51 protein-coding genes and 3 tRNA genes are annotated in these 46,872 nt (G+C 38.9%); 47 read left to right on the top strand and 7 right to left on the bottom strand.

Translation table 11 applies throughout. The annotated features are described in order from the left end of the window. Positions 1-216: 216 nt before the first annotated feature. Together M9H69_RS10340 and M9H69_RS10335 are read right to left on the bottom strand one after the other, a co-directional pair. Positions 217-975: a ParB/RepB/Spo0J family partition protein gene (locus M9H69_RS10340; RefSeq protein ID WP_250315580.1), complete on the bottom strand. Its 759-nt coding sequence runs from the start codon at positions 973-975 to the stop codon at positions 217-219. Between the two features lie 57 nt (positions 976-1,032). Then, complete coding sequence (locus M9H69_RS10335) at positions 1,033-2,223, bottom strand: S1C family serine protease (protein WP_084911880.1); 1,191 nt, start codon at positions 2,221-2,223, stop codon at positions 1,033-1,035. Between the two features lie 184 nt (positions 2,224-2,407). On the opposite strand from M9H69_RS10335, the gene rlmH reads away from it, so the two are divergent. From rlmH to M9H69_RS10300, 7 genes are all read left to right on the top strand, one after another. Continuing rightward, on the top strand, positions 2,408-2,887 hold the full coding sequence (gene rlmH / locus M9H69_RS10330) for a 23S rRNA (pseudouridine(1915)-N(3))-methyltransferase RlmH (RefSeq protein ID WP_250315579.1): 480 nt from the start codon (positions 2,408-2,410) through the stop codon (positions 2,885-2,887). A gap of 43 nt (positions 2,888-2,930) precedes the next feature. Further along, positions 2,931-3,004, top strand: a tRNA-Arg gene (locus tag M9H69_RS10325). A 164-nt stretch (positions 3,005-3,168) separates the two neighbouring features. Continuing rightward, positions 3,169-3,294: a competence-stimulating peptide ComC gene (gene comC, locus M9H69_RS10320; RefSeq protein WP_195215739.1), complete on the top strand. Its 126-nt coding sequence runs from the start codon at positions 3,169-3,171 to the stop codon at positions 3,292-3,294. A 20-nt stretch (positions 3,295-3,314) separates the two neighbouring features. Further along, positions 3,315-4,634, top strand: a complete 1,320-nt coding sequence (comD, locus tag M9H69_RS10315; RefSeq protein ID WP_250315578.1) for a competence system sensor histidine kinase ComD — start codon at positions 3,315-3,317, stop codon at positions 4,632-4,634. After that, on the top strand, positions 4,631-5,383 hold the full coding sequence (gene comE, locus M9H69_RS10310; protein WP_250315577.1) for a competence system response regulator transcription factor ComE: 753 nt from the start codon (positions 4,631-4,633) through the stop codon (positions 5,381-5,383). The genes comD and comE overlap by 4 nt, the downstream gene beginning before the upstream one ends. Before the next feature lie 51 nt (positions 5,384-5,434). Next, positions 5,435-5,506, top strand: a tRNA-Glu gene (locus M9H69_RS10305). Positions 5,507-5,511: 5 nt separating this feature from the next. Then, positions 5,512-5,585, top strand: a tRNA-Asn gene (locus M9H69_RS10300). Positions 5,586-5,622: 37 nt separating this feature from the next. Here M9H69_RS10300 and M9H69_RS10295 read toward each other — a convergent pair. Then, the gene (locus M9H69_RS10295) at positions 5,623-6,165 is read right to left on the bottom strand and encodes a TetR/AcrR family transcriptional regulator (protein ID WP_000665086.1); all 543 of its coding nucleotides are present in this window, start codon (positions 6,163-6,165) and stop codon (positions 5,623-5,625) included. Between the two features lie 127 nt (positions 6,166-6,292). Between M9H69_RS10295 and M9H69_RS10290 the strand changes: the two genes are divergently transcribed. Continuing rightward, a complete protein-coding gene (locus M9H69_RS10290) occupies positions 6,293-8,947 on the top strand; it encodes a YhgE/Pip domain-containing protein (protein WP_250315576.1) in 2,655 nt (884 codons plus the stop codon). Between the two features lie 21 nt (positions 8,948-8,968). Here M9H69_RS10290 and M9H69_RS10285 read toward each other — a convergent pair whose 3' ends face one another. Further along, the gene (locus M9H69_RS10285) at positions 8,969-11,521 is read right to left on the bottom strand and encodes a YfhO family protein (protein ID WP_250315575.1); all 2,553 of its coding nucleotides are present in this window, start codon (positions 11,519-11,521) and stop codon (positions 8,969-8,971) included. Positions 11,522-11,582: 61 nt separating this feature from the next. Then, positions 11,583-13,205, bottom strand: coding sequence for an ATP-binding cassette domain-containing protein (locus tag M9H69_RS10280; RefSeq protein ID WP_250315574.1), 1,623 nt, complete (start codon positions 13,203-13,205; stop codon positions 11,583-11,585). Between the two features lie 195 nt (positions 13,206-13,400). Here M9H69_RS10280 and trpS point away from each other — a divergent pair, with 195 nt between their 5' ends. Together trpS and guaB are read left to right on the top strand one after the other, a co-directional pair. Beyond that, a complete protein-coding gene (trpS, locus tag M9H69_RS10275; RefSeq protein ID WP_000165468.1) occupies positions 13,401-14,426 on the top strand; it encodes a tryptophan--tRNA ligase in 1,026 nt (341 codons plus the stop codon). 161 nt (positions 14,427-14,587) lie between these two features. Then, positions 14,588-16,066 carry an IMP dehydrogenase gene (guaB, locus tag M9H69_RS10270; protein WP_250315573.1) on the top strand — a complete coding sequence of 493 codons (1,479 nt, stop codon included), beginning with the start codon at positions 14,588-14,590 and terminating at the stop codon, positions 16,064-16,066. Positions 16,067-16,119: 53 nt separating this feature from the next. Here guaB and recF read toward each other — a convergent pair whose 3' ends face one another. Next, positions 16,120-17,217 carry a DNA replication/repair protein RecF gene (recF, locus tag M9H69_RS10265; protein ID WP_250315572.1) on the bottom strand — a complete coding sequence of 366 codons (1,098 nt, stop codon included), beginning with the start codon at positions 17,215-17,217 and terminating at the stop codon, positions 16,120-16,122. 2 nt (positions 17,218-17,219) lie between these two features. Beyond that, a complete protein-coding gene (yaaA, locus tag M9H69_RS10260) occupies positions 17,220-17,588 on the bottom strand; it encodes a S4 domain-containing protein YaaA (RefSeq protein ID WP_250315571.1) in 369 nt (122 codons plus the stop codon). Positions 17,589-17,748: 160 nt separating this feature from the next. On the opposite strand from yaaA, the gene yfmF reads away from it, so the two are divergent. The 37 genes from yfmF (at position 17,749) to M9H69_RS10070 (ending at position 46,805) form a co-directional block, all read left to right on the top strand. Next, complete coding sequence (gene yfmF, locus M9H69_RS10255) at positions 17,749-18,999, top strand: EF-P 5-aminopentanol modification-associated protein YfmF (protein ID WP_250315570.1); 1,251 nt, start codon at positions 17,749-17,751, stop codon at positions 18,997-18,999. Then, a complete protein-coding gene (gene yfmH, locus M9H69_RS10250) occupies positions 18,996-20,279 on the top strand; it encodes an EF-P 5-aminopentanol modification-associated protein YfmH (RefSeq protein ID WP_250315569.1) in 1,284 nt (427 codons plus the stop codon). The genes yfmF and yfmH overlap by 4 nt, the downstream gene beginning before the upstream one ends. A gap of 35 nt (positions 20,280-20,314) precedes the next feature. Beyond that, the gene (gene rodZ / locus M9H69_RS10245) at positions 20,315-21,136 is read left to right on the top strand and encodes a cytoskeleton protein RodZ (protein WP_250315568.1); all 822 of its coding nucleotides are present in this window, start codon (positions 20,315-20,317) and stop codon (positions 21,134-21,136) included. Positions 21,137-21,146: 10 nt separating this feature from the next. Continuing rightward, entirely contained in the window at positions 21,147-21,692 is a 546-nt protein-coding gene (pgsA, locus tag M9H69_RS10240) for a CDP-diacylglycerol--glycerol-3-phosphate 3-phosphatidyltransferase (RefSeq protein WP_250315567.1), read from the top strand. Beyond that, positions 21,689-22,516: an energy-coupling factor ABC transporter ATP-binding protein gene (locus tag M9H69_RS10235; RefSeq protein WP_250315566.1), complete on the top strand. Its 828-nt coding sequence runs from the start codon at positions 21,689-21,691 to the stop codon at positions 22,514-22,516. Before pgsA ends, M9H69_RS10235 begins: the two co-directional genes overlap by 4 nt. After that, positions 22,501-23,340, top strand: a complete 840-nt coding sequence (locus tag M9H69_RS10230) for an energy-coupling factor transporter ATPase (protein ID WP_250315565.1) — start codon at positions 22,501-22,503, stop codon at positions 23,338-23,340. Before M9H69_RS10235 ends, M9H69_RS10230 begins: the two co-directional genes overlap by 16 nt. Next, positions 23,333-24,127, top strand: a complete 795-nt coding sequence (locus M9H69_RS10225) for an energy-coupling factor transporter transmembrane component T family protein (RefSeq protein ID WP_045618149.1) — start codon at positions 23,333-23,335, stop codon at positions 24,125-24,127. The genes M9H69_RS10230 and M9H69_RS10225 overlap by 8 nt, the downstream gene beginning before the upstream one ends. A gap of 60 nt (positions 24,128-24,187) precedes the next feature. Continuing rightward, the gene (mreC, locus tag M9H69_RS10220; RefSeq protein WP_250315564.1) at positions 24,188-25,003 is read left to right on the top strand and encodes a rod shape-determining protein MreC; all 816 of its coding nucleotides are present in this window, start codon (positions 24,188-24,190) and stop codon (positions 25,001-25,003) included. A gap of 2 nt (positions 25,004-25,005) precedes the next feature. Then, positions 25,006-25,500 carry a rod shape-determining protein MreD gene (mreD, locus tag M9H69_RS10215; RefSeq protein ID WP_001237923.1) on the top strand — a complete coding sequence of 165 codons (495 nt, stop codon included), beginning with the start codon at positions 25,006-25,008 and terminating at the stop codon, positions 25,498-25,500. A 93-nt stretch (positions 25,501-25,593) separates the two neighbouring features. Further along, a complete protein-coding gene (gene pcsB, locus M9H69_RS10210; protein ID WP_250315563.1) occupies positions 25,594-26,823 on the top strand; it encodes a peptidoglycan hydrolase PcsB in 1,230 nt (409 codons plus the stop codon). A gap of 182 nt (positions 26,824-27,005) precedes the next feature. Next, positions 27,006-27,143 (top strand): hypothetical protein, encoded by a 138-nt coding sequence (locus M9H69_RS10205; protein ID WP_000232911.1) that lies wholly within the window; start codon positions 27,006-27,008, stop codon positions 27,141-27,143. Between the two features lie 19 nt (positions 27,144-27,162). Then, the gene (locus tag M9H69_RS10200) at positions 27,163-27,663 is read left to right on the top strand and encodes a modification methylase Sau96I (RefSeq protein ID WP_250315562.1); all 501 of its coding nucleotides are present in this window, start codon (positions 27,163-27,165) and stop codon (positions 27,661-27,663) included. A 3-nt stretch (positions 27,664-27,666) separates the two neighbouring features. Continuing rightward, positions 27,667-28,128 (top strand): hypothetical protein, encoded by a 462-nt coding sequence (locus M9H69_RS10195; protein ID WP_250315561.1) that lies wholly within the window; start codon positions 27,667-27,669, stop codon positions 28,126-28,128. A gap of 1 nt (position 28,129) precedes the next feature. Continuing rightward, positions 28,130-28,801 carry a DUF2786 domain-containing protein gene (locus M9H69_RS10190; protein WP_009730758.1) on the top strand — a complete coding sequence of 224 codons (672 nt, stop codon included), beginning with the start codon at positions 28,130-28,132 and terminating at the stop codon, positions 28,799-28,801. Positions 28,802-28,825: 24 nt separating this feature from the next. After that, the gene (locus M9H69_RS10185) at positions 28,826-29,137 is read left to right on the top strand and encodes a hypothetical protein (protein ID WP_250315560.1); all 312 of its coding nucleotides are present in this window, start codon (positions 28,826-28,828) and stop codon (positions 29,135-29,137) included. A gap of 43 nt (positions 29,138-29,180) precedes the next feature. Next, positions 29,181-29,426, top strand: a complete 246-nt coding sequence (locus M9H69_RS10180) for a synthase (protein ID WP_250315559.1) — start codon at positions 29,181-29,183, stop codon at positions 29,424-29,426. A gap of 31 nt (positions 29,427-29,457) precedes the next feature. Further along, positions 29,458-30,960, top strand: coding sequence for a primase C-terminal domain-containing protein (locus M9H69_RS10175; RefSeq protein WP_250315558.1), 1,503 nt, complete (start codon positions 29,458-29,460; stop codon positions 30,958-30,960). Positions 30,961-31,048: 88 nt separating this feature from the next. Beyond that, positions 31,049-31,210: a hypothetical protein gene (locus M9H69_RS10170; protein WP_250315557.1), complete on the top strand. Its 162-nt coding sequence runs from the start codon at positions 31,049-31,051 to the stop codon at positions 31,208-31,210. A gap of 8 nt (positions 31,211-31,218) precedes the next feature. After that, positions 31,219-31,422 carry a hypothetical protein gene (locus M9H69_RS10165; protein WP_000878299.1) on the top strand — a complete coding sequence of 68 codons (204 nt, stop codon included), beginning with the start codon at positions 31,219-31,221 and terminating at the stop codon, positions 31,420-31,422. A gap of 15 nt (positions 31,423-31,437) precedes the next feature. Continuing rightward, the gene (locus M9H69_RS10160; protein ID WP_250315556.1) at positions 31,438-31,860 is read left to right on the top strand and encodes a hypothetical protein; all 423 of its coding nucleotides are present in this window, start codon (positions 31,438-31,440) and stop codon (positions 31,858-31,860) included. After that, on the top strand, positions 31,857-32,303 hold the full coding sequence (locus M9H69_RS10155) for a thioredoxin domain-containing protein (protein ID WP_250315555.1): 447 nt from the start codon (positions 31,857-31,859) through the stop codon (positions 32,301-32,303). Before M9H69_RS10160 ends, M9H69_RS10155 begins: the two co-directional genes overlap by 4 nt. 67 nt (positions 32,304-32,370) lie before the next feature. Further along, on the top strand, positions 32,371-32,592 hold the full coding sequence (locus M9H69_RS10150) for a multidrug transporter MATE (protein WP_250315554.1): 222 nt from the start codon (positions 32,371-32,373) through the stop codon (positions 32,590-32,592). Positions 32,593-33,443: 851 nt separating this feature from the next. After that, positions 33,444-35,363 carry a tetracycline resistance ribosomal protection protein Tet(32) gene (tet(32), locus tag M9H69_RS10145; RefSeq protein WP_002602099.1) on the top strand — a complete coding sequence of 640 codons (1,920 nt, stop codon included), beginning with the start codon at positions 33,444-33,446 and terminating at the stop codon, positions 35,361-35,363. A gap of 81 nt (positions 35,364-35,444) precedes the next feature. Further along, positions 35,445-35,789 carry a helix-turn-helix domain-containing protein gene (locus tag M9H69_RS10140; RefSeq protein WP_002602098.1) on the top strand — a complete coding sequence of 115 codons (345 nt, stop codon included), beginning with the start codon at positions 35,445-35,447 and terminating at the stop codon, positions 35,787-35,789. Between the two features lie 323 nt (positions 35,790-36,112). Next, positions 36,113-36,880 (top strand): class I SAM-dependent methyltransferase, encoded by a 768-nt coding sequence (locus M9H69_RS10135; RefSeq protein ID WP_002602097.1) that lies wholly within the window; start codon positions 36,113-36,115, stop codon positions 36,878-36,880. Between the two features lie 204 nt (positions 36,881-37,084). Continuing rightward, entirely contained in the window at positions 37,085-37,531 is a 447-nt protein-coding gene (locus tag M9H69_RS10130) for an RNA polymerase sigma factor (RefSeq protein WP_002602096.1), read from the top strand. Next, on the top strand, positions 37,521-37,724 hold the full coding sequence (locus M9H69_RS10125) for a helix-turn-helix domain-containing protein (protein WP_002602095.1): 204 nt from the start codon (positions 37,521-37,523) through the stop codon (positions 37,722-37,724). Before M9H69_RS10130 ends, M9H69_RS10125 begins: the two co-directional genes overlap by 11 nt. Before the next feature lie 533 nt (positions 37,725-38,257). Then, the gene (locus tag M9H69_RS10120) at positions 38,258-38,656 is read left to right on the top strand and encodes a plasmid mobilization protein (protein ID WP_002602094.1); all 399 of its coding nucleotides are present in this window, start codon (positions 38,258-38,260) and stop codon (positions 38,654-38,656) included. Further along, positions 38,628-40,250 carry a relaxase/mobilization nuclease domain-containing protein gene (locus M9H69_RS10115; RefSeq protein WP_002602093.1) on the top strand — a complete coding sequence of 541 codons (1,623 nt, stop codon included), beginning with the start codon at positions 38,628-38,630 and terminating at the stop codon, positions 40,248-40,250. The genes M9H69_RS10120 and M9H69_RS10115 overlap by 29 nt, the downstream gene beginning before the upstream one ends. 367 nt (positions 40,251-40,617) lie before the next feature. Continuing rightward, the gene (locus tag M9H69_RS10105; RefSeq protein ID WP_002605636.1) at positions 40,618-41,376 is read left to right on the top strand and encodes a phage replisome organizer N-terminal domain-containing protein; all 759 of its coding nucleotides are present in this window, start codon (positions 40,618-40,620) and stop codon (positions 41,374-41,376) included. Next, positions 41,373-42,230, top strand: a complete 858-nt coding sequence (locus M9H69_RS10100) for an ATP-binding protein (protein ID WP_002605635.1) — start codon at positions 41,373-41,375, stop codon at positions 42,228-42,230. The genes M9H69_RS10105 and M9H69_RS10100 overlap by 4 nt, the downstream gene beginning before the upstream one ends. Next, entirely contained in the window at positions 42,227-42,409 is a 183-nt protein-coding gene (locus tag M9H69_RS10095; protein WP_002605634.1) for a transposon-encoded TnpW family protein, read from the top strand. Before M9H69_RS10100 ends, M9H69_RS10095 begins: the two co-directional genes overlap by 4 nt. A gap of 100 nt (positions 42,410-42,509) precedes the next feature. Beyond that, positions 42,510-44,120, top strand: coding sequence for a recombinase family protein (locus M9H69_RS10090; RefSeq protein WP_002605633.1), 1,611 nt, complete (start codon positions 42,510-42,512; stop codon positions 44,118-44,120). Positions 44,121-44,222: 102 nt separating this feature from the next. Then, positions 44,223-44,696 carry a hypothetical protein gene (locus tag M9H69_RS10085; protein WP_250315553.1) on the top strand — a complete coding sequence of 158 codons (474 nt, stop codon included), beginning with the start codon at positions 44,223-44,225 and terminating at the stop codon, positions 44,694-44,696. Between the two features lies 1 nt (position 44,697). Beyond that, positions 44,698-45,708 (top strand): hypothetical protein, encoded by a 1,011-nt coding sequence (locus M9H69_RS10080; RefSeq protein WP_250315552.1) that lies wholly within the window; start codon positions 44,698-44,700, stop codon positions 45,706-45,708. Between the two features lie 419 nt (positions 45,709-46,127). Then, positions 46,128-46,484 carry a hypothetical protein gene (locus M9H69_RS10075; protein ID WP_250315551.1) on the top strand — a complete coding sequence of 119 codons (357 nt, stop codon included), beginning with the start codon at positions 46,128-46,130 and terminating at the stop codon, positions 46,482-46,484. Positions 46,485-46,517: 33 nt separating this feature from the next. Further along, complete coding sequence (locus tag M9H69_RS10070; protein WP_216732928.1) at positions 46,518-46,805, top strand: hypothetical protein; 288 nt, start codon at positions 46,518-46,520, stop codon at positions 46,803-46,805. Positions 46,806-46,872: the final 67 nt, after the last annotated feature.

Raw genomic sequence — 46,872 nt, 5'->3', positions numbered from 1 at the left:
CTATTTTTCCTCCTTTACTCTGATTTTAGTAGTTTAGTGCTAGACTTATTTTACCATAGATAGTAGGATTTTTCCACAGATTGGGGAAAAGAATCCACAATGTTAGCAGTATTTATCCACAGGTTGGGGATAAATAGAAAAATCCTTGATTTAGTAGGCTTTTTGATAAAAAAATTGGTGGATAAATTTGTGGGTTGAGAAAATAAAAGAACAGCCTTATTTCAGGCTGTTAATAATTCTATCGTATTCTTCTTGACTTGAAAAGGAGATAATAATCTTTCCAGTATCTTTTTTTGAAAGTTTAATTTCTACACTTAAACCGAGTAGTTTTTTTAATTTATCTTCTTCGTCTTTGATGAAAGAATCACTTTTTTTTTGCTTCTTGTGTTTTTTCTCTGTAAGAAGCGCTTCTAACTTTCTCACAGAGATGTCTTCATTTTTGATTAGTTGGAAGAAATAGTCTTGTTGCTCTTTGTCCAAACCAACTAGTGAACGGGCATGAGCTTGAGAAATTTTTCCATTTTCTACTTCATCTAAGATATATTCTGGTAATGAAAGCAAACGAATAAAATTAGTGATATAAGGTCGAGATTTCCCCATTTTATCGGCTATCTCAGTGTGAGTAAATCCTTTTTCTACTAGAGAGTCATAGGCGCGTGCTTCTTCAACAGGATTTAAGTTTTCTCTCTGCAAATTTTCAATGATTGATTGAACCATCATTTCTTGATCTGAGAGGTGTTTCACAACGGCTGGAATAGAGGTCAGACCAGCCAAGAGAGAAGCTCGATATCGTCTCTCTCCTGCAAGGATTTCATAACCAATTACAGGAGATTGACGAACGATGATTGGTTGGATGAGCCCATTTTCTTTGATTGACTGAGCTAATTCTTTTAATTTTTCTACATCAAATTCTTTCCGAGGTTGGTAAGGATTTTTTTGTATTTCAGAGATAGAAATCATTTCAAATTTTTCCATGATTCTACACTAACATATCTTTTACTTTCTGTAAAGTTTTCTTTACACTGATGTCAATTAATGTTCCAAATCACCAGAATTCTTATCTAGTTTTATAGAGGTTGTTTCCTCCTTACCATTACGGTAATAGGTTATTTTTATAGTGTCTCCAATAGCATGGTTGTAAAGAGCATGTTGTAAGTCTGTTGATGAAGTAATCTCTTTTTCGTCAACTTTAGTAATGACATCGTATTTTTGAAGATGTCCATTTGCAGGCATATTACTTTGAACAGATCGAACAACTACACCTGAAGTGAGGCCACTTGGAATATTTAGTTTTCTAAGATCATTAGCTCCAACGTTAGACAGATTGACCATTTGGATTCCAAGAGCAGGACGAGTCACTTTACCATCACTTTCAAGCTGTTTAATAATATTTTGTACATCGTTTGAAGGAATTGCAAAACCAAGACCTTCTACAGATGTTCCACCATTACTTGCAATCTTACTTGATGTAATACCAATTACTTGTCCTTGAATATTTACAAGCGGACCACCAGAGTTACCAGGGTTAATGGCCGTATCTGTTTGAATGGCTTTTGTTGAAATAGCTTGACCATCTTCAGATTTTAGAGAAACATTTCGATTAAGACTTGAGATGATTCCCTGTGTAACTGTATTAGCATATTCTGAACCTAAAGGACTACCAATAGCAATCGCTGTTTCTCCAACATTAAGCTGGCTTGAATCACCAAATTCTGCTACTGTTGTAACTTTTTCTGAAGAAATTTTTACGACAGCAATATCAGAGAAGGTATCCGATCCAATAATTTCACCAGGGACTTTTGTACCATCAGCTAAACGGATATCGACTTTTGAAGCTCCGTTAATAACGTGAGTATTTGTTACAATATAAGCATCATTTTCGTTCTTTTTATAGATGACACCTGATCCTTCACTTGCAATCTGTTGATTATCCGTATCAGAATTTGATTCTTCCGTTCCAAATACACTACTTTGTTTATTAGCAGAATAAGTAATGACTGATACAACAGCATCCTTAATTTTATTCACTGCTTGAGTAGTTGAGTTTTCATTCTTGTATGATGTTTGAGTTACAGTGCCAGAATTATTATTTGTAGCTTGATTTCCTTGTTTTTGATAAAGTTGCAATGTTACAAAACTTCCTAGTGCACCACTCAAAAATCCTATTAGAATAATTACAAGAAAAGTAACTCCTTTTTTGTAAAATTTTTGTAAGTGTTTCATAAACGCCTCCGTTTGTTATTGTTTGTCAAGATTATAAACCTATTAACTTAATCCAAACTTAAAAGCTTAAAGTTTTACACAAGTTGTGGATAACTCGCTTTATTCTGTGAATTTTCTAGAAATTTAGAATGATTTTTATGTGTATAAGATGTGAAATGAAGTGTGGATATGGTAGAATAGAAGAATGAAAATAAAAATTGTAACAGTAGGAAAACTGAAAGAAAAATATCTTAAAGATGGTATTGCCGAGTATACCAAACGAATTTCACGTTTTGCCAAATTAGAAATGATTGAGCTTGCTGATGAGAAGACACCTGACAAAGCCAGTGAATTAGAAAATCAAAAAATCTTGGAAACAGAAGGCGCAAGAATTCTTTCTAAGGTTAGAGAAAGAGACTTTGTCGTTGTACTAGCAATTGAAGGAAAAACATTCTCCTCAGAAGATTTTAGTAAGCAACTAGAGCAGGCTTCTATCAAAGGTTACTCAACTCTTACTTTTATTATTGGAGGAAGTTTAGGTCTAGCTCCTATTGTAAAAAATAGGGCCAATCTTTCTGTCAGTTTTGGACGTCTGACATTACCACATCAGTTAATGAGATTGGTTCTTGTTGAACAAATTTACCGTGCTTTTACAATTCAACAGGGTTCTCCTTACCACAAATAGAAGATTGACTTACCTCCTGTTTTTTGATAGAATGGTCATGTTAGGTCCCATAGCTCAGCTGGATAGAGCATTCGCCTTCTAAGCGAACGGTCGCAGGTTCGAATCCTGCTGGGATCAATGTTAGATGCGAAGCTGGGATTCATCCCAGCTTTTTTCTTAAAAAAGTGCGTTTCAGGTGCAAAAATGTACAGTTGGGAAGAATTTTTTCTTACATGATCTTCATTTTGTATAATAGGTTTGTAAGTTAACTTACAAGAAAAAATAATACAGGAGATTTCATTATGAAAAATACAGTAAAGTTGGAACAATTTAAAGAAGTAACAGAGGCAGAATTGCAGAAGATTCGGGGTGGAGATTGGAGAATTTCAGAAACAATTCGTAATCTTATTTTTCCAAGAAGAAAGTAATGAAATAAAGGTAGAGAGTAATGGATTTATTTGGATTAGGGATAGCTATTTTTTATTTTCTCATCATTAGCAAAAGTTATGAATGGATTTGTAAAATAAATAGAAAAGAACAAATTGTTTTTTTCTGTTACACATGTATCTCAGTTTTTATACTTGAAGAAATTATTACACTAGTATTTTCTAATAGTTTTGCTTTGTCTAAATTTTTATTTCCTTTGGTTGTGTACCTTTATTTAAGAAAGTTAAAGAAGTCTGAAAAATACAAAGCTATTTTTATCAGTTTACTACTGTCTTTATTATATCACAGTACTCATACTTTTATATCCGTAACCTTATCTTCTATAACAGGAGATGAAGTAGTATTGCATTATAAAAGTACATTTCTTTTAGTAGTATTGTTGATGACTTATTTTTCTATTCTAATAATAATTCGTTATTTTCATCTGGATATTAAATATTTTGATAAAGATTATCTGTACCCTTTTTTAAAAAAAGTAATAGTTGCTTTCTTTGGTTTGCATATCTTATTGTTTATTTCAGATATAGTAAGTACAACTCATCATTTAAATAGCTTCGGAAGTATTTTATCAACCATTGTTTTTATTTGCTTGTTATTGATTTTCTTTGCAATGAATTCTCATAAGGTTCAAGTTGAAAAAGAGATTGCTTTGAAGCAGAAAAAATTTGAACAAAAATATTTACAGACTTATACTGATGAAATTGTGGAGTTGTATAATGAAATTCGAGGTTTTCGTCATGACTATGCAGGGATGCTTGTCAGCATGCAAATGGCGATTGACAGTGGAGATTTACAAGAAATTAACAGGGTTTACAATGAAGTCCTAGTAAAAGCAAATCAGAAATTGAGGTCAGAAAAATATACTTACTTTGATTTAAACAATATAGCAGATTCTGCCTTACGAAGTTTGATTGCTCAATCAATCGTATATGCACGAAATAATGATGTAGAGTTTACATTGGAAGTAAAGGATATCATTACTAGACTGTCAATAGATTTACTTGATCTTGTTCGTATCATGAGCATTTTATTAAACAATGCTGTTGAAGGTGCTGCAGATAGTTACTTGAAACTAATGGAAGTTGCAGTCATTAAAATGGATTTTGAAACAGTTATAGTTATCCAGAATTCATGCAAAATCACTATGACGCCTTCAGAAGACTTATTTGCCTTAGGTTTCTCTACCAAAGGAAGAAACAGAGGTCTAGGACTTAATAATGTCAAAGAGATCTTAGATAAGTATGACAACATTATTTTAGAAACAGAAATGGAAGACAACACATTTAGACAAATTATTAGATTTAAGAGAGAATTTGAATGAAAGTATTAATTTTAGAAGATGTTATTGAGCATCAAGTGAGACTAGAGAGAATATTGAATGAAATCTCTGAGGAATCGAATATTCCTATTTCATATAAGACAACAGGAAAAGTTCGTGAGTTTAAGGAATATATCGAAAATGATGAAGTAAACCAGCTTTATTTCCTAGATATTGATATTCATGGAATCGAGAAAAAAGGCTTTGAAGTGGCTCAATTTATCCGTCATCACAATCCTTATGCTATTATTGTCTTTATTACTAGTCGATCTGAATTTGCTACCTTAACGTACAAATACCAGGTATCAGCCCTAGATTTTGTTGATAAAGATATCAATGATGAATTGTTCAAAAAACGCATCGAGCAGAGTATTTTTTACACTAAGAGCATGCTGCTTGAAAACGAAGATGTTGTAGACTATTTTGATTACAACTATAAAGGAAATGATTTGAAAATTCCTTACCATGACATTTTGTATATCGAAACCACAGGAGTTTCTCATAAACTTCGGATTATTGGTAAGAGTTTTGCAAAAGAATTCTATGGAACTATGACAGATATTCAGGAAAAGGACAAACATACCCAGCGATTTTATTGCTCCCATAAATCTTTCCTTGTCAATGTGGGAAATGTGAGAGAAATTGATCGAAAGAACTTAGAAGTTGTCTTTTATGAAGATCATCGTTGCCCCATTACCCGTTTGAAAGTTCGCAAACTAAAAGATATTCTAGAGAAAAAATCTAAAAAGTGATTGACAATAAGTAAGAAATTGATATAATGGTTATATCTGCTACAGATAGATGGTCCGTTGGTCAAGGGGTTAAGACACCGCCTTTTCACGGCGGTAACACGGGTTCGAATCCCGTACGGACTATTTTATCCGCCATAGCTCAGTTGGTAGTAGCGCATGACTGTTAATCATGATGTCGTAGGTTCGAGTCCTACTGGCGGAGTTAGATAAAAAGAACACCATCTGGTGTTCTTTTTCTTTTAGTTGACATCACCTAGCATTTTCATAAGGAAGTCTGTCATTTCTTGCGGACTTTCTTTTTTTCCATGAGCAATCCAAGTTTGACAAACTCCAAATAGAGCATTTGTTAGATAAATGCTACTATATTCTAATTCAATTGAATTTAGTTGTAGTTGCATAAAGCGCTTCTGAAGGTCCGTGCTCAGCATGATATGAAGCTTATTTCTTAAGAAATTTTGGATTTCTTTGGTACCATTTTCAGATAAAAGAGCAGCTAATAATGGTTCAGACTCTAAATAGTCAAATACTTCTAAAATAGCATCTTTTTTATGATGAGCATGTTTTTGGAAGATATATTCAAATGTATGAAATAACTTACTTTGATAATGTTCAATCATATCATACTTATCCTTGTAATGGGTATAGAAGCTAGAACGACTAATTCCAGCTTTTTCTGCTAATTTAATTGTAGTAATTTGATCGAAGGGCTGATCCATCAATAATTGAACCATGGCATTTTCAATATTTCTCTTTGTTTTTAATCGTTTGTTACTTTCTTTCATATTTTCTCCTTATGAACAATTTAGACTATATGTCTAAAAAATATTTTTTTATCTTGTAATTTAGATTTTTTAATGTATAATCTATTATATCAAAAATTTAGACAATATGTTTAAAAAAGGAGGAAATATGTTTAAAGAATGGAAAGCAATTTTTAAAAAACCGACATTCATTATTGTAATGATAGGAATTTCTCTCATTCCAGCTTTATACAATATCATATTTTTATCGTCAATGTGGGATCCATATGGTCAAGTATCGGAGTTACCTGTAGCAGTTGTTAATAATGACAAGGAAGCTTCTTATAATGGAAATACGATGGCTATAGGAAAAGACATGGTGTCTAATTTAAAAGAAAATAAGACTTTAGATTTTCATTTTGTCAATGAAGAAGAGGGGAAAAAGGGGCTAGATGATGGCGAATACTATATGGTAGTGACTTTACCAAGTGATTTATCTGAAAAAGCTACTTCGATCCTAACAAATCACCCTGAACAGATGCAAATTGATTATCAAACTTCAAGTGGCCGTAGCTTTATTGCAAGTAAGATGAGTGATTCTGCAATGACACAATTAAAACAAACCGTCTCTACGAATGTAACTGAAACATACACCAAGGCACTATTTCAAAAAATGAGTGACTTGAAGTCTGGGATAAATAAAGCAGCTGATGGAAGTGAGCAACTGGCTAATGGAACTAATCAGTTAGCAAAAGGAAGTCAAACATTGACGACAAATCTCAATACTCTAGCTAACTCAAGTGTAACTTTTTCAAATGGAGCTAATCAATTTACAAAGGGATTGTCTGCCTATGTATCTGCTATAGAGCAATTACATCTTGGTTTAGGAACTTTTAATAGTGGTTTACAAAGTTATACAAATGCAGTTTCACAGGTTGACACTGGACTTGGTCAATTGACCTCAAGAACTCCTGAATTGGTGGCAGGTGTAAATCAGTTGAATACAGGTATAAAGTCCTATACAGGTGGGGTTTCACAATTGGATATAGGTCTCAATCAATTTTCAGTTGGTGTAAATGCTTATACAAGTAGTGTAGAAAAACTTTCTAATGGAACAAATCAATTATCAAATCAATCAGATGCACTAAGAGATGGAATGGAGCAATTAAATACTGGTATTAAAGAAATTTCAAATCAACTGAATTCCTCATCTCAACAGAATGAACAAATAACTCAATTAGCAACTAGTCTAGGAGAACTAAATAAAACACTACAAGCTCTTACAATGTCAGATAATACTCAACTGAAAGGTACATTGTCAGAAGCTTTGCAAAATCTAACAACTCTTGCTCAGGATATTGTGACCAAAAGTCAGACAGAACAAGAGAAAACTATTGCTAACCTTCAATCAACAGCTACTTATCAATCTCTCACAGAGGAACAAAAGAAAGAACTGATAGAAGCTATTTCTAAAAATTCTAATTCTACTATTGAGTCAGCAAAAACAATTTTAACGACAGTAGGAGGATTGAAAGAAAGTATAGAGAATTCAGAACAACAAGTAACCAATCTATCTGATGTACAGACGAAAGCAAATCAACTCTTACCTGTAGCATCTAGCTCCTTGACAACATTGTCAAATGGATTTACAAAATTACAAACTACTGTAGACAATCAGTTAGTTCCTGGAAGTCAGTCAATTGAAAAAGGAGTTGTAAACTACACTAAGGGACTAGATACTATTTCTATAGGTGCTAATAAACTAAGTGAAAAGAATGAAAATTTAACAACTAGTCTAGATCAATTAGTTTCTGGATCCAGTAAGTTGACAGAAAATACATCAACCTTGACAGCTGGAGTAGATGCGTTAGCTGGAAAAGCTCCAGAATTAGTAACAGGTATCGAAAAACTCTCATCTGGTTCTGCTCAATTGAATAATAAGAGCCCAGAGCTAATAGTAGGTCTCACTAAATTACAATTTGGCTCTGGTCAATTAACAGATAAATCAACACAGTTACTTTCTGCGGCATCTCAACTAGGAAGTGGCGCTATGAAGATTGCAGATGGTGCTGGAAAACTAGCAGATGGTGGAACAAGCTTAACCTCTGGTCTTGAAGATTTACAGACAGGAGTTGGTTCATTAGGACAAGGATTAGGAAATGCTAATAATCAGCTCAAATCAGCATCAACAGAATCTGAAAATGCAGAAACATTATCTAATCCTCTAGTTCTCTCAAAAACAGATAATGACCAAGTTCCTGTAAATGGGATTGCCATGGCTCCTTATATGATATCAGTTGCTCTTTTTGTTGCTGCTATATCTACTAATATGATTTTTGCTAAGTTGCCTTCTGGACGTCATCCAGAGAGCCGCTGGGCTTGGTTGAAGTCTCGCTCTGAAATAAATGGGATTATAGCTGTCTTAGCAGGTGTTCTAGTTTATGGAGGTGTCCATCTTATTGGATTGACTGCGAACCATGAGATGAGGACCTTGATTCTAATTATAATTACAAGTTTAGCTTTCATGTCTATGGTTACAGCTTTAACAACTTGGAATAGCCGTATAGGAGCTTTCTTCTCTCTTATTTTACTTTTATTACAGTTAGCATCAAGTGCAGGGACCTATCCACTTGCTTTGACAAATGATTTCTTTAAGGGTGTCAATCCTTGGTTACCAATGAGTTACTCTGTATCAGGTTTACGACAAACAATCTCTATGACAGGAAATATTCATCACCAAGTGATTTTCCTTATTATAACACTAGCTTTCTTTACTGCTTTAGGTATGCTAGCTTATCAACCTAAGAAAATGGAAGAAGATTAAAAAGATTGGCCAAGGAATTGGTCAATCTTTTTCTGTCTTAGATAAATTTTGTCTGTGATTATAGATCCCAAAAAGAAGAAGGGCAGTTAGTGAGCAGGCTGCTCCAATAACAAAACCATTAGGGATAAAGGAAAGTGTAATGGTACCTTTTCCCTTTGGAACATCAACCTTCATAAAACCAGTTTGAGCCTGCTTAATTTCAAGTTTTTTTCCATCTTGGTATGCAGACCAACCTTTGTCATAAGGAATAGTGAAGAAAATAGAGGTATCTTGTTTTACTTCATATGTAGCAAAGACTTTATTTTTAGAGGTGGATACTTCTACAGGTTGTTCTTCAATTTTTTGGATTGCCTCAGTTAGGGCCTGAGTATCTAAACGATAGAAGGCTGGAGATTCAAATGATACCTGAGAATTTCCAGGGAAGCTAACACTGATATTGAAAGTTTTTTGTTCTTCAGTATACCCCAAATTAAAGAAGTTAAAGGTATTGTCAGTTGTAAAAGTCTTTTTTTCACCATTGACAAGGATGTCAACTTTCTTTTGTTTATCGTTTGTAAAATGAAGATTTGAAAAAGAGAGATAGACTTGGCTATTTTGAGGAACCTCAATTTGATAATCAATCTTTGCATCTTCATTCGCAGAACCTGTGATGCTCGTTAAACCATCTGAAGTATCTGTTTTATCATATGCTATTTGGGAAAAGTAATCTAAGTTGAGATTAGCAAGCTGGTTTATAAATAAAGCTTGATTATCTAGAGTGTGATTGTTAAAGTTTACATCAGTGTAAATAGATTGTGTGGCAAAGGCAATGGGTAAAGAGAGTTGATTTTTATATAAGGTTAAATGATCCTTTTGATAAATCTCTTGAAAACCATACTTATCAAGTGAAGTTTCAGAAATATTGTACTGGATTCCAAATAAACTGTCTGCTAAAAGACTATTATTGGCATAACGGAGATTGAGGTTTGTTCCAGAGGATTTGAATCCAAGTTTGTCCAAACTATTGCTAGCTGAACGATTTCGTACAGACGAGAATTGAGAGATTCCATTGTAGTTAAATTTCATACTATCATTGCCTGTCTGAATTTGCAGTTTCTCAGTACGTGTAAACGGATTGTCAATTTGATTTATAATGGATTCCATAGCAGTGATATCTTTATTATAGGCGCTACGAGAAGCAAAGGCCCATTCTTTAGCTATTCCTTCCATTTGAGATGAAGCATTTAAGCTTATCTCAGCTATTATAAATAAAGACAAAAGAATTGCAAATAGATTTACAGAGATAAATTTTCTAATGACTGCAAGAAGTAAAAGAGCATAAACTAGAAGAAATTCAAGAGTGAGTAGGATATTCAAATCAGTTAAAAAAGAATAGTGTGATTTAAAATAGACAGTAGCCAAAAATCCTGTTAGTACCAGAAAAAGTGAGACAAATAGATTCCATAGCTTCAGTTCTTTCAGACGATTTAAGACTTCTGCTGCAGTATAAATTAACAGAGTGGAAAAAATCCAAGCATAGCGATGCAAAAACATATTTGGGGTATGCATCCCTTGCCAAAATAAATCGAGGGCTTCTATGTAAAAGCTTGTTATTAAAAAAGTAAAGAAAATTGCATAGGTAAGTTTCACGTGAAACTTAATGGATTTTATTGTGAAAAATAGAATGGTCAAAATAAAAGGAAGCAATCCAACAAAAATCATTGGTATAGATCCATACTTAGTTGTATCAAAAGATCCAATGAATTGTTTTGCGAAAATATCCAGATACCAACTACTATCTGTCTTTATTTTTGTGATTGCAGTTAACTTCTCCCCATGAGTTTGTAAATCAAACAATGTAGGAAGAGTCATAATCAAACTAGCCATTCCTGCTAAAAAGGAGGTAACAACAAAATCAAGAAAAGATGATTTTCTAGTTTTAAAGTCCCAAGAAATTTGGCAGAGATACCAGAAAATAAGAAACAATGCTGTCATATATCCAAAATAATAATTTTGGATAAACAAGATTGACAGACTTGTAAAGTATAGTAGGCGCTTCTTTTGTGTTATAAGTAGGTGTAAACCAGTTATAATTAAAGGAATCAAGATAAAAACATCTAGCCAAGTTTTAATCTCTAACTGACTGACAGTGAAGCTCATTAAAGCATAGGAAGTAGATAAGGTAAGTTTTAAAAATTTTGGGATATCTTTAAATAATCTATTCAAACTAAAGAAGGTTGACAGACCAATCAACCCAAATTTTAAGAGAGTGGTCAGATAGACAGCATCTGGCATATTTGACAGATTAAAAAAGTAAACCAGGGGTGAAAGAAAACTACCTAAGTAATAACTAGATAGAGCATAGAAATTCAGTCCGAGGCCACTTGTAAAGGTGTAAAATAAACTGCCATTTCCATGTAGAATATTTCGTAAAGCTACATCAAAAATAACGTATTGATGGAAACCGTCTCCTAATAGTGGAGATACATCGCTATTCCAGTAGATACCTTGAGTTAGGTATACTCCAGTCATAATTACTAAAGGAATGATGAAAGAAACAAAATAGGTCCAATATGTTTTAAAAAATGATTTCATGTTACCTCGTAGAATGATAGAAAACTCAGTTGGTTACCCCAACTGAGTTTTGAAGTCTTATTTAGTCTTCCCAAAGTTCTTTAACTTTTGCTTGTACTTCTGCATTTTCTAGGAATTCATCATAGGTTTCATCAATACGATCAATGACGCCATTCTTAGACAAAACAATAATATGGTTTGCTAAAGTTTGAATGAACTCGTGATCATGACTAGCAAAGATGATTGATTCTTTAAAGTTTTTCAATCCATCGTTCAAGCTTGAGATAGATTCCAAGTCCAAGTGGTTTGTTGGATCATCAAGTACAAGGACATTTGATTTCAAGAGCATGAGTTTTGAAAGCATGACACGTACTTTTTCTCCCCCTGACAAGACGTTTACAGGTTTGTTAACCTCGTCTCCAGAGAAGAGCATACGACCAAGGAAACCACGTAGGAAGGTATTGTCATCTTCTTCTTTACTTGCAAATTGACGCAACCAGTCAAGGATTGACTCTCCTCCTGCAAAATCAGCTGAGTTGTCTTTTGGCAAGTAAGAACGGCTAGTAGTAACTCCCCACTTAACCGTTCCTTCGTAGTCGATGTCACCCATAATTGCACGAATTAATGCAGTCGTTTGAATGTCATTTTGTCCAATAAGAGCTGTCTTATCACCTGGACGCAAGATGAAACTAATATTGTCCAGGATAGTTTCACCATCAATCTTTACAGTTAGATTTTCTACTGTCAAGAGATCATTACCAATCTCACGTTCTGCTTTAAAGTTGATAAATGGATATTTACGACTAGATGGCACAATCTCTTCTAATTCAATCTTGTCAAGCATTTTTTTACGAGACGTTGCCTGTCTTGACTTAGAAGCGTTGGCAGAGAAGCGAGCAACGAATTCTTGCAATTGCTTAATTTTCTCTTCTGCCTTGGCATTACGGTCTGCTAGCAATTTAGCAGCGAGCTCAGAAGATTCTTTCCAGAAGTCGTAGTTTCCGACATAGAGTTTGATTTTTCCAAAGTCAAGGTCGGCCATGTGGGTACATACTTTGTTTAAGAAGTGGCGGTCATGAGATACCACGATAACAGTGTTGTCAAAGTCAATCAAGAAGTCTTCTAGCCAAGTAATAGACTGGATATCCAAACCGTTGGTTGGCTCGTCCAAGAGAAGAACATCTGGTTTGCCAAAAAGTGCTTTGGCAAGGAGAACCTTCACTTTTTCACCATTGGCCAATTCGCTCATGTTTTGATAGTGCAATTCTTCTGGAATATTAAGATTTTGAAGTAGTTGAGACGCTTCACTCTCTGCCTCCCAACCTCCAAGTTCGGCAAATTCACCTTCGAGTTCGGCGGCACGCACACCATCCTCATCAGAGAAATCTTCCTTCATGTAGATAGCATCTTTTTCCTTCATGATGCTATAAAGTTTTTCATTTCCCATGATAACGACATCAATTGCACGTTCATCTTCATAGTCAAAGTGATTTTGACGAAGAACAGAGAGACGTTCATCTGGACCAAGAGAGATGTGACCAGTTGTTGGCTCAATATCACCAGCCAAGATTTTTAAGAATGTAGACTTCCCAGCACCATTAGCACCAATTAATCCGTATGTATTTCCTTCTGTAAATTTGATGTTGACATCATCAAAAAGTTTGCGATCACTAAAACGTAGTGAAGCATCAGATACTGTAAGCAATGTTTTTCTCCTATAATATGTAATACATTTATTCTACTAGAAAAGAGAGAAATATTCAAATTTTTCTTTGTCAATTTTATGTCAACTAAGTTTACAGTTATATTTACAGCGAATCGGCTCTTTGATTTAAATAATTTTCTGTTATTTTAACAAAAAAATGCTATAATTGAAGAGACTATTTTGAAGGAGAAAAAAATGACGAAACCCATTATTTTAACAGGAGATCGTCCAACAGGAAAATTGCATATTGGACATTATGTTGGAAGTCTCAAAAATAGAGTATTACTGCAGGAAGAAGACAAGTATGAGATGTTTGTTTTTTTGGCGGACCAACAAGCCTTGACAGATCACGCCAAAGATCCTCAAACAATTGTAGAGTCTATTGGGAATGTTGCCTTGGATTATCTAGCAGTTGGATTGGATCCAAGCAAATCAACTATCTTTATTCAAAGCCAAATCCCAGAGTTGGCTGAACTATCTATGTACTATATGAATTTGGTGTCACTAGCTCGCTTGGAGCGCAATCCTACGGTGAAAACAGAGATTGCTCAGAAAGGGTTTGGAGAAAGTATTCCGACAGGATTTTTGGTTTATCCAATTGCGCAAGCAGCAGATATTACTGCCTTCAAGGCTAATTATGTTCCTGTAGGGACAGATCAGAAACCAATGATTGAACAAACTCGTGAGATTGTTCGTTCCTTTAATAATGCATATAACTGTGATGTCTTAGTGGAGCCAGAAGGGATATATCCAGAAAATGAGAGAGCAGGACGCTTGCCTGGTCTAGATGGAAATGCTAAAATGTCTAAATCCCTTAATAATGGTATTTATTTAGCAGATGATGCGGATACTTTACGTAAAAAAGTCATGAGTATGTATACTGATCCGGATCATATTCGAGTGGAGGATCCAGGTAAGATTGAAGGAAACATGGTTTTCCATTATCTAGATGTGTTTGGTCGTCCAGAAGATGCTCAAGAAATTGCGGATATGAAAGAGCATTATCAACGTGGTGGTCTTGGTGATGTGAAGACGAAACGTTATCTACTTGAAATATTAGAACGCGAACTTGGTCCTATTCGTGAGCGCCGTATCGAATTTGCTAAGGATATGGGTGAAGTGCACAATATGCTTCAAAAAGGTAGTGAAAAAGCTCGTGAGGTTGCAGGGCAAACTCTATCTGAAGTTAAGGGAGCAATGGGACTAAATTATTTTAAATAATAGATAAAATATGAATCGTAAAACTATCTCTTCCATAGAATAACAGGGATAGTTTTTTATATTTTCTGCTATAAATATAATTGACAAATTTCCATAGAATGGTATGATAGATACAATACAAAAAGAGTCAAGCTCAAAAAGAAAGAAAAGAGGAAACTTCAATGTCTAATTGGGACACTAAATTTTTGAAAAAAGGTTTTACCTTTGATGATGTATTGCTCATTCCAGCAGAAAGTCATGTGTTGCCTAATGATGCAGATTTAACAACAAAATTGGCAGATAATCTGACTTTAAATATCCCAATTATAACAGCCGCCATGGATACAGTCACAGAGAGTCAAATGGCCATTGCCATTGCTCGTGCAGGTGGTCTTGGAGTAATCCATAAAAATATGTCTATTGCGCAACAGGCAGATGAAGTTCGCAAGGTAAAACGTTCTGAAAATGGTGTTATTATTGATCCATTCTTCTTGACTCCAGAACATACCATTGCTGAGGCAGACGAACTGATGGGACGTTACCGTATCAGTGGTGTTCCAGTTGTAGAAACACTTGAAAATCGTAAATTGGTTGGTATTCTAACAAACCGAGATCTTCGCTTTATTTCAGATTACAATCAACCAATCTCGAACCATATGACCAGTGAAAATCTTGTCACTGCTCCTGTTGGTACAGATCTTGCAACAGCTGAACATATTCTTCAAGAACACCGTATTGAAAAACTTCCTTTGGTTGACGAGGAAGGCCGTCTTTCTGGCTTGATTACTATCAAAGATATTGAAAAAGTTATTGAGTTTCCAAATGCTGCTAAAGATGAGTTTGGTCGTCTTCTAGTTGCTGGTGCGGTGGGTGTCACTTCAGATACATTTGAACGTGCTGAAGCCCTTTTTGAAGCAGGTGCTGACGCAATTGTTATTGATACTGCACATGGTCACTCTGCTGGAGTTCTGCGTAAAATTGCTGAAATTCGTGCTCATTTCCCAGATCGTACTTTGATTGCAGGTAATATTGCAACTGCAGAAGGAGCGCGTGCTCTTTACGAAGCAGGTGTAGATGTTGTCAAAGTTGGAATTGGACCAGGTTCTATCTGTACCACTCGTGTGATTGCAGGTGTTGGTGTACCACAAGTTACAGCAATCTATGATGCAGCAGCAGTTGCGCATGAATATGGCAAAACAATCATCGCTGATGGTGGAATCAAGTATTCTGGAGATATTGTAAAGGCCCTTGCTGCAGGTGGAAATGCTGTTATGCTTGGATCAATGTTTGCTGGAACAGATGAAGCACCAGGTGAAACTGAAATTTTCCAAGGACGTAAGTTTAAGACTTACCGTGGTATGGGATCAATCGCTGCAATGAAGAAAGGTTCAAGTGACCGTTACTTCCAAGGTGCGGTCAATGAAGCAAACAAACTCGTTCCAGAAGGAATTGAAGGCCGTGTTGCCTATAAAGGTGCAGCAGCTGATATTGTCTTCCAAATGATTGGTGGTATTCGCTCTGGTATGGGTTACTGTGGTGCAGCTAACCTTAAAGAATTGCATGACAATGCTCAATTTATCGAAATGTCTGGGGCTGGTCTAAAAGAAAGTCATCCTCATGATGTTCAAATTACTAATGAAGCACCAAACTACTCTATGTAAGAAGTAAAAAAGAACTCCTAATTTTCAGGAGTTCTTTTTTATTTACAAAGTTGTCAAGGTTGATTTACAGAAATTTTACCGTTTTGAATATTGAAAATACTAAGGTTTTCTGGCAAATTTTGTAAGTGGTCTAAACTTGTTGTTGTAATAAAGGTTTGGATAGATTGAGAAATGGTTTCTAGTAATTTTAGTTGTCGTGTGTTGTCAAGTTCGCTCATAACATCGTCAAGCAAGAGTATTGGAGACTCGTTAGTAATGCTTTCCATTAGTTCAATCTCTGCTAGTTTGATAGAAAGCACAAGACTACGATGTTGCCCTTGACTTCCAAAACTAGCATCCATACCATTAATATAGAAAGCAATGTCATCTCGATGAGGGCCAACACCAGTATTCTTTTTGAATAAATCTCTTGATCTACTTTTCTCTAAAGCCATTTTAAAAGAATCCATTAAGACTTCTTCATTAGTGAAGTTGACAGTTGATTGATAAGATATTGACAACTCTTCTGATTGATTTGAAATTTCTAAGTGTTTTTTTTGACCAAATTTCTCTAAGTCTTTAATAAATTTTATTCGATGCTTTATAACGCGACATCCATACTCTACTAACTGATCATCTAATACTGACAGAAATGTTTCATCAATCTTCTGGCTGGATTTTAGGTAAGTATTTCTTTGCTTGAGTATATGGTTATAGTTTGACAAGTCTGACAAGTAGATTGGTTTAATTTGTCCCAGTTCGATGTCAATAAACTTTCGACGGACAGAAGGTGCTCCTTTAATTAACTGGAGATCTTCAGGTGCGAAGAGGACAACATTCATATGTCCGATGTAGTCTGATAGGCGAGCTTGCTTTAAGTGATTGACTTTAGTCACACGCCCTTTTGGCGTTAAATCAATTTCTAGAGGAATAGAGCTTGTTTTTTTCTGTAGCAAGCCAGAAAGACGGAGTTGCTCGTTATCAAAATGAATGAGATTTTTATCTGTACGAGTCCGATGACTACGTGTCAAGGCCAAGAAATAGATTGCTTCTAGAATATTAGTTTTTCCTTGTGCATTTTGACCTAGAAAGACGTTTAATTTTGGATTAAAATCAATTTTTGCCTCTTTGTAGTTTCGAAAAGTTTTAATTGTTAAATGTTGGAGCCACATGGTTATCTTCCTGGAAAACGTGGAACTTGTTTGGTTTTAGGCGATGAGGAAGTTTTTTGTTTTTCTTTCTTGACACCTTTATTCATCTCTTTGACAAGTTTAGCAATTCGCTCTTTCTCAATCTTATCTGCTTGATATTCTTCTTGCTCTTTTAAACTTGGTTGTGTCAAGGTGATGTCAATTTTTAAATCAGGAATGTCAATCGTATCTCCAACACGAATTTTTTTCCCCCGTCTATTTTCTAATTCACCATTAAAGTAAACGTGATGCTCCATTAGAAAGGATTTGATAGCACCGCCGCTTTGTATAATTCCAAGCTCTTTTAGGAGGGCTTGGAGCGTGATAAATTCTTCAAATAATTTGTATTCCATAATTCACCTCAATCTTTGGTATTATACCATATTTTCCTTGAAATAGCTGAAGGAAAGTTAGCCAAAATGAAAACGGTTTTACTCTTTAAAGCTATAAAGAGAACAAGAAAAATTTTGATTTTCGTGGTATAATAGAACTCTATATGTAAGGAGGTAAGGTATGGAATTAGTGCCTGGAATTTCAGAACATTTTGTTCAATCCAAAAAGTTTAAAACAAATAAAATCACTATTCGTTTTACTGCTCCCTTATCTCTTGAGACAATAGCAGGACGCATGTTGAGCGCGAGTATGTTGGAGACGGCAAATCAAGTTTACCCAACATCTCAAGTATTTCGCAGATACTTGGCAAGTTTATATGGAACAGATATTTCCACAAGTGCTTATCGTAGGGGACAGGCACATATTCTTGACTTAACGTTTACCTATGTGAGGGATGATTTTTTAAGTAAAAAGAATGTCTTGACTTCTCGAATTTTGGAATTGGTGAAACAGACTTTATTTGCTCCCTTAGTTCAAGATGATGCTTTTGAGCCAGCCCTATTTGAAATTGAAAGAAGACAGTTGTTGGCTAGTTTAGCTACTGATATGGATGATTCATTTTATTTTGCTCATAAGGAGTTGGATAGCTTGTTCTTCCATGATGAGCGTCTTCAATTGAGATACAGTGATTTACGAAATAGCATTTCAAATGAGTCTCCAAAAAGCAGCTACACTTGCTTTCAAGATGCTCTGAAAAATGATCGAATTGATTTCTTTTTCTTAGGTGATTTTAATGAAGTAGAAATTACAGAATCGCTGAAATCATTATCCCTTACAGCTAGAGAGAATTGTGTCCCTATCCAATATTATCAATCTTATTCGAATGTCCTACGAGAGGGAATGGTTCAGAGGAATGTTGGGCAATCTATTTTGGAATTAGGCTATCATTCTCCTGTAAAATATGGCGATGATGAGCATTTACCCATGCTTGTCATGAATGGTTTGTTGGGTGAATTTGCACATTCGAAACTTTTTACAAACGTTCGTGAAAATGCTGGAATAGCCTATTCAGTCTCTAGTCAATTGGATTTGTTTAGTGGTCTGTTAAGGATGTATGCGGGTATTGATAGAGAAAATCGAAATCAGGCTAGAAAAATGATGAATCATCAATTGCTAGATCTGAAAAAGGGCAACTTTACAGATTTTGAACTTGAACAAACCAAGGAGATGATTCGAAGATCTTTATTAATTGCTCAAGATAATCAACAGACCCTGGTTGAAAGAGCCTATTTGAATGCTCTATTTGGAAAATCAAGCTTTGATATTGATCGATTGGTGGCAAAATTAGAGAGTGTTGATAAAGAAGCGGTATGTAAAGCTGCCAACAGTTTGAAGTTACAAGCAATTTACTTTATGGAAGGAGTAGAATGACAAAGGTTACTTTTGAAGAAAAATACTATCCTGCTGTAAAGGAAACAGTCTACAAAACACAATTGTCAAATGGATTGACAGTTTCTTTACTCCCTAAACAAGATTTTAATGAGGTTTATGGGGTTGTAACGGTTCAATTTGGTTCCGTAGATGCAACTTATACAAGTTTAGACAAAGGTTTACGTCATCATCCAGCAGGAATTGCACATTTTCTTGAACATAAATTGTTTGAAAGAGAAAACTCTGAGGACATAATGGCTGCTTTTACTCTATTAGGTGCGGAAAGCAATGCCTTTACAAGCTTTACTAAAACCAGCTATCTTTTTTCAACAATTGACCATCTATTAGAGAATTTAGATTTGCTAGATGAGTTAGTCGGAGATGTTCATTTGACAGAAGAGTCTGTTTTGAGGGAACAGGATATTATCCAGCAAGAACGAGAAATGTACCAAGATGATCCAGACTCGCGTTTGTTTTTTGCAACATTAGCCAACCTTTATCCTGATACTCCTTTAGCAACAGATATTGTTGGAAGTGAAAAATCAATTTCTGAGATTCAAGTTTCAAATTTAAAAGAGAACTTTACAGAGTTTTACAAACCTGTCAACATGTCTCTATTTTTAGTTGGAAATATTGATTTGGAGCTCATTGAGGAATACTTCTCAGAAAAGGAAAAGGGAGTTTCAAACCAGTTTACAGTTTCAAAAGAGCAACTACCTTTGCAACCTGTAAAGCAAACAGGTAGCCTTCGGATGGAAGTTTCTTTACCAAAACTTGCTGTTGCTATTAGAGGAACTGATCAAATAACAGAAGAGGAGTCTTATCGTTACAATATTTTATTGAAATTGCTATTTACGATGATGTTTGGCTGGACCTCAGATCGTTTTCAAAGATTATACGAGACAGGGAAGTTAGATGCGTCATTGTCACTAGAGGTTGAGGTAAATAGTCGCTTTCATTTTGTGATATTGACGATGGATACCAAGGAACCTGTTTCTTTGTCGCACCAGTTTCGGAAAGCGATTCGTCAGTTTAGTAGTGATGCAGATATTACTGAGGAGCATCTTGATCTTGTTAAGAGTGAGATGTTTGGAGAATTTTTCAGTAGCATGAACTCCTTGGAATTTATCGCAACCCAATACGATCCTATGGATCTCGGAGAAACAATTTTTGATTTTCCGAAAATTTTACAGGAAATTACTTTGGAGGATGTTCTAGAAGCTGGACATCGTTTGATTGATGATGGTGATCTAGTTGATTTTACCATCTTTCCAGCTTAAAAGATGACTAATACTAGAAAGAAGGAATGGTACGTATGAGAAAAAAAACAATTGGCGAGGTTCTACGTTTAGCTAGAATTAACCAGGGATTGAGTCTGGAAGAATTACAGGAAAAAACTGAAATTCAGTTGGACTTTCTAGAAGCTATGGAGGCAGATGATTTTGATCAACTTCCTAGTACCTTCTACGCTCGTTCTTTTTTAAGAAAATATGCCTGGGCAGTAGAGTTGGATGAGAGAATTGTCTTGGATGCCTATGATTCGGGTAGTATGATTACTTATGAAGAGGTAGATGTTGATGAAGAAGACTTGTCTGGTCGCAGACGATCAAATAAGAAAAAAACGTCTTATCTCCCCTTGTTTTATTTCGTTCTATTTGCTTTGTCGATTTTAATTTTTGTGACTTACTATGTCTGGAACTACATCCAAACTCAGCCAAGTCCTTCTTCTGCAAATTATAGTGTTGTGAGCTCAACTAGTTCCACAACCTCAACTAGTTCATCTTCTAGTAGTCAGACGTCTAGTTCATCTTCTACTACGGAATCAACTATTACAGTGTCAGGCGAAGGAAACCGCATTGAAGCTCTCTATAAAACGAGTAAGGAAACAGCTACTGTTCAGCTGGCAGTTTCAGATACGACTAGCTGGGTTAGTGTTTCGGGAAGTGAGTTGGAAGGTGGTGTGACACTATCCGCAGACAATAAGAATGCAAAAGCAACAGTCTCAACGAAAGATTCTGTAACTATTACTTTGGGTGTGGTAAAGGGAGTTACTTTGACTGTGGACAATCAAACAATCGATACCTCGAAGCTGACAACTCAGACTGGAACTGTAACACTTACATTCACTACAGATTAAGGAAGAACCAATGAAAAAAGAACAAATCCCTAATGTATTAACAATTGGTAGAATTCTCTTTATACCTCTCTTTATTCTTATTTTGACTTTGGACCATTCACAAGGTAGCCACCTGCTGGCAGCTATTATCTTTGCAGTTGCTAGTATAACGGATTATCTTGATGGCTACCTTGCTCGTAAATGGAATGTAGTCAGCAATTTTGGAAAGTTTGCTGATCCGATGGCCGATAAGCTATTGGTTATGTCAGCTTTTATCATGTTGATTGAGTTGGGTATGGCTCCAGCTTGGGTTGTTGCTATTATCATCTGTCGTGAACTTGCGGTGACAGGCTTGCGTTTGTTGCTTGTTGAGACGGGAGGGACAGTTCTAGCAGCAGCGATGCCAGGGAAAATCAAGACCTTTAGTCAGATGTTTGCCATTATCTTTTTGCTCTTACATTGGAATTTAATTGGTCAGCTGTTGCTTTATATCGCTTTGTTTTTCACTATCTACTCTGGCTATGATTATTTCAAGGGTAGCGCTCATCTATTCAAAGGGACATTTGGTTCGAAATGAAATCGATTATTGAAGTAAAAGATCTGTCTTTTCGTTACAAGGAAGATCAGGATCATTATGATGTTAATAATGTCTCGTTTCACGTGAAACGGGGAGAATGGCTTTCGATTGTAGGTCATAATGGGAGTGGGAAGTCAACAACTATCCGTTTGATTGATGGCTTGCTCGAAGCAGAGTCTGGGGAAATCTGGATAGATGGGCAATTGCTGTCCTCTGAGAATGTTTGGGACTTGCGTCGTCAAATTGGTATGGTTTTTCAAAATCCAGATAATCAATTTGTGGGGGCAACTGTTGAAGATGATGTCGCCTTTGGCTTAGAAAATCAGGGACTTCCTCGAGAAGAAATGAAGAAGAGAGTGGCTGAATCTTTGGAGTTGGTAGGTATGCTGGACTTTAAGAAGAGAGAACCAGCTCGTTTATCTGGTGGACAAAAACAACGGGTGGCTATTGCAGGAGTTGTTGCCTTGAGACCTGCTATTTTAATTCTGGACGAGGCTACAAGTATGTTGGATCCTGAGGGACGCAGAGAACTGATTCAGACAGTTCAAGAGATTCGAAAAGATCACCAGATGACAGTCGTCTCCATTACACATGATTTAGAGGAAGTTGCGATGAGTGACCGTGTCTTGGTCATGAAAAAAGGCCAAGTGGAGTCAACCAGTAGCCCAAGAGAACTTTTTTCTCGGGCTGATCTTGACCAGATAGGCTTAGATGATCCCTTTACTAATCAATTGAAAGAATCTTTGAGAGAGACTGGTTATCAGTTGCCGGATGGCTATTTGACAGAAGGAGAGCTAGAGGACAAGTTATGGGAATTACTCTAGAAAATGTGAGCTTTACCTATCAAGAGGGGACTCCCCTATCTTCATCAGCCTTGACTGATGTTTCTTTGATGATTGAGGATGGCTCCTATACAGCTTTGATAGGACATACAGGTAGTGGGAAATCGACTATCTTACAGCTTTTAAATGGCCTATTGCTTCCAAGCAAGGGTTCTGTTCGAGTTTTCGATACCGTCATTACCCCTACATCAACCAATAAAGAAATTCGTCAGATTCGAAAGCAAGTTGGTTTAGTGTTTCAATTTGCTGAAAATCAGATTTTTGAAGAGACTGTCTTGAAAGATGTTGCATTTGGACCGCAAAATTTTGGAGTTTCTGAGGAAGAGGCCAAGAAAATTGCGCGTGAAAAGTTAGCCTTGGTAGGTATCGATGAGTCACTCTTTGAGCGCAGTCCTTTTGAACTTTCGGGTGGCCAAATGAGACGTGTGGCTATAGCAGGTATGCTGGCCATGGAGCCAACTGTCTTGGTTTTGGATGAGCCGACAGCAGGGCTAGATCCTTTGGGCAGAAAAGAATTGATGACCTTGTTTAAAGAACTCCACCTTTCTGGAATGACAATCGTCTTGGTAACGCATTTGATGGATGATGTAGCTGCATATGCTGATCAGGTCTATGTTATGGAAAAGGGGCGTTTGGTCAAAAGTGGCAAACCGTGCGAAGTTTTCCAAGATGTAGCCTCTATGGAAAAAGTACAGTTAGGTGTGCCTAAAATCACAGCCTTTTGTAAACGTTTGGCAGATAGGGGTGTAGCTTTTAAAAAACTGCCAATCAAGATAGAGGAGTTTAAGGAGTCGCTAAATGGATAGTATGATTTTAGGACGTTATATACCAGGAGATTCCATCATTCATCGCTTGGATCCCCGTAGTAAATTGCTCGCTATGATCCTGTTGATTTTGATTGTATTTTGGGCCAATAATCCTCTCACCAATCTCATTCTGTTTGTAGCGACAGGTATATTTATCGCTTTGTCAGGCGTTTCTCTCTCATTTTTCGTTCAGGGATTAAAATCCATGTTCTTCCTGATTGCTTTTACGACTCTTTTTCAGCTCTTTTTCATTTCAAGTGGAAATGTCCTATTTGAGTTTTCTTTTATAAGAATAACGGATTATGCTTTGCAGCAAGCTGGGATTATTTTCTGTCGTTTTGTGTTGATTATTTTCTTTTCAACTTTGCTAACCTTAACGACCATGCCTTTGAGTCTGGCAGCTGCAGTTGAATCTCTTTTAGCGCCGCTGAAACGCGTGAAAGTTCCTGTTCATGAAATTGGTCTGATGTTATCAATGAGTTTGCGTTTTGTTCCAACTTTGATGGATGACACGACGAGAATTATGAATGCTCAAAAAGCTCGTGGAGTTGACTTTGGCGAGGGAAGCATCGTTCAAAAAGTAAAGGCTATGATTCCAATTTTAATTCCTCTTTTTGCAACGAGCTTAAAGCGTGCAGATTCATTGGCAATAGCCATGGAAGCACGTGGCTATCAGGGAGGAAAGGGTAGAAGTCAGTATAGACAGTTGAGATGGAGTCAAAAGGATACACTGGCAATTCTTGTGATTTTGGTACTGGGATGTTTCTTATTTTTCTTAAAATCTTAGCAGGTTTGTAGGATTGATAAGAAGTTCACAGTAGCAGATTTTTAGTATAAAGGTAGGAATATGAACCGTTTTAAAAAATCAAAATATCTAATCATCGTTTTTGTCACAGTTCTGGCAGTTTCTGTTCTATTAGTGACAACCTATTCAAGCGCTATTGTGACGAAACTAGGAGATGGGATTTCCTTAGTAGATAGAATTGTTCAAAAACCTTTTCAGTGGTTTGATACTTTCAAATCAGATTTGGGACATTTGACGCAGACTTACAATGAAAACGAAAGTCTAAAAAAACAGCTCTATCAACTAGAGGTAGAATCTAATCAATCAGAAAGTTTAAAAAATGAAAATGAACAACTACGTCAGTTGCTGGATATGAAGTCAAAATTGCAGGCTACAAAAAACATAGCAGCAGATGTAATTACGCGTTCACCGGTATTTTGGAAGCAAGAGTTAACGATAGATGTAGGAAGTTCAAAGGGTGCTTCTGAAAATATGTTGGCCATTGCAAATGGGGGCTTGATTGGCAGTGTTTCAAAAGTGGAGGATCATTCAACGACTGTCAACCTATTGACAAATACCGAAAATTCGGATAAAATTTCCGTTAAAATCTTGCATGGTTCTACTGAAATTTATGGAATTATCGTTGGTTATGACAAAGAAACCGAACTTCTTAAAATTAGTCAATTAAACAGTAACAGCGACATTAGTGCTGGAGATAGGGTGACTACAGGGGGGCTTGGAAACTTTAATGTTAAGGATATTCCTGTTGGAGAGGTTGTTGCTACAACTCATAGCAGTGATTATCTAACACGAGAGGTAACAGTAAAGTTAAGTGCTGATACTAAAGATCTTCATGTGGTAGAGTTAGTGGGGAATTAGCAATGAGACTGTTAAAACAAGTTGGTATTTTCTTTTTACTTCCTTTTCTTGTGCTAATTGATGCACATATTGGTCAATTAGTAGAATCCTTTTATCCACATTTTCACTTAGCCAGTCATTTCCTGTTTTTATTTCTCTTGTTTGAGACAATTGAGGTATCAGAATACTTCTATCTAGCTTATTGCTGTATAGCAGGTTTGGTGTACGATATCTATTTTTTCCACTTGATAGGAATTGCGACGCTTTTATTTATCTTGATAGGTGCCTCACTTCACAAGTTTAATAGTGTGACTTTGTTGAACCGTTGGACGAGAATGTTAACAATAGTTGTGATGAGCTTCCTATTTGATATGGGTAGTTATCTCCTGGCCCTTGCTATGGGACTGACAGTAGAATCAATGCCAGTTTTCATTGTCTACAGTCTTGTCCCATCAATGATTTTAAACTTTTTGTGGATGGTGATTTTCCAGTATATTTTTGAAAAATATTATCTATAAGAAAGAAATAAAAATGTAACAAAGGCGTAATATTTATTATGTCTTTTTTTGGTATACTAGTAATGTCTTAAATAGAAGGAGTATCTACACAATATGAAGAAAAAAATCTTAGCGTCACTTTTATTAAGTACAGTATTAGTCTCTCAAGTGTCGGTGTTAACAACTGTTCACGCTGAAACAACTGATGAAAAAATTGCTGCTCAAGATAGTAAGATTAGTGACTTGACAGCCCAACAAAAAGAAGCTCAAAAACAGGTAGATGAAATCCAAACGCAAGTTACAGCCATTCAAACACAGCAAACAAACTTGCAAGCTGAAAATGAAACACTACAGGCGGAATCTAAAAAACTTGAAGGAGAAATTACAGAGCTCTCTAAGAACATTGTTGCTCGTAATGAATCTTTGGAAAAACAAGCACGTAGCGCACAAACAAACGGTGCTGCAACTAGCTATATCAATACAATTGTAAATTCAAAATCAATTACAGAAGCTATTTCCCGTGTTGCGGCTATGAGCGAGATTGTATCAGCTAACAATAAAATGTTGGAACAACAAAAAGCTGATAAAAAATCAATCTCAGAAAAACAAGTTGCAAATAATGAAGCAATCAATACTGTAATTGCGAACCAACAAACGCTTGCTGACGATGCACAAACATTGACAACAAAACAGGCGGAGTTAAAAGTTGCTGAGTTGAACCTTGCTGCAGAGAAAGCTACTGCAGAAGGCGAGAAAGCTACCTTGTTGGAACAAAAAGCAGCAGCAGAGGCAGAAGCGAAAGCAGCAGCTGAAGCAGAGGCAGCTTATAAAGCACGTCAAACAAGTCAACAACAATCAGTTGTTGCTTCTGGAAACACAAGTTTCTCAGCTCAAGTGCAAGCAACATCTACATCAGCGTCAGCATCAGCATCAGCATCTGACGACGAGGACTCAAGCTACACCCCAGCACCTACTCCGACTCCTACTAGACAACGTCCAACATACAGTACAAATGCTTCAAGTTATCCAACTGGTGAATGTACTTGGGGAGCTAAAACATTAGCACCTTGGGCTGGAGATTACTGGGGTAACGGAGCGCAGTGGGCTACAAGTGCAGCGGCTGCAGGATTCCGTACTGGATCAACTCCACAAGTTGGTGCGATTGCATGTTGGAATGACGGTGGATATGGACACGTAGCGGTTGTTACAGCTGTTTCATCATCAACTAGCATTCAAGTATCAGAATCAAACTATGGTGGAGATCGTACAATCGGTAACAAACGTGGATGGTTCAATCCAACTACAACTTCTGAAGGTTATGTTACTTATATCTATCCAAACTAATGAATGAAATAAAGAGGCTCGATTTGAGTCTCTTTTATTATTTTTTATCGAAAGCAAGACCGAAATCTATCAGTAAGTGGTAAGAGTTTTTAGAAAATCAAATAATTCAATATTTTTAGGAGAACAGAGAAATCTGTTCTCTTTTTTGTTCGCTTAAAAATCTATTGGAAAGGAGTTCAACGATGGTAGGATTAGAGATTGTAATGAATTTAGACACACTAGAAATCTTTGACGTTATCGATCATGACAAGACTGGGAATAGCGAACAAGCGCCTAAAACCATCCAATTAAGTTTATTTGACTCAATGACGTGCATTTGACAGAAGGAGATATATTAGGATGGACAGAGAAGCGCTATACAATGAATTAATTCAAAGCGAACCATTAGGTTTCATTGATCCATTCTCAGATCTTGGAGAGTTTGATCCTCTTCAGCTGAAATTTAAACAACCCGTAAAGGACTTAGTGAATCGATATTCAGGACAACCTTACAGCTTGACCTGGCAACATAAAATTATGGAAATGCGGAAGTTGTTTATTGCCTATCAGATAGCATTAAATGAAGAAGATAAGCAGATAAACTTTCAGCGAAGAACAAGAAGCGAAGAGTCCAAAGAACATGCTGATGCTATTGTAACAACCTATTTGAAGCTGGGATTTAGTTTTAAAGAGATTGAGAAGCGTGTTTCTTTATCTTACAAGCAACTTCGTCGAGGATGGAGAAGAAGTGATCACATAATGACAAATAGTCCTGAATTTTATAGCAAAGGGGACTTATCTGAAGGTTACTGTTTACCGAGTAAAAAGCTACCTAAAAGTATGAGAATAAATGAGGGATAGAAAATGGAAACGGGTATTTGTAGACGATGTTCTTGCGACTGGGTTACACCTTGCATTAATGAAAAGTATGGTCCTTGTTGGTGGGTAGATAAAAACAGAACGCTGTGTAGCCACTGTTTTTATGGATTTAATGATGAATCTTGTCAGACAAAAGTTTATTACAGACCAGGGTATGATTGGCTTGAGAGAGATTGGGAATTTGCTTGGGAGATACTGACAAATTCAAAAAGTCATTGGGTATATGATATGGAACATGATGTGTTGTGTGTGGTTGGTTTAGGAGATCATATTGGAGCCGTTAGATTTATTGTAAGGAACTTTTATGGACTTAATCGCATTTATCGTGAGGAGATTCCTAAATGGCAAGAAATTATTGGGAATAATATGATTTTTTATAATGCAAAGGTCAATGATTCAAAACATTACGCTAGTTCTTTGCCTAGAAAGTATAAACATGTGGATTGATATGGATAATAAAATTATTGAGAAGATACAAAATCTTTTAGAGTTAGCTTACGATGCACCAAACGATGAAGAGGGGCAGACTGCCCTTCTGATGGCTCAAAGACTTATGGTGAAGCATAATCTTTCTATGAATGATTTAACGAATAGTAAAACTCAAAAAGATATTGGTGAAACAATAGGAACATGGGAATACAGACTTCCATGGTGGCAAGAAAAGTTGGCAGGTATTTTAGGTGAAAATTTTAGATGTAAAACGATAAGAAGACGACTTCCTGAAGACGGCATCACACAGATAATTTTCTTTGGATATCAATCTGATGCTGAATTTTGTAGTAAGGTTTACGAAGGTGCGCTTTTATACCTTAAATATCGGCTGAAACGACTTTTTCCTACAGTATCAAGAGCAAGATGGAAAGACTATAAGAAATCGTACTTACTTGGTTTCTTAAATGGAGTAGATCAACGTTTTCAGGGACAGGTTCAATCATCAGAAGAATTTGGTTTGATGGTAAAAATCCCAGCAGAAGTTTTGGAAGAACAACATCGTCGCATGGGAAGTTTAAATAATAGAACCATTAATGTTAAAGTTAATGTTGATTATGAGGCCTATATTGCTGGTTTTGAACATGCAAAAGAGACCAGGTTGTTATCAGAAGAATTATTGAATAAATGAGAATGAACATAGGAGGAAAGAACTATGAAAAATACAGATTGGAAAAAAATTACACAAAGCCCCCTTACTAGCTTTGATTTTAAAAGCGTGGAAAGCGCTTTTGGGATGCCGATGCGTTACGCAAACAATTCATCGCATTTGGTAGCTTGCTTGGAGAAAAGTAAGCTGATGTTAGATGACATTTTTCAAGAGAAAATAAATTTTCTCTTAAACGGTCTGTTTTACGCAGACGGGGAGGTGAAAAAGAGCTTGTTTATCGAAGAAAATATGAGCGTTTTCTTCGAGTTGAAAAAGTGTGTTTATGATGCACACATTAAGAGCTTAAATAAAATTTAAGTGTTAAAATAAAAAACCTCAGAAGAAGGTAGGAGGAAATTACATGATTTTTGGATTTATTGTATTGTTTGTTGTAGGAGTGTGCATTTCGTTCAGTGGAGTATTTATCATAGCTAAAAATACAGACATCAGACTTAGCTGGAGTGGTGAGAAAGATTTCTTTCCAAATCTAACTACTTGGGAATGGATGGTGAGTATCTTTTTAATTATTGTAGGAGGGGTAATGATTTACTTCTCATATAAAGAGTTGGCACCATATTTTATAAGTGTATTGGACTTCAAACTATAACTAGTGAAGGGATATGAGAGAGCTAAAAATCATGAAAAAGATTGATTTATTAAAATGCTTATCCATCATCACAAAAGACGGATTAAGAACACAAAAATTTAAGAATAGTCATCTACAGCTCATCTCTTCATCTGAAGAAGGAAGACGAGGGTCTGTATTTGCTTATCGTTCAAAAGCGAATATGGTGAAGGCACGTGGTGTTGTTTTAACCTCTGTCGAATCATTGCTGGAGAACCAGGATCAGTTTACACACTGGACTCCTAACGTATATTGCTACGGAAGCTATAGCGATGCTGGTCGACGGATTACACGTGGACACTCTGAAGATAATCTTAGACAGATTAACACATTCTACATTGACTTCGATATTACCTCTGCAGCTGAAGAAATGACGACAGGAGATATTTTAACCGCTTCTCTGGAGCTGGGTTTTATGCCGACGTTGATTCTAAAATCTGATAAAGGATTTCAAGCCTATTTTGTCCTCTCAGAATCAGCCTATGTTACAGCTCATTCCCAATTTCGAGTGGTGAAGGTGGCCAAAGCAATCTCTCAAAATTTGAGAAATTACTTTGCTCAAACCTTACCAGTAGATATAACCTGTAACCATTTTGGAATTGCTCGGATTCCTCGAACTGATAATGTCGAATTCTTTGAACCTGACTATACCTATTCATTCCAGGAGTGGTTAGATTGGTCAATGAAGCAATCAGACCTTCCCTTCCCAAGTAAAAAGCCAAATTTGACGGTTATTTCAGGTTCTGAAGGGGTAAAACAGATTGATGAACCCTGGTATCAATTGCTGATGAGAGAGGGGAATATCAAAGGTGGAAAAGCCTTGATGGGAAGAAACAACGTTCTTTTCACGCTAGCTTTAGCGAACTTCTCTTCAGGAATCGATCAGGAAGAGTGTGAGGAGGTTCTTTCTAGTTTTAATGCGAATCTAGACGAACCACTCTCTTCAGCTGAATATCATAAGATTATCACAAGCGCCTACTCAGGAAAATATGAAGCTGCTAGTCGTGACTATGTGATGACTTTATGTAAAGCATGGGTCAATCAGGAACTCAAGGCTTCAGATCTCTTTGTGAAGCAACGTTGGTACAAGTTTAAGAAGAAACGTGCAGACAGAAAGAATAGTCATCTTCATGAATGGAAAACAGATGTCATGGCCTATTTAGAAGGCTTCTATCAATCTGAGGATCCATTTATCCAGACGACGAAAAAAGAGATACGAGAGAAGTTGAACATTCCTGAGCGCTCATTAGACAAAGTATTGAAAGTTCTCAAAGCAGAACAAAAGATCTTCTTCACAGTCAAACACGGTCGTGGAGGAGGCATCAGATTAGCCTCTATCAAAGCAATCTTGCTTTCCCTTATCCAGGTGAAGAAAGAACGTCAGGAGGCTTATATGGCCAATATTGCTGCTTTCTTTGAAGAAAGTATAGAGTTCACTCAGAGAGTGATAGAAAGGGTTAAAGATGGCTTTAAACAAACACAACAACTATCTCTATTTGAGCTTGATATTGGATAATTTTAAAAACCCGCAGACTGCCTTACATTTATATCTACGATTATTACCAAGATATAAATGTATATAAAATAATCTATGGAGGAATGATATGATTTTGATTTTAGCTGGACTATTTAGTCTTATATTTGTTGGAGGATCTTTATTAGTTTTCTCACTTATAGGGATTCGTCAACGAGTTCGTTTAGAAAACGGATATGATATTGAATTAGAGACAGATCTATTGGCAATGGTTGGCGAAAATAGAAAGTGAGAAGAAGAATGAAGTACGTAATTTTCAGTTTTGAATTAGGTGACTATATTTGTAATGGGGAGAATAAAGTTTTAGTTTTTGATACATTAGGACTAGCTTTTCAGTATCTTCAAAAGCATTACCGTAAACCACTTCCTGAACAAAGAAAAAAGAGATTGATTCACTATCCTGATGTGTATCAAGCTCCGTTTAGACTTTTAAAAGTTTGTTAGGAAGGAGAAAGGTCGATGTCAGAGTTATTCAAAATTATTAGAGGATACTACCTAACAGGGGTTGGTCAGGAACCATTGGCTTATTATTTTAAACTTTCATCGGATAACTTAAAATTTGAGTCTGTTTCTGCAGGGGATGTTGCTTTAACTTTTTATCAAAACGAGGAGAGTATTTCTAGCATTCCAGCGATCATTAGAGTAGATAGTGTTATCTCGAATGATAAAATGATTTCAGATTATCTGCAGGAGGAGTTGAGAGATCATTATCCAATGTTGCCAATTGTCCGTGTATTGGATTCCGAGGAATTTGATCCTTTACTCTTTCAAGAAGTGATGACAACGTTCACTAACTTGAAATTAGAAATAAAAGAATTGGCCAAGATTGATTATGTTCAAGGTTCCATATTTGATTTTGTGGATGAGGAGGAGATAGGATGAAAGAGCTTTTTACGCATGTTAAGTTAGCTCTAGGGGCTCTTCTTGTCATTTTACTTGTGAGTCTCGCAGTTTTAGGAGGATATAGGCTGTATAAAGATTATTTTATCTTAGATTATGATCCTCACCTTACTCAGAAGGAATACCAGAATACTGTGCTTGATCAAAATGTAAACCTAGTATTTTATAAAAAAAATTGTCCTTACTGTCAGGCTGGGAAAAGCGTAGTTGTAGATGCAGCCAATAAAGGTTCCTATCCTACATTTTACATTGACACTCAGACAGAAGAAGGTCAAAAGTTGGTAGAAAAATACCAGGTTGAAAAAGCTGCAACTATCATCAAGATTCGTAAGGGAAAAATAAAGAAATATCTATATGCTTCAAGAGATTCGGAGGAAAAGATTGTAGCAGATGAGAAAAGTATTCAGGAGGCCATAAATGACTAAAAGGGTAAAGCTAAGTAAATGGGCCGAGACAGCTTTTCACAGATTGAAGTATGTCTAAGGAGGTAGTATGTATCAATTTTTAAATGCTATTGCGCATGGGGTGGTTGGAACTGTCCTGATTGCGATCTGGTTTGTGCCACTCTTCAAGATAACTATATGTGATAACTTTGGAAATGAAATCAAAACGAAAAGGCTGCCATTAGCGTTCTTAATGCTACTAAAAAGTGTTTGGCCGAAAAGTAAGGTTTCATTTATTTGGAAAGGATATAAGAAACATGAGAAGAACTAATGCTCATGTACGGTAAGGAAGCAAGCAACCGAAAACAAGAGATAGACCGCCAGCACTACACTATTCCGAACCAAAGACCAAAAGATAAGCATTGTGGGAAAATCTAAACTTTTGGATTTTCCTACAATGCCGACTACGGCGGAATCCTTCCCACTCCTTATATCTTTATTTCCGTATACATTGAATTTGTATTTAGTAAATGCTATAATGTCCCTATTCAAATTATAAATGTGTTGAATTAGTTACATGTACATATTTTTTGTGCCGCATAAATACCCTGTTGAGGTTGTCGTTCTTTGTCCAGATGTGGAAACAATAAAAGGAAGGGAACGATACAGGGAGAAAACAGGCTATTCCGGCTTTACGGTTGAAACCTTATACGATACATTTATGCAGACAACACCACGGATCGGCTTTTGGCTGGACAATTCCAACCAAACACCACAGCAGACAGCAGAAACCATTCTGAACGCCAGAAAGTCGGTATGATTGTTACATATAAGGGGAAGAAAAATTTCTTTTAGGTACTTTCTTTCCTAAAACTAATGTGATATAATAGCATCATTCCAAAAAAGGAGTAAAAAATATGCGGCAAGGTATTCTTAAATAAAACTATAATCAAATAGTGGGAACAAAGGATTATGATAGTCCCTTTTGTGGGGGCTTGGTTTTTTGTACCCAATTTAAGAATACTTTTGCCTTATCAATTTTGACATATCCGAAAAACAGCAATCACAAACAGGTGTATGCTGTATATGTGTATGTCCGCAAATTATAATCCCCAGTGGTAAAAGTATTTTACTGCTGGGGATTTTTATGCCCTTTTGGGGCTGTAAAAGGAGGACAATCACATGAAAATAATCAATATTGGAATTCTCGCCCATGTAGACGCAGGAAAAACAACATTGACGGAAAGCCTGCTGTACACCAGTGGAGCGATTGCGGAACAAGGAAACGTGGATAAAGGAACTACAAGAACAGACACTATGATTTTGGAACGGCAGCGCGGAATTACCATTCAGACAGCGGTTACTTCTTTTTGCTGGAATGATTATAAAATCAATATCGTGGACACTCCCGGTCATATGGATTTTTTAACCGAAGCATACCGCTCTTTATCTGTCCTTGACGGAGCTGTTTTAGTCATTTCGGCAAAAGACGGCGTACAGGCACAAACCCGTATATTATTCCATGCGCTTCAGAAAATGGACATTCCGACAATTATCTTTATAAATAAGATAGACCAAAATGGGATCGACCTGCGGCGTGTTTACCAAAGCATTAAAGATAAACTTACCAGTGATATGATTGTCATGCAGGAGGTTTCCCTGTCGCCAAAGATAACCATGACCGATATTTCTGATTTGGACAAATGGGATATGATTATTTCCGGAAGCGATGAACTATTAGAACGATATGTTGCAGAGGATTCTTTGGATATACAGGAATTACAATATGAAAAGTGCAAAAGAACCAGATGCTGCTCTTTGTTTCCTGTTTATCATGGGAGTGCAAAAGACAATTTAGGAACAGAAAAACTGATTGAAGCGATTACAGAAACTTTCATTACAGAAACAGACGATATTCAGTCTGAATTATGTGGATATGTTTTTAAGGTTGAGTATACAGAGCGGAAAAAACGGCTTTCTTATTTACGCCTGTATCATGGGACGCTCCATTTACGGGATACCCTGCTGCTGTCAAAAAAGGAAAAAATAAAGATTACAGAAATGTGTATTCCGTCAAATGGTGAAATCGTCCCGGTTGACCATGCCTGTCCGGGAGAAATTGTTATTTTAGCTGATGATACTTTGAAACTGAACGACATTCTGGGAAATGAAAAACTCCTGCCTCACAAAACACGGATTGATAATCCCATGCCATTACTTCGGACAACGGTAGAGCCGCAAAAGCCGGAGCAAAGGGAAGCCCTGTTAAATGCCCTCACAGAGATTGCTGATACAGACCCTCTTTTGCATTTTGACATTGATACTGTTACACATGAGATTATATTATCTTTTTTGGGAAAAGTACAGTTAGAAGTTATTTGTTCGCTATTAGAAGAAAAATATCATGTGGGCGTGGCTATGAAAGAGCCTTCGGTTATTTATCTGGAAAGACCGCAAAAAAAAGCGAGCTACACGATTCATATTGAAGTGCCGCCGAATCCGTTTTGGGCATCTATTGGTTTGACTGTAACACCGCTTCCTGTTGGAAGCGGAACACAATATAAAAGCGAGGTATCTCTCGGCTATTTAAACCAAAGTTTTCAAAATGCCGTCATGGAGGGTGTGCGTTATGGAATGGAGCAGGGCTTATATGGCTGGGGAGTGACAGACTGCCAAATTTGTTTTGATTATGGAGTTTATTACAGCCCGGTCAGCACCCCCGCTGATTTTCGTTTTCTTGCGCCTGTCGTGTTGGAGCAGGCATTGAAAAAAGCAGGAACACAACTGTTGGAACCATACCTTTCCTTTACCCTTTTTGCACCGCAGGAATATCTTTCACGGGCTTATAATGACGCACCAAAGTATTGCGCAATCATTGAATCAACCAGACTTGAAAAAGATGAAGTTATTTTTAAGGGGGAAATCCCTGCCCGTTGTATTGGTGAATATAGAAATGATTTGAATTTTTATACAAATGGAAGAAGTGTCTGCATTACAGAATTAAAAGGGTATCAGGAAACTTCCGGCGAGCCTGTGTTTCAGCCACGCCGCCCGAACAGCCGTTTAGACAAGATCCGGCATATGTTTCAGAAGATAATGTAACATCTTGCGCAATGCAAACGTTCATTGCTGGCTATTGCGAAATATCATTGATAAAATCAGCATCAGAGAGGAGGAACCATTTTGAACCAGAAACAGACGGATATTACAACAGGAAAGCAAATACGTCATCTGCGAACACAATCGGGAATGACACAGGAAGAACTGGCTGGGAAATTGAATGTTACCCGGCAGGCGCTATCGAATTGGGAGAGAGATGTTAATGAACCCGATTTAAATACGTTGAAAAAAATTTGTTTTCTTTTTGGAGTCCACATGGACGATTTTGCGAAGGAGGTAATAACAAAAATGGAAACATGTGAAAAAAAGAGAAACGACAATTTAATAAGTATGATATGGCAATTGGACTTTTTTATGGTGTCGGGATATTTCTTGGCATTGGTATTTTCTTTGTTGGCGGTTTTATGACAATGTCGGGTGCAGGGTGGGGAGCATCACTATTTGGCGGTGGCTGTTTTTCTCTTGTATTTGGCTTGATATGCCATGCAGTTATTACATTGAGAAGAAATGACAAATGATGACATATCCTGCTTTCTAGTCTTTTCGGTCATATCGCGTAAAAAAGCCGCTGCTTTTGGCTTTCCAATAGCGGCGGCAAAGGGAAATATCCTTTGAATACCTTACAGAAGAAAAGTTTTGCAGCATTATAAAAATAAAAGCCTATACCATTTTGGAAAGAAAAGATACATAATAGTCAAGACGGCAACAATCAGAAGTTATGGAGGGTAACAATGGAATATAGTAAGGAAGATTTAATGGAAGCAAAAAGGCAAATTTTGGGAGTGGGAGAGAACATGGGAACAGAGGAAAGCAAAAAGATCTGGGAGAAAAACGCACAATTTTGGGATGATGCAATGGGTGACGAATCCAATGAATTTCACAGAGAGGTAGTACGTCCCAAAGTAACGGAACTTCTCTCTCCTGATCCTTCGGATTACATTTTGGATATTGCGTGCGGCAATGGAAATTATTCTTCGTATCTTGCACAGAGAGGCGCTTCGGTCGTCGCTTTTGATTACAGCAAAAAAATGATAGAATTGGCTAAAAGACGGCGATCACAATATGCAAAACAAATTGAGTTTTGCGTAGCGGATGCGACCAATAGAGAAAGCTTATTAGGATTAAAAAGAAATCGAGCCTTTACGAAAGCAGTTTCTAATATGGCAATTATGGATATTACGGATATTGAACCGCTTTTTATGGCTGTTTATGAACTATTGGAGGAAAACGGGATTTTTGTCTTTGCAACGCAGCACCCTTGTTTTATCACATTGACTGAAAAATATATGACACCGCACAGTTACTATGATATAGCGATCGAAGGGCAGCCGGAGGAGCAGATTTATTATCATCGTTCCATACAAGATATTTTTAACCTTTGTTTCAGAGCTGGATTTGTCATTGATGGATTTTATGAAGAATGTTTCAAAAACAATAAAGAAATTCCTATGGTAATGATAGTAAGGCTTAAAAAGGTAAAACGTGATAGCTTAAAATAAATTCAAGTTTGCCGGATAAATAGCAAACCCGGCCGAGCCAGTCAACGGTCAAGATGAACGGGCTTCGCCCGCCGTTGACAGCCCCGCCCGGTTTTGCAGTTAGGCAGTCAAGGAGCGACAGCCTAAAGTGCTGCCGCCCCTTACTATCATAAAAAGCAACTACTAACCAGCCACAGCCCTTTTGGGAGGAAAGGGGGATTTTCCATGACCTGTACAGAAGAATATCGGGAACATATCGAGTACACTTTCCATGCCTTTTGCAAAGTCGTTATCCGAAATGCAACGATCAACGCAGCGAGGACACGGAGCAGGAAGCACAAAAGAGAAATATCCCTTGAATACCTCACAGACGAAAAGCACTACCCTTTAGGCACGACAGATGAATATTTCCAAGCCCCGGAGCCGGACGAGGAATACATACTTACCCTTTGCGGCGATACGGTCATTTTCAGCAGCGGTTTACTTGCGGAAGCCCTGTCACGGCTGGACGAACGGGAGCGGGAAATGATTTACCTGTCCTTTTTCAAGCGTATTCCACAGCACGAAATTGGCAGACAGTACGGGCGCAGCCGCAGCACAGCGGGCTACCATATCCGAAAAGCCCTACGGCAGCTCCAAGCGGAAATGGAGGGAATGGCATATGAGAAATAATAGGCTTCTCCCCTATGAAACAATCGTCCAAGCCGCCAGCGGGGAGCCGGAAGCGGTGGGAACTGTATTGCAGTATTACCGCCGCCGCATACAATGTGCCGCCCGTGTGAATGGACGGGTAGACCAAGATACAGAGGACTACATCACCCAGACGCTTCTCACAGCTATTTTCAAGTTCCGCTTTGGGAGATAGCCCTACCGCCTACAACTGAATAACCGCCGCTTCGCCGGCAACCAGAAAGCAGTAAATCTATTCAACAGATTTGCTGCTTTTTTTCGTTCCTGTTTGGCATTTTTGAAAATCCCCAGTATGAAAAAACAAAAGGGAAAATAGCCGCCGCAGTTGGCAAAATCCCTTACTTATCCGTAGAGGGTATCAAAGAAAAAAATACTGCCATTGTCCGCCTATTCCGGCTTGCGTGGTGTTGTAGGGAATAGAGGGGAAATTCTAAAAATCTCCGTCCATTTTGCTTTGCGTGGTGTTGTAGGTAGTGAAAGGAAAATTTTCAAGATAAGCCGGAATAGCGGGTAGCAAAGCCCTTTTGAAACGTTTTGTTAGCGGAAAGGACGGGAGCCGGGGAACGCCGGAGTTTTTCAGAGCAAGATTCTACCGAGGTGCCAAAATTCGCTCTCCGCTTATTTTTGCCCCTGCGGGAATCTTGTTGGGGAGTGCCTTCCCCAAACCCTGCTATGCGCCCTGTCGGGCGAGAAAGGAGGTCACAGACCATGCGAAAGAAATACAATACGCCCCACCGCCGTCATGTGGTAAAGACCCGCATGACCGATGAAGAATACGCCGACTTCACCGGGCGGCTGGCGGCTTATGAAATCAGCCAGTCCGAGTTTATCCGGCAAGCCATACGGAAAGCGACCATACGCCCCATTGTCACCGTTTCCCCGGTCAATGACGGGCTGCTTGCCGCCCTCTCCAAGCTCACGGCAGAGTACGGGAAAATCGGCGGCAACTTAAACCAGATTGCCCGGAGCCTGAACGAATACGGAAGCCCCTACCGGGGGCTGGAAAAGGAAGTGCGGGGAGCCGCCGCCGACCTTGCCGCCTTGAAGTTTGAAGTCTTGCAGAAAGTAGGTGAAGCCGTTGGCGATACTCAAACATATCAGCTCTAAAAATGCCAACTACGGGGACGCTGAAAAATACCTCACATTCGAGCATGACGAGTTTACCATGAAGCCCACCCTTGACGCAGACGGGCGGCTCATACCGAGGGTAGACTACCGCATATCCTCTCTGAATTGTGGCGGGGAGGATTTTGCCGTTGCCTGTATGCGCTCCAATCTCCGCTACGGCAAGAACCAGAAACGGGAGGACGTAAAGAGCCACCACTACATCATCAGCTTTGACCCACGGGACGGCCCGGACAACGGCTTGACCGTTGATCGGGCGCAGGAGCTGGGCGAGAAGTTCTGCGCCGAGCATTTCCCCGGACACCAGGCCCTTGTCTGCACCCACCCGGACGGACACAGCCACACCGAAAATATCCATGTGCATATCGTCATTAACAGTCTGCGGATTGCGGAGGTTCCCATGCTGCCCCACATGGACAGGCCAGCGGACAGGAAAGCAGGCTGCAAGCACCGCTGTACGGACGCAGCTATGAACTATCTGAAAGCCGAAGTCATGGAGATGTGCCACAGCGAGGGGCTTTACCAGATAGACCTTTTGAACGGCAGCAAAGAACGCATTACCGAGCGTGAGTATTGGGCGCAGAAGAAAGGACAGGCTGCCCTTGACAGAGCCAACGCCCCTATTGCTGCGGACGGTATCGCGCCCCGGCAGACCAAGTTTGAAACGGATAAGGCGAAGCTGCGCCGGACTATCCGGGAAGCCCTTGCCGCTGCTTCCGGCTTTGATGAGTTTGCCGCCCTGCTTCTCCGGCATGGTGTGACCGTCAAGGAGAGCCGGGGGCGGCTAAGTTACCTCACGCCGGACAGGACGAAGCCAATTACCGCCCGGAAGCTGGGGGACGATTTTGACCGGGCTGCTGTCCTCTCCGTTTTGGAGCAGAACGCCGCCAGAGCCGCCGAAAAACCCGCAGCCATAGCGGAATACCCCGGCAGTATCAAAGACCGCTTACGGACGAAAAAAGAAGCGAAAAACGCCCCGAACAATGACGCTGTACAGCGCATGGTAGACATAGCCGCCAAGCGAGCCGAGGGGAAAGGACGGGGCTATGAGAAGTGGGCGACCATGCACAACCTCAAACAGATGTCGGCTACCCTCATGCTCTACCAGCAGTATGGCTTTTCTTCCCCGGACGAGCTGGACGCTGCCATTTCCGCAGCCAACACCGCCACGCAGGAGAGCCTTGCCGGACTGAAAGGGCTGGAAGCCGCTATCCGGGAGAAAAAGGAATTGCAGCGCAACCTTTTGGGCTATATCGGCACGAAGCCCGCCCGTGACGGTCTGAAAGCGCAGAAATCGGAGAAAGCCCGGAGAGCCTACCGGGAACAGCACGAAAGCGATTTTATCATAGCGGACACAGCCGCCCGTTATTTCCGGGAGCATGGAATAACCAAGCTGCCAGCCAGCAAAGCCCTGCAAAGGGAGATTGAGCAGCTTACCGTCCAGAAGAACGCCGGATATAACGACTACCGGGAGAAACGCCAGCGGGCGCAGGAGCTTCAGACAGTCAGACGCAATATCGACCAGATTTTAAGGGGCGCACCGAGCCAGCAGAAAAAGCGTGAACAGGAGCGTTAAAGACCGCCCCGAAATGATACCGAAACCCTACAAAAATACAGGTATGATATGAACCCTTACCGCAATACTCCCCGACTTCCAAACGGGGCTTACAGGGCAGAAAAAGCCCGAAAATGATACCGAGAACATACAGAAAATGCCCCCTATCCCGCTACACCGATAGGAACGGCAGAAAGGAGCTTACCATTGCCGAGAATGAGCAAGAAGCGGCGGCTGGAATGGTCTTTCTTCCTCAACCACCGCAACCGTATCACTTACAACGACCTATGCCGGGGCTGCACCCGTGACTGCAAACAGAGCTTCCGGGCGGTTATCATACTATGCCCTCGCTATTATTCCAAACGCTGGAAAAAGGAGGACGCAGCCTATGGCAGATAACCGCAAATATTACTACCTCAAGCTGAAAGAGAGCTATTTTGACGATGATGCAATCGTTCTGCTGGAAAGTATGCAGGACGGCGTTATCTATTCCAACATTCTCTTGAAGCTGTACTTGAAATCGCTGAAAAACGGCGGGAAATTGCAGCTTGACGAGAATATCCCCTACACCGCCCAGATGATTGCGACCATTACCCGCCAGCAGGTAGGTACCGTAGAGAGAGCTTTGAAAATCTTTATGAAGCTGGGGCTTGTGGAGCCTTTGCCAAGCGGCGCACTCTACATGAGCAACATTGAGCTTTTAATCGGCCAGTCCTCTACCGAGGGGGAGCGCAAGCGCAGGGCGCGGCTGGCTTTGCAGGAACAAAAAGCCCTGCCGCAGACAGGGGCGGACAAATGTCCACCATATCGAGCGGACATTTGTCCACCAGAGATAGAGATAGAGAAAGAGATAGATATAGAAATAGAAAAAGAGAGAGAGTTAGAAACGGGACACCCCGCCCCCGCCGCCTATGGCAGATACCACAATGTCATTCTTTCCGATACGGAGCTTGACGGGCTGAAAACAGAGCTTCCCGGCAAGTGGGAGTATTACATTGACCGCCTATCCTGCCATATCGCTTCCAGCGGGAGGAAATACAAGAGCCATGCAGCCACGATTTTCAAGTGGGCGCAGGAGGACGCAGCCAAGAAAGCCCCGAAAAAGGGCATACCCGATTATACCTGTAAGGAGGGCGAGAGCTTATGACGAATGGATTTGATGAAATGATTTTGAATATGACCGACACCACGCCGGAGCCGGAGGACTACACCGGCGAGGACGGGCTTTTATACTGCGGGAAGTGCCACAAGCCCAAAGAGGGCTATTTCCCCAAAGAAACCGCCGCATGGCTGGGGCGTGACCGCCACCCGGCAGAATGTGACTGCCAGCGGGCAGAGCGTGAGGAACGGGAAGCCGCAGAGAAACAGCGCAGTCACCTTGAAACTGTCGAGCGGTTGAAGCGGCGGGGCTTTACAGACCCGGCTATGCAGGGCTGGACGTTTGAGAACGACAACGGCAAGTGCCCGCAAATGGAACACGCCCATTTCTATGTGGAGAACTGGGAAACCATGAAAGAGCGCAACATTGGCTATCTGCTATGGGGCGGCGTTGGCACAGGCAAGAGCTATTTTGCGGGCTGTATCGCAAATGCCCTTATGGAGCGTGAAATCCCCGTGTGCATGACAAACTTTGCATTGATATTGGGTGACCTTGCCGCCAGCTTTGAGGGCAGGAATGAATATATCTCCCGACTTTGCAGCTTCCCGCTGCTTATCCTTGACGATTTTGGAATGGAACGGGGAACGGAATACGGCTTAGAGCAGGTCTACAACGTGATTGACAGCCGTTACCGCAGCGGCAGGCCGCTGATCGTCACGACTAATCTCACGCTGGAGGACTTGCAGCACCCGGAGGACACCGCCCACGCCCGCATTTATGACCGTCTGATTGAAATGTGTTCTCCTGTCCGCTTTACCGGGAGCAACTTCCGAAAAGCCACGGCGCAGGAGAAAATGGGACAACTGAAAAAGCTGATGAACAGAAAGGAGAGCCGCCTATGACCAACACCCCAAAGAATGACCGCAGCACCCGCCGCCCGGATTGCGTGACGGAAATCCGCATAGGTAATTCTGTCCTTGTCGTTTCCGGCTATTTCAAGCAGGACACCACCGCCACCGCCGCCGATAAAATGCTGAAAGTGCTGGAAGCGGAAGCTGCTACACAAAAATCGGCAATTTGACGGGACGTAAAGAAGCAGAAAGGACTGTACAGCCAGCCCCGGCGTGTGGTATGATAGTCATACGGAATAGTGGGGCTGGCTGTCGGAAATGGAGGACACTATGTTAAGACAGACCACCCGAAACCTTATTACCGCCCTTTATCCGAGATTATCCCACGAGGACGAGCTGCAAGGTGAGAGCAATTCTATTTCAAACCAGAAGCGTATTCTTGAAACCTATGCGAAGCAGAACGGCTTTTCCAATCTGCAATGGTACACAGATGACGGTTATTCTGGGGCGAACTTCCAAAGACCCGGTTTTCAAGCCATGCTTGCGGACATTGAAGCCGGAAAAGTCGGCACCGTTATCGTCAAGGATATGTCACGGTTAGGGCGAAACTATCTGCAAGTGGGAATGTATACGGAAATGATTTTCCCACAGAAAGGCGTCCGCTTTATCGCTATCAATGACGGAGTGGACAGCGCACAGGGCGACAATGATTTTGCCCCTCTGCGGAACATTTTTAACGAATGGCTGGTGAGAGATACGAGCAAGAAAATCAAAGCAGTAAAACGGTCTAAGGGTATGAGCGGGAAGCCCGTCACGAGCAAACCCGTATACGGCTACTTTATGGACGAGGACGAAAATTTTATCATTGACGGGGAAGCCGCCCCTGTTGTGCGGCAGATTTACAGCTTGTGCCTTGCCGGGAACGGGCCGACCAAGATAGCCCGTATGCTCACAGAGCAGGAGATCCCCACGCCGGGAACGCTGGAATACCGTCGGACGGGAAGCACCCGCCGCTACCACCCCGGCTATGAGTGCAAGTGGGCGACCAATACCGTGGTACATATCCTTGAAAACAGGGAGTACACGGGCTGTCTGGTAAACTTCAAGACGGAGAAGCCGTCCTACAAGACCAAGCACAGCGTAGAGAACCCCATTGAGAAACAGGCGATTTTCGAGAACCACCATGAGCCTATCATTGACACCCAGATGTGGGAGCGTGTGCAGGAGTTACGCAAGCAGCGCAAACGCCCGAACCGCTATGATGAAGTGGGCTTATTCTCCGGCATACTCTTTTGTGCCGACTGCGGCAGCGTCCTTTACCAGCAGCGTTACCAGAACGCCACCCGCAAGCAGGATTGTTATATCTGCGGGAGCTACAAGAAGCGTACCCGTGACTGTACGGCGCACTTTATCCGCACCGACCTGTTGACCGCCGGAGTGACCGACAATCTGCGGAAAGTCACCAGCTATGCAGCGAAGCACGAAGCCCGGTTTATGAAGCTGCTGATCGAGCAGAACGAGGACGGGGGCAAGCGCAGGAACGCCGCAAGGAAAAAGGAGCTGGAAGCCGCCGAGAAGCGTATCAGCGAGTTATCCGCTATCTTCAAGCGGCTGTATGAGGACAGCGTGACCGGGCGCATTTCAGACGAGCGTTTCACGGAGCTGTCGGCAGACTATGAAGCCGAGCAGAAAGAACTGAAAGAGAGAGCCGCCGCTATCCGGGCAGAGCTTTCCAAAGCGCAGGAAGCCACGGTAAACGCAGAAAAGTTTATGAATGTTGTCCGCAAGTACACCAGCTTTGAAGAACTTACCCCTACCCTTTTGCGTGAGTTTGTGGAGAAAATCGTTGTGCATGAGTGCAGCTATGACGAGAACGGCACACGCAGACAGGACATTGATATTTATTACTCTTTCGTTGGCAAGGTAGACCTGCCCGAATGACCGCCCGACCTATCCGGCGCAATGCGCAAACGCCGGATAGGAACGGCAAAATTTTTTACACTTCTACTACTTCTTTATCACACATCAGCAAAATCATCTAGTTTGAAGCAGAAAAGAGCTAACAAACATTTGAGAGGTATAAAAAAATATATATTATCGAATGAACAATCGAGTGAACAAAAAAGTTTCGACGATGTATCAACTTTTGATATGTTGTTTGCAACAAATGTGAAGTATCGAGTTCTTGCAATTTTAGGAGGTGTATCTGGTTTTATTTCGCTAGTTTTAGTATCAGTAAATCTCTTTTTAGGATTTAATGCGTATGTAATTGTAAATTTAGTTAATATGAGTCCAACTTTTCTTAAATTAGTAGGAGTAAAAGAAGTTTCTTTTATGACAGTCTTTGAATCATTTTATTTTGGAAGTGTCGAGTTAATGAGAGATATGTTTGCAACTATTTGTGTAGCTATTATAGTTTTTTCTTTATCTTTATATGGAATGTGGGTTACTGAAAAAAAGACGAATATAACCTCTTTAACAAATCAGTTTTATGAAAAAATCAGGAAGGAGAAATAAAATGTCTACTTTAATTGAAATATTCAAACGCTGGATTGAAAAGATAAAATCTAGCCCAATTTTGAAGCCATTTATTAAGACTAAAGTTTGGTTTCAAGAGAATATTATTAAGAGAAAACTAGTCATTTTTTCAATGTTGTTTGTGACCTGGTTAAGTCTTTTGATGGGAGCTATTTTCTCACCACAAAGACAAACCTATACTTCAGAACAACTCAAAACAAAGCAAGTTTTTGCGAATGGCAGCGGTGAGATGAAACTGGTCAGCCAGGAATATTCACCAGATACTGGAATTATCGTTTTACAATTTGAGACGAAAGATGCTACGACTTCGATAGATCGGGGCATTGATGCCAGACGATTGAAATGGAAACTCTATGCGCAACATAAAGACTCAAAAATAGAGATGGATGTTGTGCCAATCATTGATAATAAAGTATCAGTTATTATTAAAGGAGTTCCGAAAAACTTTGGTGCATTTGCGATCGATGTGACGAATCAGACAGTCTCTTCTAGCTCAATTGATGTGAATATTTCATCGCCATCCAGTGATTCTAAAAAGGTTTCTCAGAAGAAATCTGGAGAAGAGGACACTGTACAATTCTTTGTAACCCCTCAAAATCCTCAGCTTGAAATCAAAGCTATTGAAGTTGTCTCCAGAGAAGAATTTACTCTTCAGGAAATCGAAAAAGAGATCAATTTCCAGAATGAACAGTCTCAAAAATTGACAACATCAATTTCTCAATTGAAGGAATCTATTGAAGATGATAACTCACGAAAAGCGAGTCTTCAAGCAGAAGCAAAATATCTAACAGGTGATGATCTCGAAGCCAATCAAAAGAATATTGCTACTCTGGATACAAACATCGAAACGAAGAATAGAACCATCGAAACAGCCTATAAAAACATTGAAAAGTTGAAGGCTAAATTGGAGTCTTTGGACAAGAAAAAACAGGCAGTCAAAGATGGAACATTTGAATTTTCAAACCCTATTGAAACTGTAGAAATGAATTAAAGTGAGGTAAAATAAAATGAAATCAAAGAAAAGTTTTAAAAAGCTTTACCATGTAATGTTTTTTATAATGATTGATTGTTGCTTCACTCTATATATTTTACTTACTGTGTCGGCCTTTCTTACTTATCAGTGGTTTGTAAATCTTAACTCTTCTACAATTCTTTATTATTACGATACCATGAGTGTACTATGGTTTAGTATTTTAATTTCTACAATTTTGACAAAGATATTATATCGTCCATTGTTAAGCTCTATTTGGTTCCAACCCTTGTGGGATAAGATGAACGATAGTGAATAAAGAGAATGAATCTCCTTAATTTTTGAATTAAGGGGGTTTATTTTTTATGTTTGTCCCTTTAAAAAATTTTTTTTAGTTATCTTTTATACTAGAATCAATCAAAAAAAAGAAAGGCAGAAAAATGAAAGAACAACTTAAATTAGCACCAAGGGAGAATCAACCAGTTAGAAAGCATCGTACTGTATTCACAAGTACAAAAGGTTTGCTTAGAAAACAAAAATGGGTTGCGCTGGATATTGATGAATATGGAATAACCTATCATAGTGATCCAGGGTATAAAGGAGAAATGTTTTCTTCAATGTACCTCGTTCTACAGGAAATTAAAATTGATGAACGTTCTTTCACACTAACCATCAAGAAAAATGATCATGAAGTTTATGTGATTGATTTGAAAAAATTAGATGGCGATTTGTGGAGCAACTTCCAAATTATAAAAGAAAAAATTACCAGCTTTGCAGGAAATAAATTAAGGAAATAAGAAATACGAAATTAGAAAAAAGGAGAAGTAATCATGGCCAAAAATGATTTAAAAAAAATTGATAATCAACTAGAAGAGGCAAAGAAAAGAGTTGCCCTTTTGGAACAGGAACGTAAAGAAGCAGAAGAGAATCTTCAAAAACAAATTGGTAAAATTTATGTTCAAATTCAATTGAAGAAAAATAAAAATCAGTCGTATGAATCAATTTTTGAAGAGTTAAAAATGGAATTAAACCTCATCAAAGAAGATGAAAAAGAACAACGTTTAGCAGCGAAGAAAAATCGTGAAGAAGGAAACTTTCCAGCTGAAGATCAGTCTTAATCTTTGAGTTTTGAACTTCTAAACGAAGTCAAAAACGGTGTAAGTAAAAGTATGTAAAGAAGAAATA

It is taken from the genome of Streptococcus oralis, assembly GCF_023611505.1.
Lineage (GTDB): Bacteria > Bacillota > Bacilli > Lactobacillales > Streptococcaceae > Streptococcus > Streptococcus oralis_CT.
This window is presented reverse-complemented; position numbering and strand designations above follow the sequence as displayed.

Excerpts from the sequence above, each read along its gene's own strand:
- M9H69_RS10340 (WP_250315580.1), bottom strand. The coding sequence starts at position 975 with ATGGAAAAATTTGAAATGATTTCTATCTCTGAAATACAAAAAAATCCT.
- M9H69_RS10335 (WP_084911880.1), bottom strand. The coding sequence starts at position 2,223 with ATGAAACACTTACAAAAATTTTACAAAAAAGGAGTTACTTTTCTTGTA.
- rlmH (WP_250315579.1), top strand. The coding sequence starts at position 2,408 with ATGAAAATAAAAATTGTAACAGTAGGAAAACTGAAAGAAAAATATCTT.
- comC (WP_195215739.1), top strand. The coding sequence starts at position 3,169 with ATGAAAAATACAGTAAAGTTGGAACAATTTAAAGAAGTAACAGAGGCA.
- comD (WP_250315578.1), top strand. The coding sequence starts at position 3,315 with ATGGATTTATTTGGATTAGGGATAGCTATTTTTTATTTTCTCATCATT.
- comE (WP_250315577.1), top strand. The coding sequence starts at position 4,631 with ATGAAAGTATTAATTTTAGAAGATGTTATTGAGCATCAAGTGAGACTA.
- M9H69_RS10295 (WP_000665086.1), bottom strand. The coding sequence starts at position 6,165 with ATGAAAGAAAGTAACAAACGATTAAAAACAAAGAGAAATATTGAAAAT.
- M9H69_RS10290 (WP_250315576.1), top strand. The coding sequence starts at position 6,293 with ATGTTTAAAGAATGGAAAGCAATTTTTAAAAAACCGACATTCATTATT.
- M9H69_RS10285 (WP_250315575.1), bottom strand. The coding sequence starts at position 11,521 with ATGAAATCATTTTTTAAAACATATTGGACCTATTTTGTTTCTTTCATC.
- trpS (WP_000165468.1), top strand. The coding sequence starts at position 13,401 with ATGACGAAACCCATTATTTTAACAGGAGATCGTCCAACAGGAAAATTG.
- guaB (WP_250315573.1), top strand. The coding sequence starts at position 14,588 with ATGTCTAATTGGGACACTAAATTTTTGAAAAAAGGTTTTACCTTTGAT.
- recF (WP_250315572.1), bottom strand. The coding sequence starts at position 17,217 with ATGTGGCTCCAACATTTAACAATTAAAACTTTTCGAAACTACAAAGAG.
- yaaA (WP_250315571.1), bottom strand. The coding sequence starts at position 17,588 with ATGGAATACAAATTATTTGAAGAATTTATCACGCTCCAAGCCCTCCTA.
- yfmF (WP_250315570.1), top strand. The coding sequence starts at position 17,749 with ATGGAATTAGTGCCTGGAATTTCAGAACATTTTGTTCAATCCAAAAAG.
- yfmH (WP_250315569.1), top strand. The coding sequence starts at position 18,996 with ATGACAAAGGTTACTTTTGAAGAAAAATACTATCCTGCTGTAAAGGAA.
- rodZ (WP_250315568.1), top strand. The coding sequence starts at position 20,315 with ATGAGAAAAAAAACAATTGGCGAGGTTCTACGTTTAGCTAGAATTAAC.
- pgsA (WP_250315567.1), top strand. The coding sequence starts at position 21,147 with ATGAAAAAAGAACAAATCCCTAATGTATTAACAATTGGTAGAATTCTC.
- M9H69_RS10235 (WP_250315566.1), top strand. The coding sequence starts at position 21,689 with ATGAAATCGATTATTGAAGTAAAAGATCTGTCTTTTCGTTACAAGGAA.
- M9H69_RS10230 (WP_250315565.1), top strand. The coding sequence starts at position 22,501 with ATGGGAATTACTCTAGAAAATGTGAGCTTTACCTATCAAGAGGGGACT.
- M9H69_RS10225 (WP_045618149.1), top strand. The coding sequence starts at position 23,333 with ATGGATAGTATGATTTTAGGACGTTATATACCAGGAGATTCCATCATT.
- mreC (WP_250315564.1), top strand. The coding sequence starts at position 24,188 with ATGAACCGTTTTAAAAAATCAAAATATCTAATCATCGTTTTTGTCACA.
- mreD (WP_001237923.1), top strand. The coding sequence starts at position 25,006 with ATGAGACTGTTAAAACAAGTTGGTATTTTCTTTTTACTTCCTTTTCTT.
- pcsB (WP_250315563.1), top strand. The coding sequence starts at position 25,594 with ATGAAGAAAAAAATCTTAGCGTCACTTTTATTAAGTACAGTATTAGTC.
- M9H69_RS10205 (WP_000232911.1), top strand. The coding sequence starts at position 27,006 with ATGGTAGGATTAGAGATTGTAATGAATTTAGACACACTAGAAATCTTT.
- M9H69_RS10200 (WP_250315562.1), top strand. The coding sequence starts at position 27,163 with ATGGACAGAGAAGCGCTATACAATGAATTAATTCAAAGCGAACCATTA.
- M9H69_RS10195 (WP_250315561.1), top strand. The coding sequence starts at position 27,667 with ATGGAAACGGGTATTTGTAGACGATGTTCTTGCGACTGGGTTACACCT.
- M9H69_RS10190 (WP_009730758.1), top strand. The coding sequence starts at position 28,130 with ATGGATAATAAAATTATTGAGAAGATACAAAATCTTTTAGAGTTAGCT.
- M9H69_RS10185 (WP_250315560.1), top strand. The coding sequence starts at position 28,826 with ATGAAAAATACAGATTGGAAAAAAATTACACAAAGCCCCCTTACTAGC.
- M9H69_RS10180 (WP_250315559.1), top strand. The coding sequence starts at position 29,181 with ATGATTTTTGGATTTATTGTATTGTTTGTTGTAGGAGTGTGCATTTCG.
- M9H69_RS10175 (WP_250315558.1), top strand. The coding sequence starts at position 29,458 with ATGAAAAAGATTGATTTATTAAAATGCTTATCCATCATCACAAAAGAC.
- M9H69_RS10170 (WP_250315557.1), top strand. The coding sequence starts at position 31,049 with ATGATTTTGATTTTAGCTGGACTATTTAGTCTTATATTTGTTGGAGGA.
- M9H69_RS10165 (WP_000878299.1), top strand. The coding sequence starts at position 31,219 with ATGAAGTACGTAATTTTCAGTTTTGAATTAGGTGACTATATTTGTAAT.
- M9H69_RS10160 (WP_250315556.1), top strand. The coding sequence starts at position 31,438 with ATGTCAGAGTTATTCAAAATTATTAGAGGATACTACCTAACAGGGGTT.
- M9H69_RS10155 (WP_250315555.1), top strand. The coding sequence starts at position 31,857 with ATGAAAGAGCTTTTTACGCATGTTAAGTTAGCTCTAGGGGCTCTTCTT.
- M9H69_RS10150 (WP_250315554.1), top strand. The coding sequence starts at position 32,371 with ATGTATCAATTTTTAAATGCTATTGCGCATGGGGTGGTTGGAACTGTC.
- M9H69_RS10135 (WP_002602097.1), top strand. The coding sequence starts at position 36,113 with ATGGAATATAGTAAGGAAGATTTAATGGAAGCAAAAAGGCAAATTTTG.
- M9H69_RS10130 (WP_002602096.1), top strand. The coding sequence starts at position 37,085 with ATGACCTGTACAGAAGAATATCGGGAACATATCGAGTACACTTTCCAT.
- M9H69_RS10125 (WP_002602095.1), top strand. The coding sequence starts at position 37,521 with ATGAGAAATAATAGGCTTCTCCCCTATGAAACAATCGTCCAAGCCGCC.
- M9H69_RS10120 (WP_002602094.1), top strand. The coding sequence starts at position 38,258 with ATGCGAAAGAAATACAATACGCCCCACCGCCGTCATGTGGTAAAGACC.
- M9H69_RS10105 (WP_002605636.1), top strand. The coding sequence starts at position 40,618 with ATGGCAGATAACCGCAAATATTACTACCTCAAGCTGAAAGAGAGCTAT.
- M9H69_RS10100 (WP_002605635.1), top strand. The coding sequence starts at position 41,373 with ATGACGAATGGATTTGATGAAATGATTTTGAATATGACCGACACCACG.
- M9H69_RS10095 (WP_002605634.1), top strand. The coding sequence starts at position 42,227 with ATGACCAACACCCCAAAGAATGACCGCAGCACCCGCCGCCCGGATTGC.
- M9H69_RS10090 (WP_002605633.1), top strand. The coding sequence starts at position 42,510 with ATGTTAAGACAGACCACCCGAAACCTTATTACCGCCCTTTATCCGAGA.
- M9H69_RS10080 (WP_250315552.1), top strand. The coding sequence starts at position 44,698 with ATGTCTACTTTAATTGAAATATTCAAACGCTGGATTGAAAAGATAAAA.
- M9H69_RS10075 (WP_250315551.1), top strand. The coding sequence starts at position 46,128 with ATGAAAGAACAACTTAAATTAGCACCAAGGGAGAATCAACCAGTTAGA.
- M9H69_RS10070 (WP_216732928.1), top strand. The coding sequence starts at position 46,518 with ATGGCCAAAAATGATTTAAAAAAAATTGATAATCAACTAGAAGAGGCA.